Source organism: Frankia sp. CcI49 (assembly GCF_001983215.1).
In the GTDB taxonomy this organism is placed as follows: Bacteria; Actinomycetota; Actinomycetes; order Frankiales; family Frankiaceae; genus Parafrankia; species Parafrankia irregularis.
In genome coordinates, this window is record NZ_MOWP01000015.1 from 115,343 (window position 1) to 173,013 (window position 57,671).

Here is a 57,671-nt window from a genome sequence, read left to right on the forward strand (position 1 = left end):
CATCCATCGAGGATCCCGCACTGCCGTGCGGCGGGGTCATTTCACCCCTTTCGCGGCAAAAGGGGTGCCCGATTCACCTGGCGGCCCGCAAGAAAGAAGGGTTTTGGTCGTTGGAACGACCGAAATCGTTCACTCTTGCGACTTGCAAAACCGGGCTGCCGGGCTACCGAGCTGCCTGTCTACCGAGCACTCGGAGGTCCGGCTGTGTTCGTGGGGTACGAGCCTCCCGGACCACCGGCTGGGAGATCTTGACTGATGCCGATCTGTGGCAGGATCTCCGGCAGTCGAATCCTCGGCTCTTGCTTAATGGCAATGTACCCGGGGAACGCAGTCTCACTGATGGCTCCGCACTGAGGAGCAGAACGCCGACGGTCCTCGCAGCGTCCAGTCTTCTGGGGTTGCGAGGACCGTGGCGTTTCCGGGCGCGGTGCGTCAGCCGGCGAGGCCGAGGTCGCCCAGGCCGCCGGGGACGTCGACCGGGGGGCCGGTGACCTCGGCGCCGAGCACCGCGGTCAGCTCGGCGCGGGTCGCCACGTTCACCTTCGCGAAGATCGCCTTGGTGTGGTCGCGCACGGTGTGCTGGGAGATCCCGAGCCTGCGGGCGATCCGGTCGGTGCCGTGCCCGGCGACGAGCAGCTCGGCCAGCTGGCGTTCGCGCGCGGTGAGGCCGTAGAGGGCCAGCATCACCGGCAGCAGGTCGGCGCGGCTCGCGGGCTCCAGCACGACGGCGGTGCGTGACGTGCCGCCGCCCCCGTGCGCCGGTGCGGAGACCAGCACCTCGCCCTGCACCAGCAGCCAGCCGCCGCCGGGCAGCGACATCCGCAGCCGGGCCGGTCGGGGCGGGCCGCCCGCTACGGCGTTCGCCTGGGCCTGCACGGCCACCATCGTGACCGACACCGGCAGCTCGGGCGGTTCGGCCGGGCTGATCCGCCGCAGCCAGCGGTCCGCCTCCGCGGTGGAGGCCTCGAGGTGGCCCGCCGCGTCCAGTATCAGCGTGCCGGAGCCCGCCAGCGGGGTGCGTGGCGCCGCGGTGCGGGCCAGGCCGGACCGCAGGCCGTGGCCCAGATGGCGGGCGATCGAGGCGACGTAACGGACCTCGGCGGCGGTGAAGTCGGGCTCGTCGTCGGCGCGCCGCAGACAGCCGATGCCCCAGGTGGCGCTGCCGTCCCGGGCGAGCAGCCGCAGCTCGTCGCGCAGCCCCAGCGGCTCGTGGACGGACCGGTGCCGGGTGGCGCGGTCCAGGTCGCCGCCGGTGGAGGCGGCGAGGGACACCGCGCAACGCCCGGATCGGTCGAGGTCGAGGAACCCGTTGACGCCGGTGCCCGCCAGCTCGTCGTGCAGGTCGTCGGCGCGCAGGCAGACCTTGGGACCGACGGCGTGCAGCCGGGTCGGCAGCAGCGTCTCGGGGTCGGTCGTCATCCACGAGCCGGCGTCGTACGGAACCACTCGGCGGACCCGCTCGGCGACCTCGGCGACGAGGTCTTCCGGGGTGATGCGCTGCTCGCACAGGTCCGCGATCCCCTCGCGAACGGCGCTGGCGCGGATTCCGAGGGCAGGTTTCGCCACGCCCGCGAGCTTACCCGACCTTGCCGATCGAAAAAATCCCCAAACTTGGGGGGGTGCGCGAAGCCCCTAGTTGCGGGATGGGCGTGCCGGCTGATCCCCGCAAGTATGACGGGTACTGAATGAGCCTTTCCCGTCGGCGACGCGGACTCTCGGCGACCTGGACTCTCGGTGACCTGGACTCGCGGCGACGTGGATTCTCGGCGACGTGGACTCGCGGTGTCCCGGACCGTGCCCGTGAGATGGAGAAGGCTCCATAGAGGAGGGGATTCCGCATGGCGATCACCGTTTACGGCGCGAGTGGATACACCGGACGGCTGGTGGCCGCCGAGCTTCGGCGCCGCGGATTTTCCGTCGTTCTGGCCGGCCGGGACGGTGACCGGCTGCGGGCGTTGGCGACGGAGCTGGCCGACACCGAGCCGGGTGACTCCGTCGACGGCCGGAAGGTCGAGATAGCGACCCGCCAGGTCGGTGTGGAAGACCCGGCAGCCCTGGCGGACGCGTTCCGCGGCAGCGATGTCGTCGTCAACGTGGCGGGCCCGTTCGCGCTGGTGGGTGAACCGGTGGTCCGGGCCGCCATCGAGGCGGGTGTGCACTATCTCGACACGACCGCCGAGCAGCTGTTCGTGAAGAAGGTCTTCGACGAGTTCTCCGGTCCCGCGCAGAACGCCGGGGTGGCCGTCGTCCCGTCCGTCGGTTTCGACATCGTTCCCGGCGATCTGCTGGCGAACGTGGTCGGCTCCCGGGTCGAGCAGGCGACCGATCTCCTCGTGGCCTACGACGTACACGACTGGGACATGAGCAGGGGAACCGTCCGGTCGGCCTTCGGTGCGCTGACCAGCGGCACCTTCGTCTACAGCGACGGCGGATGGCGGCCCGGCGACGGCACGACGCCGTACGAGGCGGTGACGTTCCCGGGGAACGTGGAGCCGACGCCGGTCATCAGCTGGGCGGGCCCGGAAGTCATCACCGTTCCCCGGCACGTGCCGACCGACCGGCTGTCGGTCGTCATCAACGCCAGCATCGTCACGCCGGAGTTCGCGCAGCTGCTCCAGCTGCCCGCCGAGACCGTCGCGACCATCATCGACAACCTTGCCGAGGGCCCGGACGACACCCGCCGCGCTGCGGCCAGGTTCACCATCGTCGCGGAGGCCACCGGTGCCGACGGGCGCCGTGCCCGCGGTGTCCTGCATGCCAGCGACATCTACGGGTCGACCGCGGTGATCGTGGCGGAGGCTGTCCGTCGGCTGCTCGCCCAGCCGCCCCGCGCCGGTGTGCTCAGCCCCGCCCAGGCGTTCGACGCCGCGAGCTTCCTCGACTTCCTCGTTCCGCATGGCTACTCCTGGGACGTCCAGACGCCGGCGGACGCGCCCGCCGCGCAGTAGGCGGCATCGGCCGCGGATCCGGGTGGGGAAGAACGACCGCCGCCCGGATCCGCGGCCCCGAAGCCGAGCCTTTTCCGTCGTCGACTCGAACCTGCGGTGTCCCTGACCATGCGCCGTGAGATGGAAAAGGCTCATTGAGCCTTTTCCATCTCACGTCTGCCGGGTGCTGTCACGGCGGCTCGGACACGTCGACGGAAAAGGCTGGTCGGTCACAGTCGCTCGAAAGGAATTCGCAACCCATGACGGAAAAGCAGGAGTCCGGGGCGGCGGTGCGAGCCGTCGACGGGCCGGCGCGCGAGCCGGCCGCCGGGAGCTCCGCGCCCCCGAGGCCGGCGCCATCACATTCGGTGCACACGAATTCGACGTCCTCGAACTCGACGTCCTCGAACCCGGCGTCGTTCGTCTGGACGTCCGTGCACACGATCGCGTTGACGCTGTTGTGCGTCGCGGCAATGCTCGAAACCCTAGACATCACGATCGTGAACGTCGCGCTGCCCAGCATTCAGGACGACCTCGGTTTCTCCCAGGGCGACCTGCCGTGGGTGGTGAACGCCTACACGGTGGCGTTCGGTGGTTTCCTGCTGCTCGGCGGCCGGACCGGTGACGTGTTCGGTCAGCGGAGGATATTCGTCGGGGGAATCGCCCTGTTCCTGGTCGCCTCGCTCGCCGCGGGCCTGTCGCAGGACGCGGGCAGCCTCGTCGCCACCCGGGCGCTGCAGGGCCTGGCCGGAGCGTTCAGCATCCCGATGACGCTGGCGATGATCGCGTCGATCTTCCCGGCGGGCCCGGCCCGCAACAAGGCGCTGGCGGTCTGGGGTACCGCCGCCGGCGTGAGCAGCGCCCTGGGTGTGGTGCTGGGCGGCGTGCTCGTCAACGGGCCCGGCTGGCGGTGGATCTTCCTGTTGAACGTCCCGATCTGCGCGCTCATCCTGGCCGGTGCCAGCCGGTACCTGCCCGCGGACCGCACGACCCGGGCGCACCGCTTCGACGTCGTCGGCGCGCTGGTCTCCACCGGCGGCACCGCGCTGCTGATCTACGCGGTGCTGCAGGCCAGCGAGCACGAATGGGGGTCCGGGCGGACGCTCGGCCTGCTCGCCGGCGCCGTCGTGCTCCTCGCCTACTTCGTCGTCCACGAGCTGTTCGTCGCGGCCGAGCCGCTGATGACGTTCTCGCTGTTCCGTAACCGTTCGGTGTCCGGCGCGAACGCGGTCCAGGCGCTCGTCGCGGTCGCGCTGTGGGCGATGCTGTTCTTCGTCACTCTGTACGCGCAGGAGGTACTGCACTACTCCCCGCTGAAGACCGGCCTGGCCTACCTGCCGCTCGCCGTGACCCTGCTGGTCGCCGCGCCGGTCGGCCCACTGCTCGTGCCGAAGATCGGCATCCGCGCCGTCGTCGCCATCGGCTGCGCGATCGTCGCCGGCGGTCTGCTGTTGTTCACCGGGATCTCGCCGGACGGCGGTCTGGGCACGAACATCATCCTGCCGTCGGTGGTGGTCAGCCTCGGGTTCGCGATCCTTTTCGTCCCGATCAACATCGCGGCGGTGACGGGCGTGCCGGCGGAGAGCACGGGCATCGCCGCGGCGCTGCTCAACGTCAGCCGCTATGTCGGGGGATCGCTCGGCTTCGCGGTCATCGCGACGCTCGCCGAGAGCCGGACGGCCGACGCGGCCCGCGCCGGCGACGCGGCGGCGGCCGCGCTCACCGAGGGGTTCAAGCTCGGCTTCGTCATCACCGCGGTGACCATGGTCGTCGGGGTGCTGGCCGCGCTGCTGCTCTTCCGGGAGGACGGCCGAGGCGAGAAGGTGGACCTCGCCGCGGTGCAGTCCGCCGCGATCGAGGGCGGCTGACCGCCCCCCGGGGCTGACGCCCCGGGGCGGGCCGGGCCACGGACAGCCCCTCCAGATGGGGCAGGGCAGGTTCGTGGTCGGCCCGACCCGGGGGCGGGACCCGGGGGCGGGACCCGGGGGCGGGAGCGAGAGCGGTCAGCCGGCGAGCCGGACGAGGCCCATGCGCCGGTCGCCGACCAGAATCGCCCGCTGTGTGTCCTGCAGCGAGCGGCACGGCTCGAGGCCCAGCTCGTCGCGCAGCCGGGTGCGGGCCGTCCGGTAGACGTCGAGTGCGTCGGCGACCCGCTCGGCCCGGTACAGCGCGACCATCAGATGGCGGTAGAACGGTTCGTGCAGCGGGTGTTCGGTGATGAGCGAGTACAGCCTGGGCACGAGCCGGCGGTGGCGGCCGAGTTCGAGCTCCGCCTCCAGGTTCGCCTCCAGGCAGCCCAGCCGCTGTTCGGCGAGCCAGGTGTCATACCAGACGATCATCGGGCTGGCGGGCGGCCGGCCGAGCAGCTGGCCCCGCCACAGCCCGAGCGCACGGTCGAAGCAGGCCACGGCCTCCGCGTACTTCTTCAGCCGCACGTGCTCGTGTCCGCGCGCGGCCAGGTCCAGGAAGTCGTGGGCGTCGAGGGTGTCGTCGCCCAGGTCCAGCAGGTAGCCCGGGGCGCGGGTCACGATCGGGCTGTCCGTCCGGTCCGGCCGGGCCAGGAACTTGCGCAGGTTCGACACCATCACGTGGATTCCGGCATTCGCGCTCCGCGGTGCGGCCGCACCCCAGATCTCGCTGATGAGCTGGTCGGCCGACACCACTTCGTTCGGGCGGACCAGGAGGGTGGCGAGCAGGGTCTCCATCTTGGGGGCGCTGATGAAGCAGGTGCCATCCTCCTTCGTCACCCGAAGAGGCCCGAGGATTTCGTATCTCATCGTTGTCCCATCGTGTCTCGTGGGGCGGTGTCTGCGGGCACGACTCGGTGTCCGGGCTCGCATGACGGCTCGGCGGATGAAGTAGGACGCTGGTTTTCTGGGGAATTCTCCGGGTGTTCGGGTCCGGGGAGCCGGAGGAACCCGGGATCCGGGGCGCGTCGAACTGCGGCGCGTCGCTCCGTCAATAATCACCGGAGAATTGCTTCCGAGGTACCCCTGAAACCCCCCTAGGTGACCCCTGTGCGGCTATTTCTGCGATAGTGTTACGCGAAAATGTCCGAACTCTTTCCGGCTCGCGGTGATCTTTGATGTCGCAGGTTCGCGTCGACGACGGAAATGCTCTTGGGTGGTGACCGATGTCACGTGGTGTCGGCCGCGGTTGGATTGCGTATCGCGGAATATCGACGGTCACCGGCTAGTCGAGATCTTCGCGGGCGAACTGCATGAAAGTGGACCGCAGGTCGGCGCGGCCTTTCGCGCCGAGTTTGCGGTAAACCCGGGTCAGATGCTGCTCGACGGTACTCGCGGTGATGTGCAGGATTCTGGCGATCTCCCGGTTGGTACCGCCCAGCGCTGCCTGCACCGCGACCTGGTGCTCGGCCGCGGTGAGTGGGTCGACCTCCGCGCTGGGAGAGGAGATCCGCAGCCGCAGCAGTGCGACCGTCGCCCGCTGCATGTCGTCGGAACAGACCAGGCGGGCCAGCCGCAGGCACTCGGTGGCGAAGAGCCGATCGTGGTCGAGGGTCTCCTCGACCGCCCGACACAGCACGGCGAACGCCCATGGCCCGGGCGGGCGGTGCGCGGCGACCAGATGCGCGGCGACGGTGTGCGCAGCTGCGCCGTCGACCTGCAGCAGGCGGGCCGCCTGCTGGTACAGATGCGACCGTTCGCCCGGGGACATCTCGGCGAGCACCGCGGCCCGGGCGGCCGGGTGGCGGAACCGGCCGGTGCCCAGCGGACCGGCGCGCTCGAGCAGGCCGGCGCGTTCCAGCAGGTCCAGGGCCCGCTCGACCGTCGGCTCGTCCGCGTCGACGAGCTGGCGTAGCGAGGCGGACGAGCCGGACTCGGCGAGGATCGCCAGCCCGCGCGCGACCTGGAGCAGGTCGGGCCCGCCGCGGTGAAGGCAGGTCAGGTATGCCTGGCCGAAGGCCGTGCCGGCGACGGGTTCGGCTGGCTCCGCGGGTTCGGCGGGTTCTCCCGGTGCGGCGGGTCCGGCCGGACCGGTGGGTTCGGCGAGTCCGGCGAGTCCGGCGGGTTGCCTGGCCACGGCGGCGGCGTCCTCGGTCAGGGCCCGCAGCAGCAGCGGGTTCCCACCGCTCACGTGGTGCCAGCGGGTGGTCGTGACCGTGCCGACGGGCAGTCGGAGCCGGGTGTCGAGCAGCTCGGCCACCCCCCGCGGCGACAGCGGGGAGACCTGGATCCGGTGACAGTGGGGCTGGCGCAAAAGATCGGTGTGCCAGGAGGCTCGCGAAGCATCCGTCCCGACATGTCCGATGTTCTCGCTCACGACGATCAGAACCCGTGACGCCCGCACCCGGCCGCCGAAGTACGCCAGGCAGCGCAACGACTCCACGTCGGCGAAATGCAGGTCGTCGACACCGATGACGACCGGGACCCGGCGCGCGAGTGTGTCGATCGCCGACCACAGGTCGTGCACGGCGCTGGTCGACAGCTGGTCGGTGGGAGTCGTACCGGTGTCGGTGGGGGCTGCGGAGGCAGCCTCGGCGTCGGTGACCCGAGGCCAGGCGAGATCGTCCTCGGGGCCGAACTGTGGCGGTGTGCGGAACAACTGGCGCACGAGGGCCAGCGGTTCGTCGCGTTCCGCGGGGGTGGCGAGCGCGGTCAGAACCACCGCACCCGTCGCCGCCGCATCGTCGACCAGGGCGTTCAACAGCTCGGTCTTGCCGGTCGAAACCGCCCCGCTGAGCACCACGACGCTGCCGTCCCCGAGCCTGCCGCGGGCCAGCAGCCGGGTGAACACCGAGATCTCCGCGGCCCGTTCGACCAGGCCGTGGGGACGCCGCGCCGCCTTCCCACCTGTGGGTCCCGCTCCGGCCGCCAACGCGCTAGCGGGCCATCGCCCGTATGGCGGACTCGGCGGGCCGGGGGACCGCGGCGAGCAGCTCCCGGGTGTACGGGTGCGCCGGCTGTGCGAAGACCTGCCGGAGCTCACCGGACTCGACGATCCCGCCGTCGCGCATCACCAGGAGCCGGTCGCCGACCTGGTGGATCACCGCCAGGTCATGGGAGATGAACAGCATCGCCACCCCGAGGTCACGTTGCAGGTCGGCGAGCAGGTCGAGGATCTGGGCCTGGATCGACACGTCCAGGGCGGACACCGGCTCGTCACAGACGAGCAGCGCCGGCTCCGGCGCCAGCGCCCGCGCGATCGCCACCCRCTGGCGCTGTCCGCCGGAGAGCTCCCGCGGCCGCCGTCCCAGCAGGTTCGCGCCGAGCCCCACCTGGTCGAGCAGGACGGCGACCCGGTCACGCCGTGCCCGCCGCCCGCCCCGGCGGGGGCTGCCCGCCACCGCCTCCCCGATGATCCGCTCGACGGTGTACCGGGGATCGAAGGAGCTCAGTGGATCCTGCTGGACGGCCTGTACACGGCGGCGATGCGGCCGGCGGTCGCGCTCGAGCACCCCGTCCCCGTTCCACGGGGCACCGGCGAAGCGGACCGTGCCGGCGTCCGGTGTGAGCAGGCCCAGCACGATGCGGGCCACCGTCGTCTTCCCCGACCCGGACTCGCYGACGACGCCGAGCGTCTCGCCGGCGCGCAGCTGGAACGACACGTCGTCGACGGCGTGCTGCCAGGCCCCGCCGGGCCCGCGGAACCGCTTGGAGAGCCCGTCGACGTCGAGGAGAACCTCGCCGCGGGCGACTTCTGTGGGCATGCCCGCGGCGGGCACGCTCCCGGTTGGCATGTGTGCGAGCGGTGGTGGTTCGGCGACGGCCAGGACGGCCGGGCCGACGGGTTCGGCAGATCCGGCCGACCCGAACGGGCCCGACGGGTCGGCCGGGTGGGACGGACGGAACGGGTCAGATCGGGCCGATGGGCCGGGGGTCGGCGCGGGGTGCCAGCACAGGACGCTGTGCCCGGGGTCGGCCTCGGCCGGGGGCGGGAGCTCCGTCCGGCAGCGTTCGTCCGCCAGCCGGCAGCGGGCCGCGTACGGGCAGCCGTCCGGGCCGGCCCCGGGCTGGCGGGGCACCGGGACCGCCAGCCGGCTCCGCCTGGTGTGCAGGTCCCTGGTGTGGAACGTGGGGACGGCCGCGAGCAGCGCCCGGGTGTAGGGATGCCGCGGGTCGCGCAGCACCTGTTCCGCTGGTCCGCCCTCGACGATCAGCCCCCCGTACATGACGGCGATCCGGTCGGCGATGCCGGCCACGACGGCGAGGTCGTGACTGATCAGCAGGAGTGCCAGGCCTTCCTGCCGGAGCCGTCGCAGCAGATCGAGCACCTGGGCCTGCACGGTCACGTCCAGGGCGGTGGTCGGTTCGTCGGCGAGCAGCAGCCGCGGTCCGGCCGCGACCGCGGACGCGATCAGCGCCCGCTGCCGCAGCCCGCCGGAGAGCTGGTGGGGGTACTGGCGGGCGCGCCGGGCCGGATCCGGCACGCCGACGTCGGCCAGCGTGTCCCTGACCCGGCCGGCGACCTCGCCCCGAGCGGCGAGCCGGTGGACGCGCAACGGCTCGGCGACCTCCGCGCCCACCGTCCGCAGCGGGTCCAGGGACACCAGCGCGTCCTGCAGCACCAGCCCGATGTGCCGTCCGCGCACCGCCCGCCAGCGTGCCTCGGTGAGCGCGGTCAGGTCGGTGCCGTCGAAGGACAGCCGGCGGGCGCGCACCGTCGAACGCCCACCGGTCAGACCGATCAGTGTGCGGGCGGTGACGCTCTTCCCGGACCCGGACTCGCCCACGATCGCCAGGCACTCGCCGCGGTCGAGGGTGAACGACACGTCGCGCACCGCGTGCACCCGCTCGCCACCCACCTGGAACGTCACGTCGAGCCCGTCGACGACGAGCAGCGGCCCGTCCACCGGCCCGCCCGCAACCACGCTCACCGGCCCGGTCATCGGCCCGCCCGCCAGTCGACCCGTCCGGCGAAACGGGCCTGCGCGTACCGGCCGACGACCGTCACGGCGATCACGGTTCCGGTGATCGCCGCACCCGGGAACACCCCCGTCCACCAGGCGGTCTGGAGGAAGTCGCGACCCTCGGACAGCATCAGGCCCCACTCCGGGCTCGGCGGGCTCGACCCGAGGCCGAGGAAGCTCAACGCGGAGGCGTACATGAGCGCGGTACCGAACCCGACCGTGGCCAGGACCAGCACCGGGCCGAGCGCGTTGGGCAGGACATGGCGGGCGACCACCACACCACGGCGCAGGCCGAGCCCGACCGCGGCCTCGACGTAGCCGGAGCGCAGCACCAGCATCGCCTCGGTGCGCACCAGCCGCCCGTACACCGGAATGAGGGCGATCGCGATCGCGATCACGGTGTTCGCCGTTCCGGCGCCGAGCACGGCGACCACCAGCAGCGCGAGCAGCACCGGGGGCAGCGCGAGCGTGACGTCCGTCAGCCAGGTGAGGATCCGCTCCATCCCGCGCCCGCCGAGCGCTGTGGCCAGGCCCAGCACCACACCACCGGCGACGGCGAGGCCGATCGCGGCGAGGCCGAGCAGCAGCGACGTGCGGGCACCGTAGACGACGCGGGTGAACACGTCGCGGCCGAGCTGGTCGGTGCCGAACCAGTGGCCTGCGCCCGGCCCGGCCAGCGCGTGCACGGGGTCGATGTCGGTTGGCGCGGCGTCGGTCAGCAGCCCCGGCGCGGCCGCGACGAAGGCAGCCAGCGCCAGTACCGCCGCCGCGACGACGACACCCGGCCGGGGGACCGACCAGTCGCGTGGACCCGGACGCCGGGCGCCGCCCGTGAGCACGGTGTCGATGCCCGCCCCGGTGCCCGCCCCGGTGTCTATGCCCGCCGCGGGGCTGCCGCCGGCCTCGGGGCCGCTGCCGGTCTCGGGGCTGTCGCCGGTCCCGGTGTCGATGTCCGTCCGGGTGTCGGTGTTCGTCACAGAGCTGCCGCCGTCCGTAGCCGTGGGTCGAGCGCCAGCTGCACCAGGTCCACCAGGATGAACACGACGGCCACCACCGTGGCGGTCAGCAGGACCACGCCCAGCACGACCGGCATGTCCCGGCTGGCGACCGCCTGCAGCACCAGCGAACCGAGGCCGGGGCGACCGAAGACGGTCTCCACCAGCACCGCGCCGCCCAGCAGCGAACCCGTCACCCAGCCGGTCAGCGTGAGCAGCGGGGCCGCCGCGTGCCGGACCGCGTGCCGCAGCCGCACCCCGATCCGGCTGCGGCCCCGGGCCCGGGCAGCGACGACGAACGGCTGTTCCAGCGCCGTCTCGATGCCCTCCCGCAGCACCTGTGCCAGCACCCCGGCGACGGGCAGCGCGAGGGTGACCGCCGGCAGCACCAGCGCCCTGAGGTCCTGCGCACCCGCCACCGGGAAGAGGTTCAGGCGGAACGAGAACACTGTCAGCAGCACGATCCCCAGCCAGAACTGCGGGGTGGACAGCGCCACCAGCTCCAGCAGCGTGACCACGGCGCGCAGTGCCGAGCGGCGGCCTGCCGTGACCACCGCGGAGACCACCGCGATGACCACGGCGAGGGTGACGCTCGCCGCGACGAGCTGCACCGTCGGCCACAGCTGCTCCCCGATGAGCGTGGTGACCGGCTGCTGGAGCTGGTAGGACCGGCCCAGGTCGCCCGTCACCAGATCACCGAGGTAGTGCAGGTAGCGCACCGGTACCGGCTCGTCGAACCCGAAGTCGGCCCTGATCTGCTCGCGGACCTGTGGGGACGCCGTCGTGGCCGGCCCCAGCATGACCGCCACCGGGTCCCCGGGCAGCAGCTGCAACGCGGCGAACGCGAGGGTCGCCGCGCCGAGGACGACCGCGCCCGCGCGGGCGAGCCGCCGCCCGACCGCGCGCAGCACGATCCACCCCCGTGGCCGTGTCCGAACGGGTTCGACGGCCTTCACTTTCGGTCGCGCCAGGCGTCGTAGAACTGCGGCCAGGCGTTCGTGTCGAAGGCGATCCCGTGGACGTGCCTGCCGGCCGCGAGGATGGACGACGGTGTGTAGACGGGTACGACCGCGCCGATCTTGACCACCCGCTGCTGGGTGCGCGCGTAGACGTCGTCACGGACCTTCTCGTCGAAGGTGCCCGCACCGGTCGTCGTCCAGGTGTCCACCTCGGGGTCCTTCACGAACGCGGCGTTCTGGCCGCCGCCGGCCAGAGTGCTGGCCGAGTGGAAGAACAGCCGCAGCACGTCCGGCTCGAACCGGGCCCAGCTGAAGTCCAGGACGGCGTACTTGCCGGCGTACGCCTCCTTCAGGTACGTGCCGGCGTCGAGGGACGGGCGGGTGAGCTCGATGCCGATCTTCTTGAGGTCCTCCTGGAACGCCTGGCCGAGGACGTCACGCTGTTCGCGGACGGTGGCCGGGATGATCGGCCAGGCGACGGTGAGCCGGTGGCCGTCACGGGTGCGGTAGCCGTCGGCGTCACGGCCCGTCCAGCCGGCCTCGTCGAGCAACTGGTTGGCCTTGGCCGGGTCGTAGGGCCAGCTGTTCTCCAGGCCCTTGTCGTAGGAGGGCGTGACCGCGGTGAGCGGGCTCCAGGAACGCTTGTACTGGCCGAAGTAGACGGTCTTCACGTCCTGGTCGATGTTCAGGCCACGCTGGAAGGCGACGCGCACCCGCTCGTCGGTGAACGGTGCCAGCGTGGTGTTCAGGTAGAGGCTGTACGGCGAGCCGGCCGCGTCGCGGCGCAGCACCTGCAGGCGCCCGTTCGCCTCGACCGCGGCCACGTTCGCCGGCGGCACCGCACCGGCGACGTCGATCTGGCCGCTGGTCAGCGAGCCGATCCGGGTGGAGTTCTCCTTGAGAACGCGGATCGTCAACGTGTCCAGGTAGGCGGCGCCGGTGTGCTTCGCGGTCGCCGGCGCCCAGTTGTACGCCGGGTTCTTCGTCAGGACGATGCTCTGGCCCTTGGTGTAGCCGGTGAAGGTGAACGGCCCCGTGCCGACCGCCACCGGGCCACCGCCGCACAGCTTGTCGGCGTCGGCGGCGAGCGTCTTCGGCGAGTAGAAACCGAGATAGGCGGTGCTGGCCGCCTGCAGGAACGGCGCGAAGGGCTGGGCGAAGTTCACCCGGGCGGTGAACTGGTCGACGACGTCGGTGCCGGTGTAGCTGCCGAGCAGGCTCGCGGCGTACCGCGACTTCGTCGTGGGCGCCTTGATGTGGTCGAAGTTCGCCTTCACGGCGGCGGCGTCGAAGCGGGTGCCGTCGGTGAACGTGACGTCCTGGCGGAGCTTGAAGGTGTAGCTCTTCAGGTCTGGCGAGGTCTCCCAGGAGCTCGCCAGCCACGGGTGGAACGTGCCGGACTCGTCCTCCGCGACGAGCGAGTCGAACACGTTGCGCTGGATGGCCGCGGTGATGTCCTGCGGGCTGACGTGGATGTCGAAGCAGGTCGGCTCGGTGTCGATCGCGTAGGTGACCGACCCGCCCGCGACCGGTTTCTCGGTGCCGCCGGTGCCTGCGCCGGCGGCGCCCGGAGCGGGGTCGTCGTCGGAGCCGCAGGCGGTGAGCAGGAGTCCCGCGGCGAGCGTCGCCGCCACCGCGAGTCGTAGGGGCCGTGCCACTGGACGTCCGGGTCTGGGGAAGCGCATCGATGAACTCCGGGGGTGTTGGGACGGCTTTCGTCAGGAAGGGGAGGAGGCCCCGACGCCGAGCCGGGCGAGGAGCTCGGCGCGCAGCTCGACGAACGCCGGGTCGGTCACGGCGCGCGGCCGTGGCAGCGTGACGTCCACGCTGTGCGAGATCACGCCGTCCTCCATGACCAGCGCCCGGTCGGCGAGCAGCAACGCCTCCTCGACGTCGTGCGTGACCAGCAGGATCGCCGGGCGGTGCCGCTGCCACAGCTGCTCGACCAGGCCCTGCACGCGGATCCGGGTCAGGGCGTCGAGCGCGCCGAACGGCTCGTCGAGCAGCATCAGCTCGGGGTCACGCACGAGCGCCCGGGCCAGCGACGCACGCTGCGCCTCGCCGCCGGAGAGCGTCTTGGGCCAGGCGTCGGCACGGTCGGCCAGCCCCACCTCCGTCAGTGCCGCGAGCGCGCGGGCCCGGTCCGGCCGGCCGGGCAGGCCGAGAACGACGTTGCGCCACACCCGTTTCCACGGCAGCAGCCGCGGCGACTGGAAGGCCACCGCGCGCCGGGACGCGATCTGGACCTCGCCGCTGATCTCGTTGTCCAGGTCGGCGAGGATCCGCAGCAGGGTGCTCTTGCCACAGCCGCTGCGGCCGAGCAGGCAGACGAACTGCCCGGCCGGGACGGACAGGCTGAGGTCGTCGATGACCGTGGTGTCGCCGAAGGAGCGGCGCAGGTTGCGGACGATGACCGCGGGTGGGGCTTCGGTGCCCCCGCCGGCGGTGGTCAAGCTCCGCTGAAGGCCGGTCGCCATGACAGCAGCAGCCTTTCGAGTAGTCGGACGACGGCGTCGACGGCGAGCCCGAGCAGGGCGTAGACCACGAGGCAGACGACGATGATGTCGGTGCGCTGGAACTCCTGGGCCCGGTTCATCAGGTGCCCCAGGCCCCGGTTGGCGTTGATCTGCTCGGCGAAGATGAGCGCAAGCCACGCGATCCCGAGCGAGAACCGCAGGCCCACCAGGACGTTCGGCAGCGCCCCCGGCAGGATGACGTGCCGGATCAGCCCCGCCCGGCCGAGCCCCACCGTGCGCGCGGCCTCGACGAGGGTCGCGTCGACGTTCCGGATGCCGGCATAGGTGTTGAGGTACAGCGGGAACGCGACGCCGAAGGCGACGAGGGCGGTTTTCGGCCGTTCCCCGATGCCGAACCAGATGATGAAAAGCGGGATGAGGCCCACGAAGGGAACAGTGCGGATCATTTGGACCGCGGCGTCTATGAGGTCTTCACCGAGCCGGAACAGCCCGGCCAGGAGTGCCAGCGTGATGCCGATGAATCCGCCCAGCAGCAGGCCGCTTCCGGCGCGCCGCAGTGACACCAGGATGGCCCGGGGGAGCTCACCGCTGCCCATCAGGTCGGCGAACGTCGTGACCACCGTCCACGGCGAGGCGAGAAGCTCGGTGGAAGCGCTTCCGGTCCACACCGCGATCTGCCACGCCGCCAGCAGGAACAACGGTCCCACCGGGCGCCGTGCCCAGCGGGGAAATCCCCGCCGCCGCGCACCGGCGGGCACGACGGTGGTCAGAACCGGCGCCACCTCTACCGGTGTTCCGGATGTTCCCGGTGTTCCTGGTGAGTGTGTTTTCTCCCTGTTCTCGCCGGAGGTGCTGCTCTCGCCGCCCATGCCGGCGGGAAAGGTCTGAAGGGTCACGAGTTCTCCCGTCGAGGGCGCGCGAGTCATCGCCGTGAAGAGCAGTCACGGTCGCCGGCGAGAACGGGGGAGACGGCGGCGGTGGTCGCCTCGGTGAGCCTTTTCCATCTCACGGTCCGCAGGCAGGGATGCCGCCGGTCCGAGTCGGCGATGGAAAGGCTCAGCCGTCAGCCCGGTGCCGGGGACACGCGGCGGACTTGATCCGCTGCAGGTCGATGTGACTCCGGGTGACCAGCCGAACTGATCTGTACACGGGAGCAACCGAAACATGCCCGGCAGGCTGGGTCAATGGGTCTGAATGTGTGATGGAAGTCACTTCTTCACTTTTTAGGTCGTCAAAGATGAATTACTGACAGTGCTGTACCGTGCTCGGTGGGACGCGGCCGAGATGAGGTCGATCCTGTCTGTCAGCAAAATGTCACCGGGCTGCCCGGTCCGCCCTGGTGGGCTGCCCGTCCCGGCCTGATCCCTGACCCCGGAGCGTTGTGCGATGGTGCGCGTGTTCAGACTGCTCGGATCCCGGCTGCGGGTCGGCGTCGCGGCCCTGGTGGCCGTCGTGGCCGTGGTGGCGGTCACCGCCTGCGGGTCGGACTCCGACGACGCCCCGGCGGCCACCACGGCCACCGGGCGGCCCGACCTCTCAGGTGTGACGCTGCGGGTCGCCGACCAGGTCGGCCAGCTGAAGGCACTGCTCGAGGCCTCGGGCGTCCTCGCGGACGTCCCGTACAAGATCGAGTGGTCGGACTTCTCCGCCGCCGCCCCGCTGCTGCAGGCGCTGCGCGCCGGCGCGGCCGACATCGGGCAGGCCGGTGACGCGCCCATCCTCAACGCGCTCGGTGCCGGCGCGCCGCTGAAGGTCGTCGGGGCGGCCCGAACCTCCCCGAAGGGCGTCGCGATCCTCGTTCCCAAGGACTCGCCGATCCGTACCGTCGCCGACCTGCGTGGAAAGACGGTGTCCCCGTCGACCGAGGGCAGCATCGGGCACTACCTGCTGCTCGGCGCGCTCAAGGAGGCCGGGCTGACCCCCGACGACCTGACGATCTCGTTCCTGGCCCCGCCGGCCGCGTCGGCGGCCTTCGACGCCCACCAGATCGACGCCTGGGTGACCTGGGATCCCTACGTCGCGCTCGCCGAACGCAAGGGTGCCCGCATCGTTCGCGATGGCGAGGGGATCAACAGCGGCCTGGGCTTCGTCGTCGCCACCGAGGACGCGGTCGAGGACGCGGGCACCAAGGCGGCGATCGCCGACTTCCTGACCCGGCAGCGCAACGCGTTCATCTGGTCGAACCAGCACCAGGGCGAGTTCTCGAAGATCTTCGCGTCGCTGACGAAACTGCCCGAGCCGGTGGCCCTCGACGTGCTCAGGCGCCGCCAGTGGAGCGCGCCCCCGATCGACGACCAGATCGTCAGCCAGTTCCAGAAGTCCGCCGACGTCTACGCCGAGGCCGGTGTGCTCGAGAAGAAGCTCGACGTGAAGCCCTTCTTCGTCCGCTCCCTGACCTCCTGACGAGGGTCGCGAACGGGGCCGCCCGCCGGGCCCGCATGCGAGGTTGGTCATCGCGGCGAAGCGGTGCGGCCTCTCGTGGCCTCACGGAGACTGCGTTCCTGACTGGGCGGAGGGCGTGGCACCCTCGTCCGTGGCCTCAGCCGTCGTATCGCCGAGAAGCGGGCGCAACCACTGGGCAGCGGGATCGGAGTCGATGAGCAGAGCCTTGGTCAGCAACGTCATCGGAACCGCGAGCAGCGCCCCGAGCGGGCCGAGAACGAGCGTCCAGAAGACCACCGAGAAGAAGGTCAGCGTCGCGGACAGACTCACCACGTTCCCGACGACCTTCGGCTGGATGAACGACTGCACGACCATGTTGATCGATGAATAGACCGCCACGACCCAGAGCATGCGGGCGACCCCGCCCTCGAGCAGGCCGAGCAGCGCAGGTGGGAGCAGGCCCACCAGGAACCCGATGTTGGGGATGTAGTTGGTGATGAACGACAGCAGCCCCCACAGCAGCGGCAGCGGAATCGCCAGCCAGTGCAGCGCAAGCACATCGAGCGCCGCGACGACCAGCCCGAAGAGCGAGGAAACGGCAAGATAGCGGCGTGTGTTGCGGGCGAACGCCCGCAACGCGTTCACCAGGAGCGGCCGCGACTCGGCGGCCATGTCGAGCCGGCGCGCAAGCTGATCGCCGTCGATCGCCAGGAAGAAGACCAGAGCGACGAGGAACATCAGATTCGACCCCGCCGAGGTCAGCCCGGAAAGAATGTTCTGCAGCAGGCCGGACAGTTTGGACAGGTCGAGCCGGCCGACCGTCGTGCTGGCCTGCTCCGGCGTGACGCCGAGATCCTCCAGCCGTCGGGCCGCCTGGTTGAGCAGCTTGTCGAACTGTGTGGCGTAGTCCGGCAGCAGCGTGACAAGTCGGGCGGCCGCCGCGAYCAGGGCGACCACCAGACCGGCCATGATCGTATAGATAGTCGTCATCGTCACGGCGATGCCGACCCACCCGGGTGCGCCGCGGCGGCGTAGGCGCGCCTGCAGCGGATGGCACGTGACGACGAGGACCAACGCCAGGAATGCCGCGGCCAGAGTGTCCCGGAAGGCCCGCATCCCGGCTATGGTGACGACCGCCGACGCCAGTCCCAACAGAATGACCGTCGAACGCGCCAGCGATCCTTTTGAGGCATTGACTGACGACATCGGCACCGTATTCCGACCCTTCTACGGCCGCGCGCGCCGAGAGGCGTCGACGCGATGCCGATGAGCTTCACCAGCCGGGGGCGACGGATGTCGCGACGCCGCTGACCAGGAAATGTACCCCACTCATCGAGGGAGGAAGAACGGCATATCCCGTCCATGTCGACGCATTGATCGCGGTACGGCGGTGGGGCCGAGGCGCGACGCCGACCCTCGTCGTGCGGCCGTCGGCCGAGTACGACGTCGACGTGCTCGCACTGTCTGCCGAGGCGCCGGACCAATCGAACCATCACGACGGTTGAGGTGCCTCCACCTGGGGTCCGCCGGCAGCTGACGTTCCGGGATCCGCCACGGGGCGGACCCGCTCGAACGGACGTTTCAATCCTGAGTCCACGACAGGCTGCTGGCCCCGTAGGCCTGCTCGCCCCTACGCCCTGAGCGCCGTGCTGGTGCGGGCCCGGGCCCGGTGCCATTCGTCGCTGGTCGCGGCCACGACGCCCGCGACCGTGGTGACCGCGTCGACGCCGGAGACGGTGTGCCCGGCGCTGCCCGCGGGCTGACCTGCGCCACCTGGGGGTACGACCATGCTGGCGGTGACCCCGTTGGGCGCGGTGCTCAGGGTGATGTCGTCGAGGCTGGCGCTGACGACGGCGGCACGCCATTTCGGGTCCGCGCCGCTTTCCCGGGTGGCGATGAACTTCGTGCCCATGTAGCCGAGGTCGTAGCCGAGCGTGACAGCTGCCCAGAGTGCCGTGCCGTCGCTGATACCGCCGGCGAGAACCAGCGGTCCGTCATAGAACCGGCGAACGGCGCGGGCGAAGGCGAACGGGTTGGCCCAGCCGGTGTGACCGCCCGCCCCGGCGCTGAGCAACACGAGACCGTCGGCGCCCGCGTCCACCGCCTTGTGTGCGTGCGCGAGCGAGGCGACGTCCGCGAGGACGCGACAGCCCGCGCGGTGAAGCGGGTCGATCACCGGAACCGGGTTTCCGACACTGGTGATGACCAGCTCGACGGAACGGCGCGCAATCGTCTGGAGGTCGTCGTCGAGGCGTTTGTTCGCCCGGTGCACGATCAGGTTGGCGGCGACCGGGCCAGGCGTGGGAACGCTGGCGGCATCGTCCGCGGTTGTTCCCGTGGTACGAACAGCAGCCGCGATCTCGTCGAGCCACTCGTCGAGCTCGGCGTTCGAACCGCAGTTGCTGGTCGGGAACGCCCCGACGATTCCGGCGGAACAGGCGGCGGCCACGAGGGCCGGGGTCGACACCCTGGTCATCGGCGCGGCGATCAGCGGCAGCACCAGCCGGTCGGCCGGGAGCGGCCAGCCGATCGGCACCTCGTCGTTCTGTCTCATGACGTCTCGCTCTCCCCTTTTGTGTGCCGCATCGGACTGATCACGTTCGCTGCCTGCCTGCCTGCCTGCCTGCCTGCCTGCGGCGGCTTGACCGTGTGATGCAGACCGCACTATAACGGCCATAGACCTATAACGAGCATAGACGTCCCGAGGTTGGACGGCACGTGACCAACGGGGCCCGTGACGACAGATCGGGGAGTTGTGGGAGACACACGGAGTCGCCTGGGCACTGTCCGCCTGCCGGCTGTGCATCCGTTCCTGGGTGCCGACGTGCGGACGATGCTCGACGAACGGGCGCGGCGCCGGCGGGACCATCCGTTTCTGCTGTGGGAGCCGGCTCCCGGGGACGGGCCACGGCGTTCCTGGAGCTACGGCGAGTTCCACCGTGATGTGGAGGCCACCGCCGCCGGGCTCGCCGCCCGTGGCGTGACCGCAGGCGACACGTTGATCATCCATCTGGACAACAGCCCGGCCTTCCTGCACCTGTGGTTCGCGTGCGCGTGGCTCGGCGCGGTCGCGGTCGACGTCAACACCCGGTATGCCGAGGACGAGCTCGCCCATGCGATCGCGCTCACCGGGGCCGTCGCGATCGTGACCGATCCGCGGCTGGGTGCCGAGGGCACCGCCGCCGCGGCAGGACTGAGGTGGGTGGCTCGGCTGGACCCGGAGACGGGGACCGTGCCCGAGCTCTTCGCCGACCCGGCCACCGTGGCGCCGCGCCGGGCGCCCGACCCGAGCGCGCCGCTGTGCGTCCAGCTGACCTCGGGGACGACCTCGCGACCGAAGGCCGTGCTCTATACCCACGCCAACGCGCTGTGGGCGGCGAAGGTCGGCGCGGCGCACTGGCGGCTGTCACCGGACGACGCTGCGGCAGTGGGCACTCGAACGCCTTGACCCGCCGGCAGCGGGATGAGGCGTCCCCGAAGCGGGCAGGCAGCACCGTCACGGCGGCCCGCCCGGCGGGGGGAGGGATCCGCGGATCTGATCAGCCAGCGCGATCCGGGCTCGGACTCCCTGGTCTCCCTGGTCTCGCTCGCTCGATCGCGGCTTCGACGCCGGCGACCAGGAGTTCGATCATGATCCGCAGCTGGACGTCGAGGTCGTAGGTGCCCATGAGCACGGCGTCGGGGCCGAGTTCGGGCCGGAGGAGCTCGGGCCGGACCCGGTAGGTCAGGCCCGATCCGCCGGCCACCGGTTCCATGGTCCGCGCGGTGCGAACCGCGGCCTCGGCACGGGCATAGCCGAGGACCTGCAGGAGGAGGACCTTCGCGTAGCTTCCGGCATCCTCGTCGGTCAGCCCGGCCTGACGCATGATCGCGAGCGCCTCGCCCGACCACTGGGTGACAGCATGCGAGGTTGCGGTCGGCAGCAGATCCAGTACATGCGGATGCGCGAGCAGTTGTTCGCGCACGGCTGTGATGAACAGCCGTAGCCGTCGGTCCCAGGTCTGATCCGGGTCGGTGTTCAGCATCGTGTTCGAAAGGACGCGTTCGACGACCTGGTCGAGCAGTGCGGCTTTCGATCCGACATGCCAGTAGATGGTTGGCGCGCTCACGCCCAGCTGCTCGCCGAGCCGGCGGATCGTGAAACCGGCGACCCCGTCGGCGTCGATCAGGGCGAGTGCCGCCGTCACCACCGCGTCCGCGTCCAGCCCGACCGGCAGGTGCGACGTCGCCAGGCGCCGTGCGGCAGCGGCTCGGCGGTCAGGCACAACGTGACTGTAACGGTCCATGTCCTGACCACGGTGGCGACCTTGGTGGAAGATCCAGCGTCGTTCCGGCCCGGTTGGCCGTCGGTGCGCCGTGTGGGTCAGCCCGTGGCGCGGGAGGTGCCGAACATCGTGTCGAGGGTGACGGGCTCCAGCTGGCGCTGTTCGATCAGTTCCTGGACCTGGTCGAACAGGCCGGTGATGGTGGGATGGTTCGCGTGGCCGAGCATGATCGTTCCAGGCTGGAGATAGCGCCGGGCCTCGTTCATCAGCTGCTCCGGGGTCAGCACGGCGGAGTCACCGAAGGAGCCGTTCCAGATCATGATGTTCGTGTAGCCGATCTCGGCGACGACRCCGTCCACGTGACTGTTGTGGGATCCATAGGGCGGCCGGAACCAGGGCCGGCTGGTGATGCCGAAGGTCCGCTGGATCCATTCCTCGTTCCGCTCGACGTCCGCCCGGATGTCCGCGTCCGCCCGGCCACGGGCGAGCAGGTTGCGGTGCGTCCAGGTGTGGTTGCCGATCTGTACCTGGCCGGCCTCGATGAGGGGCCGCAGGGCGGCGGCATGCCGGCCCCAGATCGCCTCGTAGCAGCCGTTCGGCTGAAAGGTGATCGGGATCCCGCTGCGTTGCGCGAAGGCTACGTAGGCGGCGACCACCTCGGGTGCGTAACCGTCGTCGATGGTCAGGGCGATCCGTCGGGTCTGGCCCGGCGCCTGGAAGACGACCTTCGGGGGGCCGGGGTGTGGCGGTGGGATCGGTGGCAGCGCCGGGCCGGACGACATGCTCACCGAGCCCACGGTGGCGCCCTGGTCAGCGGGCCCGCTGGCGCCGGCGGCCAGCGGCGCCGGATGCTGCGCCGGCTGACCGGTCGGCCTGGTCGGACCGCCGGTCGGCGGTGTCCGTTGCTGCGTCGGCTGCCCGGGCGGAATGGATCCGGACGAACATCCGACGAGGAACTGGGCGGCACCGATGCTCAGCAGCGACAGCAGCGTTCTGCGCTCCACGCCGCGACATTAGCAACGATCACGGCCACTCCACTCGTTAGCCGACCAGGTCGGCATCAAGGGGACGGATTTCGGGCCCGGCCGGGCCGATTTGTCGGCGACGGACCGGGGTGGACGGATCCGGGTGGCCTGGCTGGCCCGCGTGGCTGGGGGGCGGATGGGGCCCGGCGCGGTGCGGCGGCGGCGGTTGGCGTCGTGACCCGGCCGCGACCCCGCTGCGAGGCGGCACTCCGCGGCGCAGGCCGGCCACGTCCTTGGCATCTCGCGGCCTTCTGAAACGTGACGCCGGTCACGGGCCGTTTGGTGATCTGCCTGTAGGTGACGGGGAAATGCGGAAAGTCAGCGATCGGGACCGTATCCGGTGACGCTGGGTGCTTGCCTTCGGTTCAAGATCCGGTCTAATGTTGTGCTCGTTCCGGTCGGAAGCACGAGTCCACCGGAGCGCTAACACCGGGCCGACGCCGAGTTCTGCCCACGGTTCCGGTGCATATCCTCTCTCATTTTCGCGGGGCAGAAACGGAGAACCCTGCCGGGGTTCTTCCGGGCGGGTGCGAAGAAGCATCGCCGCTGCGAGCCAGGCTTTTCGGCCAGTGTGCTCGCGTGCCCATTTCGGGCTTCCGTAGGTGTCGTGGGAAAGTATTTTTCTTGTCGATCCGACGCACAGTCAAGAGCAGCCTGCGTAACCGTCTCGCCGCCGTCACCATGGTGGGAGCCGTCACCACCGGTGTCGGGTTGATGGCTGCCTCTCCGGCGAGCGCCGCCTCCGACTCGTCCATCGCCCTGGCCGCCAAGAGCGCGGGCCTGTCCGGCTGCCGTGGCGTGCCGACGTCCACCTGGGTCGCCATCGCGCTGGCCGAGTCCGGCGGCAACCCGAGTGCCCGGCTCGCCACCAGCATCGAGGACTCCCGGGGCCTCTGGCAGATCAACACCTGGGCGCACCCCTGGACCAAGGGCATCAACCTGTACGACACCCACGCCAACGCGGCCGCGGCGAAGAAGGTCTGTTCCATGCAGGGCCCGACCGCCTGGTCGACCTACAGCAACGGCGCCTACCTGAAGTACCTCGGCCGCGGCCACGCCGCCGGCTGACCCGGCTGAGCTGAAGCAGGACCGCGCCCGTACGCCGACGCACGGCTGACACGGCGCGGAAGCCCGGACGCACGGAGGGCCTCCCCCAGTCGGGAGGCCTTCCGTCGTTTTCAGGGTTCACGGTGGGCCTGCCGGGCTCAACGTGGTCGGTGCTCGGCGGCCGGCGGCCATGAGCAACACGGTGCCCGCTCCGGCGGTGACCAGGCCGGCCACGGCGGTGGTCCGGATCTCGTCGCGCAGCGGCACGGTCAGCTGGTCGAGGACGGCCGTCGCGGCCTTCCTGAGCCTGTGGTCCCCGATGCCGTCGGTGACCGTGCCCGGGAGCCATACCGCCAGCGCCGCCCCGAGGGCGGCCATCGCGGCGGCAACGCCGAGGCCGACGATGACGAGCATGCGTCGGCGGTCGACGGCGGTCAGGACGGCGCCGGTGATCGTGGCGAGTGCGAGCGGTGGGAGCCAGAACGCGGCGCGGGTCAGCCAGCGGGCCGCCTGCCTGGCCCGGCCGATGTCGCCGACGGTCGCGACGGGCATGGTGACGGTCAGGGAGTCCAGCTGTTCCGGCGCGACGCCCAGGTCGGCGAGCTGGTGTGCCAGGGCGACGACGACCGGATTCAGCTCGATCGTCAGCAGGCCGTGGCTGTCCACGGCGACGACGCTGCCTGGCCGGCCGCGCAGGACCGCGACGAGCTGTTGGTGCGCGGTCCGGTTGGCGGCGGTCCAGATCGCGCTGAACGCGTCGCTGCGGACGAAGTCGAGCGTGATCCGGTAGGTCGCCTTTTCGACGCCGGCGGAAATCGGCCCGGAGAGGATGTCGGCGAGCGGGCCCGGCATGTCGTTCTGGGCGTCTGGGGAAAGACGTTTGCTGACGGCCTGCGCCACCTGTGTCGCCACCGCATCCTGGAGCGTGGGATTGCCGGCCAGTGGCGCGACGGTGCCGAGGTAGCGGTCGGTGTCGAGGATCTCGCCACGCAGCCAGCGGGCACTGACGGATGCCACGCAGAGGAGGCAGCCGAGGGTGCAGAGCGCGATCGTGGCGATCTGTCGGCGACGCCCCGGGCGGTTCGGTGGCTCGTCAGTCGGCGGCTTGTCAGTCCGCGGCTCGTCAGTCCGCAACGGTCGCGGGGCGTTCGATCGCGACCGCCGGCAGCTTTCGGGCGAGCGGAGCCGGCAGCCACCAGGCCCACCTGCCGAGAACCTGCATGACCGCCGGGACGATGAGGCAACGGATGACCAGTGCGTCCAGCAGGATCGCGACGGCGAGGCCGAGCCCGAACTGCTGGAGCATCCGCTCGGGGCTCAGCACGAAGGCGGCGAAGACCACGATCATGATTGCCGCCGCCGCGGTGATCACTTTGCCGGTCGAGGCCAGCCCTTCGCGTACCGAATGAGGGTGGTCCGACGTCTGGATCCATTCCTCGTGTATGCGGGAGATCAGGAAGACCTCGTAGTCCATGGACAGCCCGAACACGATCGCGAAGATCAGTGCCGGGATGAACGCCTCGACCGGCCCTGGCTGTGCACCGAACCACCCGTGCTGGAAGACCAGCGTGATCACGCCGAGCGCGGCGGAGATCGACAGCAGGTTCAGGATGGCCGCCTTGACGGGGATCCAGATGGATCGGAAGACGAGCAGGAGCAGGAGCGAGGAGAGGCCGACGACGACGGCGACGAACAGTGGCAGCCGGGCCGCGAGCGTCGCGGAGACGTCCTGGGAGGCGGCGGTGGCGCCGCCCACGAGGACCTCGGCGCCGGTCTGGTGTTCCAGCGGCGGCGCGACGTCGTCGCGCAGGTGGTGCACGAGATCGACGGTGCCTTCGGCCTGCGGTGATGTGGTCGGGTAGACGAAGATCGTGGACAGGGTGCCGTCCTCGGAGGGCAGGGCCGGGCTCGCCGCGGCGACCCCCGGGGTCCTCGCGAGCTCCGCCTGGACGGTCTTCCCGGCCTCGGCGCCGCCCTTGACCAGGATGATCAGCGGGCCGTTGAAGCCGGGGCCGAAACCGTCGGTGAGCAGGTCGTAGGCCCGGCGCGAGGTGGTTTCCACCGGGTCGTTGCCCGAGTCGGCGAAGCCCAGCCGCATGCCCAGCGCCGGCGCGGACAGCGCCAGCAGAACGATCAGGCMGACCAGAAGCGTCGGGACGGGACGGCGCTGCACAGCCCCGGCGACGGCCCGCCAGCGGTTGCCTTCGGTCCTGCCCTTCGCGGTGGCCCTGGCCTGCTGCCTCATGACATGACGCTGGAGGCGACCTCCGAACAGCGCCAGCAGCGCGGGCAACAGGACGAGGGATGCGGCCATGGTGATCGCGACGGTGATGGCCACGGCGAGGGCGATGCCCTGCAGGGAACCCAGCCCCAGGGCCACCAGGCCGAGCAGGGCGACGATGACGGTGCATCCGGCGAAGAAGACCGTGCGCCCGGCGGAGTCCAGAGCCCTGCGGCCGGCCTCGGCGGGATCGGCGCCGCCGAGTAGCTCGTGCCGGTACCGGTAGAAGATCAACAGGGCGTAGTCGACGCCGACACCGAGCCCGACGAGCATCAGGATCGGCGGGGTGAAGTCGGCGATGGTGAAGATGTGCGAGGCCAGGGCGATCAGGCCGATGGCACCGCCGACCGCGAACAGCGCGGTGACCAACGGCACGGTGGCGGCCAGCGCGGAGTGGCGGAGACGGCGTTGGCCGCCATCAAGGAAGGCAGCAAGGAGGGCCTGCGGGAGCTGCGCGCCACCCTCGGCATGCTGCGCCAGGTCGACGAGGAGGCCCCCACCGCGCCCACGCCGGGCCTGGCCGGGCTCGACGACCTGATCGTCTCGGCCACCCGGGCGGGCCTGGACGTGCGCGTCGACGAGCGTGGAGCCGGGCCGTCGCCGCCCGCCGCGGTGGACCTCGCCGCCTACCGCATCGTCCAGGAGTCACTGACGAACGCCGCCCGGCACAGCGGCGCCCGGCACGTGACCATCCGGATCCACCGCGATGACCGGCAGCTGACGATCGGCATCGAGGACGACGGCCGGGGCTCGGCTCCCGCCGGCAACGCGGGCGGTACGGGCATCGCCGGCATGACGGAACGGGCCCGCGCGCTGGGCGGCATGCTGAGCGCGCGGCCTGGGCCTGCGGGCGGCTTCGTCGTGCGTGCCCGGCTACCGTTCACAGTCCCCGACAAGCCGATGGACGATTGGGGTGCCGATGATCAGGATCCTGCTGGCGGATGACCAGCGACTCGTCCGGGCCGGCATCCGCTCGATCCTCGACGACGAGGACGACCTCGAGGTGGTTGCCGAGGCAGCCGACGGGCAGGCCGCCGTCCGCGGCTGCCGTGAGCTGCGGCCCGACGTGGTCCTGATGGACATCCGCATGCCGGGCATGGACGGGCTGGAGGCTGCCCGGCTCATCGCCGAGGACAGCGAGCTGTCGACCGTGAAGGTGGTCATGCTGACGACCTTCGACCTCGACGACCACGTCTACGGGGCGTTGCGTGCCGGCGCGACGGGCTTCCTGGTCAAGGACACCGAACCGGCCGAGCTCCTGCACGCCGTGCGGGTGGCCAGGCGGGGTGATGCGCTGATCAGCCCGTCCGTCACCCGTCGGCTCATCGCCGAGTTCGCGGGCCGGGAGAAGGCCCGGGAGCCCGATGCCCGGCTCGACGTTCTCACCGGCCGTGAACGTGAGGTCATGCGTCTGGTCGCCGCGGGACGCACCAACGACGAGATCGCCGCGCGACTGGTGATCTCCCCCCTGACCGCGAAGACCCATGTCAGCCGCATCATGGCGAAACTGGGTGCCCGGGACAGATCCCAGGTCGTGGTCATGGCGTACGAGTACGGAATGGTCAGCCCCGGCCGGCCTGCGGACCAGACGTCCTGAATCGGAAACAGGTCAGGTGCCGGAGTAGGGCAGCCGCATGCCGATGGTGTGCGCGTCGCGCGCGGCGGCCAGGTCGAACCGTCGGGCTTCGTCGGCATGCCCGGCGCGGCGTAGCGCCTGGGCGAGCCGCCGCCGGGTACGGATCACGAACGGCACCCCACCGGTCTTCTCGGCAAGCAGCAGCGACGACCGCAGGTCGGCGACGCCTTCGTCCACCCGGCCCAGCGCCAGCGCGAGGCCGCCCCGGTACAGGGCGGCCGGGCCCATGCAGGTCAGGCCGAGCACAAAGGTCACCAGCGACTCGCCGTACCCCGCGATGCGGTCCGCGAGGCCGGTCGCCCACTCGGCCATGTCCGGGACGGCGTCGACCAGCTGCGCCACGATCTCGGCGAGAAGCACGACGTAGACCGGTTCCATGGCACCAGGCGCGACGTCGGCCAGGTCCGGCCGGACGAGGCGGCGGACCTCACGTGCCGCCGCCTCGGGGCGCCCGGTGTCCGCGAGCGCGAGGGCGCGGATCAGCGCCCACTCGGCGATCACCTGTTCCTCCATGTCCTCCACCTGCGGGAGGAAGTCGCCCAAGGTGGCGCGGTCCCAGGCGGTGATGCCGTGGATGGTGGCGGCGGACTGGGTGAGCGCGTTGATCGCCCCGGGCGTCACACCCGGCAGCGGCCCGCCCAGAACCGCCGCGACCTCGGCGGCCTGGTCGTACCGCCCCGCGTAGAGGTGGTGCATCGCCTGCCAGCAGCGGTCCAGCAGGTCGAAGTCAGGATCGCGCACCTGGCGCAGCCGCCGGCTGAAGGCGGCGGACTCGCCCTCGGCGGCTTCGACCTCGCCCAGCTCCCACAGGACGGCCCGACGCAGGTGCCGGGCCACCAGCTCGCCGCTCGGCGGGCCCTCGACCGTCGCCAGCAGCGTGTCGGCGATCGCCAGCCGAAGGCCGGTGTGCGCCGGTGTCCAGGCCGCGAGCGCCCGGGCGATCAGCAGGCCGGCGGGTTCCTCGGCCGCCCCGGGCCGGGTCGTGCGCTGCTCGGCGAGCACCTCGGCGGCCCGCCCGATGAGCCGGCTCGCCGCCGCCGGCTCGCCATAGCACGCCCGGACGGCCGCCGAGGTGAGCAGCCGGAGGCGGAGGTCCCCTTCGGCCGCGGGCAGTGCCGCCGCCGCGGCGTCCAGATCGGCGATCAGGCCCGGCACCGGGACGTAGAACAGCGAGCTGTAGCCGCCGACCGCGTCGCCGGCGCGGGTCAGCGTCGCGAGTCCCGCGCGGACGGTGTCGCCGTGCGCGGTGGCGATTCTGGCGGCCTCGGTGAGCACCTGCTGTGCCTGCGCGAAGGCGGTGGACCGCCGTAGCGCCTCACCGCGGATCACCATCAGGTCGACCCGCAGGTCAGGACGGTCCCCGGGAACGAGGTCCAAACCGTGGCCGGCGAGGCTCGCCGCGTCCTCGAACGCGAACTGCGCGAGCGCGGCCCTTGCCGCGACCGCCTGCGCCTGGGCGGCGCGCAGGTCGGGATGTCCGGCCGCGGCCACGCGAAGATGGTGCGCGAGCACCGCGGCAGGTACCGACGCGCCCTGGTGGGCGACCAGGGCGTCGGCGACGAGGCCGGCCAGCCGGGCCCGCTCGGCGGTGCCCATCCCGACCAGCACGGCCTCCCGGACGATGTCGTGGGTGAACCTCAGCCGTCCCGGAGCGGGCACGTCGGCCAGCCCGGCGGCGACGGCGATGTCCACCGCGTCGAGCGCGCCGGCCTGGGACAGCCCGGCGGCGGCTGTCACCACCGGCAGCGCCGCCTCGCGGCCGGCCACCGCGGCGGCGGCGAGCAGGCTCGTCAGGCCGGTGGGCATCGCGGCCAGCCGCGCGAGCACGGTGTCGCGCACCCCGGTCGGCAGCGTGCCGGCCGCTGCGGCCTGGTCAACAACCGTGGCCTGGTCAACAACCGTGGCCTGGCCGTCCACCGTGGCCTGGCCGTCCGCCGTGGCCTGGCCGGCAGAGGTGGTCGCCGCCAGCCGGGCGAGCTCGACGACGAAGAAGGGATTGCCGGCGGTGCGGCGGCGGACGGCTGCGGCCTGCTCGGGGGTGGGCGCCATGCCGCTCACGGCGCCGAACAGGCGGCCGACGTCCGTCGGTGGGAGCCCGGCCAGCTCCACCCTGGTCAGGGCGGGGTGACGGGCGAGCACGCCGAGCAGCCGGCGCAGCGGCTCGCCGTCCTGGCCGCCCCCGGCGGGGTCGCCGGGTGCGGCCGTCCCGCCGCGCCCCGGACGGAAGCTGCAGACCAGCAGCACCGGGACGTCCGTCAGCTCGCCGGCGAGGATCTCCAGCATCGCGGTCGAAGCCGGGTCGGCCCAGTGCAGATCCTCGAGCAGCGCCAGCACCGGACCGGCGGAGGCGAGCTCGGCCAGATGGCGGCCGATCGCCAGCGCCACCTCGAACCGGACCGGACCGTCACCGTCCCGGACCGCCCCGAAGGCGCCCACCACCTCCGCGGGCAGGCCTCGCAGCAGCTGCCGCCATGGCCAGTAGGCCGGGGCGCCGGAGACCTGCGTGCAGCGGCCCCAACGGGTCTGCGCCGGTACCCGCCGGGCGAGTTCCTCCAGCAGCCTGGTCTTCCCGATGCCTGCCTCGCCGGACAGCAGGGCCACGCCGGTCGCCTGCTCGGTGGCGGTCCGCTCCCACGCCTGTTCGAGGGCGGCGAGCTCCCGGTCCCGGCCAAGCAACGGCAGCCGCCCGCCGGCGGCCCCGGCGGTGGCAGGCGCGGTGGCAGGCGCGGCGAGCGTGGGGGCGGTCAGGGCCGCGGCGGCGAGGACGCCGGTGTGGGGGGCGCCGGTGTGGGGGACGCCGGGCCGCGCCAGCCCGGCGTCGTGGCGCAGGATCGCGGTCTCCAGCTCCCGGAGCTCCGGCCCCGGTTCGAGGCCCAGATCATCCGCCAGGGTCTGCCGTGCCTGACGAAGAACGGTGAGCGCGTCGGCCTGCCGGCCACCGCGGTAAAGCGCGGTGGCGAGCTGGGCGTGAAGCCTCTCCTGCAGCGGGTGCTGGCTGGTCAGGACGCGCAGCTCACCGATCACCGCATCGTGTTCGCCCAGGTCGAGCCGGACGGCGAGGAGGTCCGCGCGGACGGCCATCTGGTCCTCCGCCAGCTTCACCCGTGCCGCTTCGGCCGCCGGGTGGTCCGCCAGGTCGGCGAACGGCTCACCCCGCCAGAGGGCGAGCGCACGCTTCAGATGAGCGCGGGCACCGACCGGGTCCCCGTCGTCGAGCGCCCGCCTGGCGAGTGCCCGTAACTCGTCGAGGCGCCCGGTGTCGAGATCTGCGGGGGAGACCGCGAGGGCGTAGCCGGAGCCTCGGGTGACGAGCAGCCGGTACGGCGGGCTGGCCTCCGGCTCCAGGATCCGGCGCAGCACGGACAGATGGCCCTGCAGTGTGGACCGCGCGGCGGGTGGCGGTTCGCCCTGCCACAGCTCGTCGGCCAGTGCGTCCGCGGTGACGGTGACGCCGGGCCGCAGCAACAGGAGGGTGATCAGCTCCCGGCGCCGCCGCGGGCCGAGCTCCAGCGGGGAGCCGTCGCCGTCGCCAGCGGTGGCCGTGGCTGTGGTGGCGGTGGTGGCTGTGGTGGCTGTGGTGGCTGTGGCCGTGGTCGGCCCGAGTACGCCGAACCGCACCGGAGAGGAGCTGCTCACCGCTGCGATCGACCCCCGAATCGTCGCCGGCCGCCGAGCCCAGCCGGACGCAAGGCGCACGCAAGGCTTTCACCGCCGAACGGCCAGCGTAGTCGGCAACAGTCGTCCGTGGCGATGGGCGCGGCACGCGGCCGCCCCGATCCCAGGTCCCGGTCATGAAGGAGGAGCAATGTCCACTGTGGAGTCACAGCCGCTCGGCGGCGCGCCGCGGGTACCGCGCTCGGCGCGGCCACCGCAGGCCCCCGCGCCGGCGACGTCGGATGACACGACGCTGCGCCGGGTCCTGCTCGGTGCCGGCGGTGTCCTGTTCGCGCTGGGAAACCTGCTGCACCCGCTCGAGCACAACGAGGCGGCCGAACAGGCGGCCACCTGGTCCGCCGCCCACCTGCTCTTCGGAATCGGCGGTGTGCTGATCGCCGCCGGGCTGCCGCTGCTGGCGGGCCGCCTCGGGCCTGGCCGACTGGCCCGGGCCGCCTACGCGCTGGTCTGGATCGGGTTCGTGACGATGCCCGCGAACGCCTACATCGAAATGTTCGTCGCACCGAACATCGACCACCACACCCTGCACGAGATCGAGTCCGACATGACGCTGGTCGCCCTGCCGGTCGCGTTCGCGTTCATCATCGGAGTTCCGCTGCTCGGCATCGTCGGCTGGCGGGCCGGCGGGCTGTCCAGGCCGGTGGCCGCGGGTCTCGTCCTCGCCGGTGTGACGCTCCTGTTCGGGCAGGGCCTGCCGGTGAAGGAAGGCTACTGGATCATCCCAGCCACCGTCGTCGCCGGCCTGGCGCTGGCGGCGACCACCCTGCCGTGGAGCGACAGCAGGCAGCCGCGACGAGGCGGGAGCTGAACGAGTGCGCCCGTTCCACACCACCTCCGGCACCGCCGGGGGTGGCCCGCGGACGGCCCCGGCGGGCAGGCCGGCGCCCGTCCCGCTCGCCACCGCGGCGACGACCGGCGGCTCCTACGGCCTGCTCCGGGTACGGCTGCTGCCCGCCGACGAAGCGCCGTACCTGATCCACCACGGCGAGGACCGGTCGTTCGTCGTCCTGGACGGACGGATGCGGGTGGAGGCCGCCTCACGCCACTTCACCGCCGCCACCGGAGACCTCGTCTTCGTCCCCCGCGACCGGCCGCACCGGTGCCTGGCCCTGGACGGGCCGGCCGACGTGCTCATGCTGTTCACGCCGGGTGGGGCCGAAGGGCTCTACCTCGCGCTCTGGCCGCCGGGGCACGACGCCGACCTCATCGCGCCGCTGTCGGCCGAGTACAACGTCGACGTGCTCGTCCAGTCCGGCGAGGCACCGGACGAACCAGGCTCGGGTTGAGCCCGGCCGCGGTCACCGCGCGGCGGTGGCGTCACGGTGGGGGCGTCACGGTGCGCCGGGGCAGATCGGGCTCTGGGGGGCGACCTCGAAGCCCCTTCCCGCCTGGTTGACGACGACGAACGTGTAGCAGGCCGGTGGCCGGCCGAAACCGGCGGTCAGGTCCACCGGCGCGGAGAGCAGGCCGCCGCCGTCGTAGGCGTCGAACGACCGCAACGCCGTCAGCAGGCCCTCCCTGGTGGGGCATGCGCCAGCCGCTTCGAGGCCCTGCACCAGGAGATCCGTGGTGATGTAGGCGTCGAGGGCGTTCTTCGTGTCGGGCGACTGGCCGGGCGCGTACCGCGCCATCGCGTCGAGGTACGGCTGGTGGACGGGAGACGACACCTCCAGCGGCACCACGGACGTGTAGTAGGCGGCCCCGCTGATCTGCGTGCCGTAGGCGTCCACCAGTCCCTGGTCGAGCCCCGCGGCGGAGACGGCGGCCCGCAGAGGGATGCCGGCCTGCCGGGCCGCGGCGTAGATCTCGGCGAAGGCTCCGCCGGGCAGCGCACTGACGAGGACGTCCGCTCCGGTGGCGGCGATCTGCTGCGCGAGCCGGGCCGGGGAGCTGGCGCCCTGGGTGTAGTCCAGCGTCGCGACGACCGGCACGCCTCCGGCCGCCAGCGATTCGGTGATCCGTGCGCCGCCCTGGACCGACGCCTCGAACAGGCCCGCGATGACCACGACGGCCGAATCGCCGCCGACGGCGCGGGCATACCGGGCCAGGGTGTCGCGCGTCCGGGTGTCCGGGGGAGCGATGTTCGCGTAGCTGATCATGTTGGGATGCTGCGACCAGGCGGCCTCCTGGGCCACGCCGGCCACCGGCACGCCCTGGTCGTCGAGGTACTGGGCCGACTCACCGACCACGCTGGAGCCTTCCAGCAGGGCGAGGACACCGGCGCCCCCGACGAGGTCGCGGGCGCCGGAGATGTTCAGGGCGCCGTTCGACTCGTCGTCCCGCCAGCTGTAGACGATCTTCCGGCCGTGAACGCCGCCCCCTTCGTTCACCTCGCCGAGGCGGGCCTCGATGCCGCTGCGCATCCCCTGCCAGATCTCCGCGGCCGGGCCGGTGTCGGACAGCAACAGCCCGAGCCTGATCTCGGTCGCACTGACGCCCGGCGACGTGCACGCCGACCGGCCGAGGCCGGACCCGCCGGTGTCGGAGGCCGCGCACGCCCCCGCCAAGGCCAGTGCGGCCAGCGCCGCCAGCGCAGGCGGCCGGGGTAAACGATCGCGCCGAATGATGCCCAACATCGATCTCCCACGCCGGATCCGGGTCCGGTGTGATCCCGCCAGACCGGATATCAATTGAGCAAGCATGGAGGCGACGGGACCGCAGTGCCCCTGGGAGCTTGTCCAGATAACGCGGAGGAACTCTGTGACCGATACCAAAAGCGCCAGGATCTACTTCGGCGGAGTGCCGGTGGACCGGCATCTGTCGGTGCGGATCCGCGAGCTGGCCGCGTCCGTCGTCACGGAGCTGTCCGCGCAGCTTTCCGCCTACGCGTCGCTGCCGGAGGAGGAACTGCGCGGTGACATCACCCAGACGACCCGGACCTGCATCCGGCTGTTCACGCACATGCTCCGTACCGGCGAACCACCCGCCCACGGACAGCTGAGGGAGTTACGGGAATCCGCCGGCCAGCGTGCCGACGAGGGCGTTCCGCTGGAAGCACTGATCGACGCCTACCACCTTGGTGCCGAGGTGTGCGTGGACCGGGTCATCGCCACGGTCGAGCCCGGCGATCTCCCCGCGATCCTGACCGTCCAGCGGCTGCTCCTGCGATACCTCCGGACAATCATTTCCGAGGTCTCCGCGGGCTACCTCGAAGCCAGGCTGACGGCCATCCACGAGGAACAGGACGCGCGGCGGGCGATGCTCTCCGCGTTGCTCGCCGCCTCGCCGGCGGAGATAGCCGCCCGGCGGGCGGCGGTCAGGCTGCCGGCGTGTTACGCGGTGATCAGCCTGGAGATCGCCCCGCACCCCGACGAGCTCAACCCCGCGGTCGACGCGCTTGTCGCCGCGCGCCGCAAGCTCCGCCGGATCCGGACGGAACTGGAAGGCGGCGCACCGGCCGTCGTGCTCCACGGGCTGTCGCCCGACGGGGGGCTCGTCCTGGTGCCCCTCGACGACGCGGTCGGCGCGGCGCCCACGGAAAACCTGGCCGGGCGCAGCTGGGGCGCGCTGTCGTCGCTCGTCGGCCAGCTCGGCCGCGCCGCCCGGGCGGAGATCACCGGCGGTGTCGTGCCGGCCCGGCCGGACGCCGTCGCGCCCGCCGCCCGGCTGGCCACCGAGATCTGCCAGATCGCCCGGGTGTCCGGCCGTCCCGCCGGGATCTACCAGCTGGGCGACGTCGCCTTCGACTACCAGCTCACCAGGCCGGGGCCCGCGCGTGACTATCTGGCGTCACGGCTGCAGCCGCTGGCGAACCGGCCGGACCTGCTGGAAACCCTGCGGGTCTTCCTCGCCTGCGGGCTTGACCGCCGCCGGGCCGCGGGACGTCTGCACGTCCATCCGAACACCGTCGACTACCGGGTGCGGAAGGCGTCCGCACTGACCGGTCTCGATCCCACCAGCAGCGGTGACCTGCCGATGATCCACGCGGCCTTCACCGCCCACGCGGCGGACGCTGGTGGTCTCAACTGAGTGCCCTCCTGCGAGCCGCTGCCGCCGCTGCCGCTGCCGCTGCCGCCGCTGCCGCTGCCGCTGCCGCCGCCGCTGCCGCCGCTGCCAAGCAAGAATGATGGTCTTCTGGGTTTCTGACAGCTCTGGTCAGCTTTCGGTGGGGGAGCTTCTGTTCCGTTCGCGCTCCTAAAGGGCTCCGCGTTTCTCTTTCCTCGGATCTCTTGAAATCCATTTCTTTGCCGGTTTTCAAGCCTCCGTGGGGTGGTTTTAGGAGGAGACACGAAGAGGTCTTTAGTCGTCGTGACGGCGCACCTCGCCGGGTGCCGGTGGGGGTGGGATCTCGTCCGTCCAAGGCGCTGTGGGCGCCGTGGCAGGCCCTGAAACCGCTGGTCGCGGGGGTGTTCAGGTCTCGCTGGCCGCGGTGACGCGGTGCCGGGCCGGCGGTGGTCGGGTGCGCGGGCCGCCCACGGCGGCGATTCGCCCGTGATGACCGATCACGCGTGCCCATCATTCATATGGCAAAGGGAAACGATTCGGGTTTCAGACACCTCTGTCACTTTGCCGAGACGGGCCGGGGGCGCGTCCGACCATGGGTCTGGACGGCCCGGCCGCCCTGGACGTCCGTGACCACGGCCGGAACCGATCGGAACCCGCGACCGCGCCGGCTCCCCGGCCGCTGCCGCGCGCGAGGGAGGATCATGGTCGTCGGCAGGCCCGTCGCGGAATCCCGGGCATCGGGCCTCTACCGACGCCACTGCTCCTCGGCAAGAAGTGTGGATTTCGGCTGCGAAAACGACCGGAATCCTCACTTCTTGCGGATCGTCAAGCCGCCTTCTGTGCTCTTTGTTCGTCTGGTTCGCACCCCTGGCGCCGCGCCGCGCCGCGTGGCGCGGGCCGGCGCGGACCGCCGAGTCAATATCGGTGAACTTCCGTTTGTATTCGCCTGCTGGATGCTCTCCACGGCCAGCGGATAGCGCGAGCCGGATGGGCGCCGTGCGAACGAGGGTACCTTTGTTATGGATGACAAATCGCCGTCCGTAGGTCTGGGGCGGCGCACGGCCGTTTTCGGCCCCGCGCATCCATAGGATTACGGCCAGTCCAAAAGTGCTGGGCAGCGGACTCGTCGACAGCCGAACGGAGAACAGAGCTCCGCCTATTTCTGCCGACTCGTCGCGCTTCCCCGAAGCTCGAGGAGCACATGGTCGTGGCTGGAAACGAAAGCGTCGACCCGTGGTGGCCGGAATTCCGCGGCCCCGCGGATCTCGCGGTGATCGAAGAGGTACCGCTGGCGGAGCGGGGCCTGCCGGCCAGTACCCATGCCCTGCTGCGRCACGCCGCACAGACCTGGCCGAGCCGCCCGGCCGTCTCGCTGCTGCCGTCGGGAGAAAAATGGGATCGGCCCGTCGTCTGGACGTTCGCTGATCTGCGCGACCGCGTCAACCAGGTCGCCAACGTCCTGACCCGGCTGGGGGTGGGTCGCCGAGATGCCGTGGCGATCCTCGCGCCCAACAACGGCCTCGTCCTGGCCGCCCTGCTCGCCGCCCAGACCGTCGGAATCGCCGCGCCGCTCAACCCCGGCCTGGCCCACGACCAGATCGTGGGTCTTCTCCGCCTGTCCGGGGCTCGGGTGCTGGTCACCGCGGGGCCGGAACTCGACCCGCAGGTGTGGGCGACCGCGGTGCGGCTCGCGGCCGGCGCCGGGCTGCGAGTGGTGCTGGCGGTGCGCCCGGACGGCGCCACCGGAATCCCACCGGCGCTCGACGGACCCGTCCCGGCGCTCGACAGAGAGGTCCCGGCCCTCGACGGAGAGGTTCCAGCCCTCGACGGACCCGTCGCGGCGCTCGACGGGCCCGTCGCGGCGCTCGACGGGCCCGTCGCGGGAACCGGCGCGGCGGCCCGGGTGGCCTACCTCGACGAGCTCATGGCCGCCGAGCCGGCGGACGCGCTCACCGCGCCGGACCGGCCGCGGCCGGGCGACATCGCCAGCTACTTCCACACCGGTGGGACGACCGGGTCGCCCAAGCTCGCCGCGCACACCCACGCCAACGAGGTCGTCAACGCCTGGCAGATCGCGGTGGGCGTCCGGCTCGCCGACGACGTCGCGGCGCTCGCCGGGCTACCGCTGTTCCACGTCAATGCCGTCGTCCTCACCTGCCTGGCGCCGCTGTACCGCGGCCAGCACGTCGTCTGGGCCGGCCCGCTCGGCTACCGCGACCCGTCCCTCTACGGGGTGTTCTGGAAGATCGTCGAGCGGTACCGGGTCGCGGCGATGTCCGCTGTGCCGACGGTCTACTCGGTCCTCGCCGCCTGCCCGGTCGACGCCGATATCTCCACCCTGGTCCTGCCCGTCGTGGGCGCGGCACCCCTGCCCGAGGAGATCCGCCGCGGGTTCGCCGACCGCACCGGGGGCCTGCAGCTGTGCGAGGGCTACGGGCTGACCGAGGCCACCTGCGCCTCCGCCCGGAACCTGCCCGGCCATCTCCGTCCCGGCACGGTCGGCCAGCGCCTGCCCTACCAGCGCATCAGGGCGGTGCGCATCGAGGCGGACGGCACCTGGACCGACCTGCCGGCAGGTGAGACCGGCGCCCTCGTCATCGCCGGGCCCAACGTGTTCCCGGGCTATCTCCGCCCGGGCTATCTCCGCCCGGGCTCCGACGAACCCGGTTCCGAACCCAGTTCCGATCCCGATCCCGAGCCGGAACCGGAACCGGCCGGCAGGATCGCCGACGGCTGGCTCGACACCGGCGACGTGGGCAGTGTCGGCCCCGACGGCTTCGTCCGCCTCGTCGGCCGGGCCAAGGACCTGATCATCCGAGGTGGGCACAACATCGACCCGACGTCGATCGAGGACGTCCTGCTGCGCCACCCGGACGTCACCGCCGCGGCGGCGGTCGGCCGGCCCGACGCGCACTCCGGCGAGGTGCCCGTCGCCTATGTCGCCGTGCGGGCGGGCGCGACTGTGGCTGCCCAGGACCTGCTGGACTGGGCAGCGGCGAGAATCCCCGAGCGGGCCGCCGTGCAGAAGGCCGTCCACCTCGTCGACAGGATCCCGATGACGCTCGTCGGCAAGATGTTCAAGGTGCCGCTGCGCGAGGACGCGGCTCGCCGCGCCGCCGGTGCCGCCCTGGAGGAGGCCGGCCTCGCCGAGGCGGCGGCGACCCTCACCGTCCACACCGAAGGCGGTGGGCCCGTCCTCACAGTCACCGAACCCGCCGACGAGAGGTCAGCAGCCCGCGTTTCCGCCGAGCTCGGCCGCTTCGCCACCGCATGGCGCTTCCGCCCAGCCACCCGCGTGGTCGGCCCCACCACCGTCACCGGTCGGTGATTTCTGCTGCGACCGTTACCTTCTTGGCCTGCTGGGTCAGGTACTGAAAGAGCGCGCACCATGATCGAGAGAATCGAGTCCTCCGCCCGCCGGTGAGTGGGGCGACCGAGCCCTGAGGGCTCGAACCTCAGCCCACCTTGTTCGAACATGGCCGGTGGCTGGTATGCCACAGCGGCGATCGCTGCTCCGCCACCGTCGGCCTGGCACCGCGCGCCACGGACTGGGCACCGCTTGCCGTGAGCCGCAATCGTAAGGTAGTTCGCTGTACGAATTCAGGTTGCCGGCATTTTCGCCGTGCCTGCGCCAGGAGCGGCGATATCAATCCGAAGGGCAAGAAATGTCCATACCAGAGGTTGTGTTCGGCTTCGGCGCGCACAGTGGCGTCGACGATGCGCCAGCACTGCTACAGGCCGCCCAACAGGCCGATCGCGACGGCCTCGACCTCTTCTCCCTGTCGGACCATCCGTATCTCGGCGCCCGCCTGGACGCCTACGCCGCCATCGGCTTCATCCTCGGGAACACACAGCGCATCGCCGGGTTCGCCAACGTCAGCAACCTGCCGAGCCGGCCCGCCCCGCTGCTTGCGCGAGCGGTGACCTCCCTGTCGACGCTCTCCGGTGGCCGGGTCGTGTTGGGCCTCGGTGCGGGTGGCCGGTGGGATCGGATCGCCGACCTCGGCGTGCCGCGGCTGGCCGCCAGCCAGGCGGTCGACGCCTTCGAGGAGGCGATCGTCCTGGTCAGGAAGCTTTCCGGTGGCGGGCCACCGGTCACGCACCGGGGCCGCTACTACCAGGTGAACGACATCGAGCCGGCCCCGGTGGCGGCGCCGCCGGTGTGGACGGGATCGGTCGGCCCGAAATCCCTGGCCGCCACCGGCCGGGTCGCCGACGGCTGGATCCCCGGCCACGCGGCCGACTGGCGTAGCGAACGATACCGCCAGTCACGTCCGGTCATCGACGAGGCCGCCGCCGCCGTGGGCCGCGACCCGCGTGACATCCGCACCGTCTACAACCTCCCAGGACGCATCACCGACCAGCCGCTGCCCGCCACCCGTGACGGTGACGGCCGGTGGATCGGCGGCTCGGTGGGCCAGTGGGTCGAGGAACTGACCGCGGCCGTGCAGGAGCACGACGCCGCCGGTTTCATCATCTTCTCCCCGGACGGCGGAGCCCAGGACGCCACCGGCATCGGCCGCTGGGCCAATGAGATCGTTCCGGCCGTGCGGGCTGCGATCGTCCAGGGCGAACGCAGCCGACCGAACCGGTAGGCCGGCCCTCGGCGTGCTGCTCAGCCCCGCGACCTGACCTGGGCACCATCGGGCTCCCCGCCGCCGTCCCCGGAAATCAGGCAACGGGTGGACCGGATGGCGAACAGGTGAATATAGATCGAAGTCGGTGTCGGGGAATCGGCGACAAAATGCGTCGGGAAGTACTGTGGCGTGGACAGCAGCTCGGGCAAGAAATGAAAGGACAGCAATGAGGCGCGTCTTCACGTCATTTCGGCTGGTTGCCCTGTTCGTGGCCGCTTTTGTCGGCATGGTGCTCGCTCCCGGAGCGGCATTGGCAGCCGGTCCGACGTCGTTCTCCGTCGTCGCGGACGACTGCCTGTTCGGCTATACAAAGGGCGAACTCACCTGGCGCACCCTCGGTACGCCCGGCGTGCCGGTCGTGGACGTCGCGGGATCGGTTTACGACATGCGCAACAACGTGTGCCTGCCCATCCGCGACGACGGTCTGCGTACCACCGCGTTCTTCACCGCCTACAGCGGCACCGTGGCGGTGGACCGGGCGGCACGGCAGGTGGACAACGGGGAGCGTGCGTTCGCGTTCACGCTCCAGCCCGGTCTCGTCGTGGGCACCATCGACCATGTGACCATCCGGGTCTGCCGGACCGTTGTCCCCGGCGCGGTGGCTCCGTCCACCAGCTACTGCGGCGCGCCGCAGACCTTCTACGCCCCGACCCGATAGTCGACGCGGTGCCGGCGGGCGGGTTCGTGACCCGCCCTCCGGTGGCCTGATGCGTCCCGTGGAGCGGGCGTTCACGACCAGCGCTGTGACCAGGTCAGGAGGGGCACTCCAGGCCGAACTCGGTCAGGACGGCGGCGGGCACGCCTTCGTCGCAGCCAACCTCGGCGGAGCCGTAGCTGACGAGCCGCCAGGCATCGCCGGTTCGGTGCAGCACTGCTCGGGCACCACCGGCGGAAGGGGAGTAGGCACTCGCGTAGGCCCAGGTGGAGTCGATCGAAGAGATCTTGATGTTCTGAACGACCACATCCCTGGCAACCGTCGGCTCACTCTTCACGGCGGCGGTGATCGCGTCGACCGGCGACGGGGACGGCGTGCGGTGCGACGGCGATGCGGTGACGACGGGTGTCGGGGACGCCGTGGCAGGCTGAGCCGGGGATGCGGAGATGGCGGGTGCCGGAGACCCGGCGACACCGGTGCTGACCGGCGCGGACACGGTTTCATCCTGGTCACTGCCATTGCATCCGCCCAGGCCGACGGTCAGGCTGACGACCGCCGCGACCACCACCGCGGGCCTGGCCATCGCCGCCATGCGTTTACGTGTCACCTAAAACCCCCTCGAAAAGCACGGTCGGCGGAGGTTAACAACCGATGATCGGCCATGGGGGAAAGAGTCGGATGTCGGTCACCGCCACGCCGGCGAACGCGAGCCCATATTGATGGGACCTGTCAGAAAGCGGATCGGCGCGCTGCGGGAGGAAGCCGGACTGGTAAACGATGACGACGAACTGGGCACGGTCGCGTGCCTGGAGCATTTTCCTGGCACGGCTGACGTTTCATGACAAAGCTGACGTGTGTCCCGGCCGTGGCCGGGCTGATGGAGACCGCCTGAGGCCCTGGATGGGGGCGACCACGGACTGTCCGTGGCCGCCCCGGGTACTACGAGATCTTCGCGATGGCGCCGCAGGAGAGAGCCGGCGCGCTCCACTTGCCGTCCTTGAGGTGGGCGAGCGTGCCGCAGGGTGACGCGGCGACATGGTTCAGCGGCCAGCGGGTCTCCGGCACCGCCCCGGCGACGTAGTTGGTGTAGTCGCCGTTGAGGGTCTTCAGCAGCGCGTCGACGGTGAGGTCACGCCCGACCTTCTGCAGGGCCGTGACGAGCATGTCGGCTGCCCAGTAGCCGGCCATCGCGGGCAGGCTGTCCGGCAGGTCCGGGGCGTAGGCCTTGAAGTCCGCCATCATCTGCTTGATGCCGGGGACGTCCGTGGACAGTCCGGGCTGCCACTGCATGACCGCGTAGGTGTCCGCGAGCTCCTTCGCCCCGGCCAGGCGCGGGTCGTAGAAGGGGGTGAGCAGGATTCCGTCGTACCCTGCCGCGCGGAGGGCACCGAGCAGCTTCACGGCGTCACCGACCGGCGTGACCATGAACACCGCCGCCGGCGGCGCGCCCTGGTCGGCGGTCATGACCGCCTGGACGATCGGAGTCGGGTCGGAAAGGCCGGAGACGGGGATCGGTGTCTTCTCGTAGACGACGTTGAATCCGGCGGCCTGGAATCCCTGGGACACGGTGATGTTGCCCTGGCGGGCGGCGTCGTTGTCGATGCCGATCATCGCGATGCTCTTCGGGGATCCCGCCGGGATGAGGGCGTTCACCATCGCGGGCGGCCCGGTGTTCACCGAGACCCGCTGCTCGGCGGTGGGCGTCTGGCACCCGACGATGCTGAAGCCGATGGCGTTTCCGCAGAAGCCGCTTTCGGTTCCCCAGCCGAAGAAGGGCGTGACGTCCTTGCAGAACGTGTCGATGTAGCTGGAGGTCGTGGTGAGCACCGGGGCCGCGGCGAAGACCTCATCCCGCGACACGAGGGCGGTGGCCTGGGCGGAGTTGCGCGCCGGATCCGAGCCGTCGTCGCGCACGCCGACGTAGTCGATCGTGCGGCCGGCGATCCCGCCCTCGGCGTTGGCGCGGGCGAACCGCGCCTTCGCGCCCGCGTCGGCGTCACCGAACGCGATGCCGCTGGGGCTTGTCACCGTCGCCAGTCCACCGATCTTGATGGACGTGTCGGTGACACCGCGAGTGGGGTTCGAGGCCTTGCCCTGGCAGTCCAGCGAGGCTGCGTCGACGGTGACGTCGGTCTGGTTCCAGCCGTGGTCCGCACCGAGCTTGAGTAGGGCCGGATCCACCGCGGCGGTGTCGTTGGCGCTGTCCCCGCCGCCGCATCCGGCGATTCCGACAACGCCTGCCACAGTCAGGATCAGAACCGATTTCCTGAATAACCTTCGCACCTGGTTTCCTCTCTTCTGTGAAACCGGACATCGTGTGTCAGGGCCCTGCCCGTCGAGAGCGAAGGTGCCCGCGGCGCCGGTTTTCCCGGCGCGAGCCGTAATCGTCACGGGATAGCGGTCATGGGATGACCACCGAACGCAGGACGTCTCCGGTGTGCATCCTGGAGAACGCCGATTCGACGCCGTCCAGCGAGATCTCCTCGGTGACGAAGGCGTCCAGGTCGAGCCGGCCCTGAAGGTAGAGATCGATGAGCATCGGAAAATCCCGGGACGGCAGGCAGTCGCCGTACCAGGACGACTTCAGCGCACCGCCGCGACCGAACACGTCGAGCAGCGGCAGTTCGAGCGTCATCTCCGGCGTGGGCACGCCGACCAGGACGACGGTGCCCGCCAGGTCGCGGGCGTAGAAGGCCTGCCGGTAGGTTTCCGGGCGGCCGACGGCGTCGATCACGACATCGGCACCGAAGCCGTCGGTGATCTCCCGGATGGCGGCGACCGGGTCGACTTCCTTCGCGTTGACGGTGTGGGTCGCGCCGAAGCCCTTCGCCCACTCGAGCTTGCGGGGATCGGTGTCCACCGCGATGATCTTCGCCGCGCCGGCGAGGTGGGCGCCGGCAACCGCGCCGTCTCCGACGCCGCCACAGCCGATCACCGCGACGCTGTCACCCCGGGTGACCCCGCCGGTGTTGACCGCCGCCCCGATACCGGCCATCACCCCACAGCCGAGGAGCCCGGCCACGGCCGGGCGTGCGGCGGGGGAGACCTTCGTGCACTGGCCGGCGTGTACCAGGGTCTTCTCGGCGAAGGCGCCGATGCCCAGGGCGGGTGACAGCGCCGTCCCGTCGGGCAGCGTCATGGGAACGGAGGCGTTGTGGGTGGCGAAGCAGTACCAGGGCCGGCCTCGCAGGCAGGCTCGGCAGGTGCCGCAGACCGCCCGCCAGTTGAGCACCACGAAATCACCGGGGGCCACGTCCGTCACGCCGGCGCCGACCGACTCGACCACTCCGGCGGCCTCGTGCCCCAGGAGAAAGGGAAAGTCGTCGTTGATGCCACCGTCGCGGTAGTGCAGATCGGTGTGACAGACCCCGCAGGCCTGTATCCTGACGACCGCCTCGCCCGGGCCGGGATCGGGCACCAGAATGGTGGTCAGTTCTACCGGCCCGCCTTTTCCGCGGGCGATCACACCACGGACTTCCTGCATCATCGGTCTCCTCGGAACCCTCAGGGTCTTTTCCTTCTCACGGCGCGGGAGCGTCAGCGGCGCCGCCGGCGCGAGTCGACGATGGAAACGGCACCCGACAGATCCGCCCCGTGCCGCCCTGCCGCCCTGTGAGACCCGCTGACGGCCGGTCCAGGAACATCTGTGCATCGCGTTGAATCACCACCTCGGGCCGGCGGATAACGGGAATGTGGAACGGGAGAAATCGGGAGGCACAGTCGTGGAAGCGTGGGAACGAGAGCGCTCGGGATGGGTGGCTGTGGCGGGGCGAGGCCCGCGCCACGGCGAGCCTCGCGGCGTGCCACGCGCTGCCCGCGCGTCGCCGTCGCTGCACCGGTCGCCGTCGCTGCACCGGTCGCCGCCCCGGCCTCCGTTGCGCGCATCGCCGTCGCTGCCTCCGTCGCGGTCGAGATCGCCCCTGACGTGCTGTGCCGGCAGGGCAGTCACTCATCACCAGCTTCCAGAGGGGACAATGACACATATGATGGATCGATGTTTCTTCTGGGGCAACGTCCAATCCGGAGATCGATCGATCGCTGTGCGTAGTGGTTTTCGGATCCGGTCGTCTGGAGGATGGTGGGATGACCGGTGCCGCCCGGACGGCTCGGTGGCGCTCCGCGTCCCGGGGGGCAGGAGGGGCGCGTGGCAACGGGCGGGCGCGGCCGGGGTACAGAGTGCAAGAACACTTCTTGACCCGCGGGGCCGCCCAGGGCGGGTAGGACAGTCCGGACGGTCAGGGCACAGCGCCGTGGTCAGGCAGCAGGGAGTGGCAGGCATGGGTCGCAGAGGGTGGGCCGGAGTACCGCCGGCCGACGACGCCCAGGCGCGCGAACGCATCATCGACGCCGCGATCCAGAGCGTGGCGCTACGCGGGGCGGCGGGAACCACCCTGTCCAACGTCGCCACCGACCTCGGTGTCATCCGCAAGACCGTGTACCGCTACTTCACGAGCACCGAGGAACTCTTCGCCGCTGTCTCAGACGCCGCGGCGGAACGCTTCGTGGCACAGTTCGAGGCGACTTTTCCCACGGACGTCGACGACATCGCCGATTTCGTCGTCGAGGCGATGGCGTTCATCATCGAGCGCTTTCCGGACGAGCCGCTGCTCATGCTGCTGCTCGCCGGCGGCTATCCCACCACGTTCAGTCGGCGGATGATGGCGCCCGCCCAGATCGCCCGCGTGCGCACGATCCTGGTCAACCGGCGCGTGAACTGGGCGGAGCTCGGCTACGACGATGAGATGCTCGATCAGCTCGTCGAGCACATGCTTCGGATCATGCAGTCACTGATCCTGGTCCCGCCCGACCCGCCTCGGATGGGGCGGGAGCTGCGCGACTACCTCCGTCGCTGGGTGGGTCCCGTCCTGTTCCCGGCTTCGCAGCGGGTCCCGCGTCCCGTCGGATAGCCGCCCGGGGCGCGCGGTCATTGCTGCCGAGCAAGAAGCGAGGATTTCGGCTGCGACAACAACCAAGATCCTCGCTTCCTGCGGATCGCCAGGTGACTCTGTGTCTCGGTTTCCCTGGTTGGTGTGAATTGCTCGCGCGGCGCGGTGCGGCGGCGCGGGATCCGGTCGGCCGCCATATGCGCGGATGCGCGCGGCCGGGTGGCTCAGAATGCCACCCGGAATCCGATGTTGCCGGCTGAGCTGTCGGGGGTGTTCGAGCTACGCGCGGCGACGCGATACCGGTTGCAGTAGGACGAGTGACACATGTGCGAGCCGCCGCGCATGACCTTGGCGAGGCCACTGGGCGGCCCGGTCGGATTCGAACGCGGGCCGGTGGCGTGAAAGTCGGCGCTGAACCAGTCCGCGCACCATTCCCAGACATTGCCGACGACGTTGTAGAGGCCGTGGCCGTTGGGGCGGTATGCCCTGGCCGGGGCGGTGCCCAGATAACCGTCCGCCCCCGTGTTCACCGTCGGAAAGACGCCCTGCCAGATGTTGCACTGGTGCCGGCCCTTCGGCGTCAGTTCATCACCCCACGGGTAACGGCGCTGCTCCAGGCCGCCGCGTGCGGCGTACTCCCACTCGGCCTCGGAGGGCAGGCGGGTGCCCGCCCAGGCGCAGTAGGCCTGCGCGTCGTTCCACGAGACGTGCACGACGGGATGGTTCTGGCGGGATGCGATGGACGAGCCAGGCCCTTCGGGGTGTTTCCAGAACGCCCCGGCCACCGCATGCCACCAGGGCACCTCGTGGACGACCGGTGAGCTCGTGGCGACCTCCTCGGAAAGGAAGCCCTCGAAGACGAAGGAGAAATCGTGACGTTCCGCGTCGGTGGCGTACCCGGTCGCCTTGACGAACGTGGCGAACTGGGCGTTGGTCACCGTCGTCGCCTCGATCGCGAAGGGGCTCAGGTCGATCTCCCGGATCGGCCCTTCGCCGTCCGCGGGGTAGCCCTCCTCGTCCTCGGTACCCATGAGGAAACGCCCACCGGGAAGTTTGATCATCCGCGTCGTGCGGGCGCCGGCTGCTCGGATGGGCGCCGCAACGCCTCCGGCGGTGCCGGGATCGCGGCCGGGGGTGCAGCAGGAAGCAGACATCGGTTTCTCTTCGTTTTCTCGTCGTCGGACCGGTAGCGGTGGCCCGTCCCGTGAGGTCGGGCCGGACCACCGCCATCAGTAAGCCCTGTGCGGGCCGTCGGGCCGTCAGGCCGTCAGGCCGCGCGGTCGGCGGTGAGCTGGGCGGCGAGGGCGGGGATACCGAGCGCCTGCTCCTGCGCCGGCGTCGCGTTGTAGAGGAGATTCACCAGCTGGCCCGGGTCGTTCGCCAGGTCGTAGTACTCACGGAACAGCACCTGCCCCGTTCCGACCTGCGCGCCGCTGGCATTGGCGTGCAGGTCGTAGTACTCGACGTACTGCCTGGTGGTGCTGACATAGGAGGCCCAGGTGGGCACACCGCCGGCAGCGGTGCCCTTCTTCCAGAACTCGGTCAGGATGTGGTCGCGGCTGGAGGAGGAGAGCAGCGAGAAGCCGTTCTGCGGGGTGTTCGGCGTGATCCCCGCGGCGTCGAGGATCGTCGGGGCGATGTCGATGTGCCCGACGATGCGGTTGTCGACCGTTCCGGAACCCAGGCCGCCGCCCGGCCAGGACACGTAGAACGGCAGCTCGTGGGCCGGCGTGTAGGGAACCGACTTGGCGACCCGGCCGTGGTCGCCCCACAGGTACCCGTTGTCGGGGACGTAGAAGACCAGCGTGTTCTCCAGCTGCCCGAGGGCCACCAGCTTGTCCCGGAAGGCCTGCACCGCGTCGTCCACGGACAGCAGCGTGCGCAGCTGCCGCTCCCGCACCGCCTGGCCGTCCGCGAGGGTGCTGGTCGAGTTCTGCACGTAGGGCGGCTTGTCGCTCTTGTCGGTCTCGTGCACCGCCGGCCGGCCGTTCCACTCCGGTACGACCGTGTCGGCGTACTGGGCGGCCGGCGTGTTGGGTCCGTGCGGGGCATACGGAGCGACGTAGGCGAACCACGGCCGCGTGTCGGTCGCGGACCTGTCGAGGAAGCTCAGCGTCCGGTTCCTGAGGACGTTGGTGGTGTAGCCGTTGATCGTCTGGACCGTGCCGTTGACGTTGTAGGTGCCGTCGACATAGCTCGGCTTCAGCAGCGCCCATTCCTCGAAATGCGGCGGGCTGGCGTTGATGTCCCAGCCGTTGAGGTACTTGCCGAACAGCCCGGTGCGGTAGCCGGCCTGCGTCAGATAACGCTGGACGGTGGTGTTCTGGCCCAGGTTCCCGGGGTTCGCGTTGACCCGCACCCCGTGGTTGTGGGCGTAGCGACCAGAGAAGATCGACGAGCGTGAGGGCGCGCACAGCGGGGTCGTGCAGTGGGCGTTGGTGAACCGGACACCCTGCTCGGCGATCCAGTCGTAGGTCTTCTGCGTCGCCCACTGCGTCGCCTTGGGCTGGTCATCCGTGACGATGACCAGGATGTTCGGCCGGGTGGCCGCCGACGCCGCCGAGACCAGCCCCGGGATCGTCGACAGGCCGGTCGTCGCCGCCGCGGTCGCCGCCGCCAACGACCCGGCGAGAAAACCTCGACGGCTGGTCGATCCCGGCCCGCGTTCGGTGCTCTGCGGATTTCCCTCGTTCATTGTTCGCGTCCCTTCCTGGGATGCTCGGGCCCGTCGGCCGCTCCAACGGGCGGTTTCGCGCCCGCTCCAACGGGCGGTTTCGCGCCCGCGCCGACTAGCGGAGGTTGATCCGGCGCAGGTCGTAGGCGGCGACGGTCCGGCCGAGCTGGGCGCCGGTCTCGTCGGTGTGGCGGAAGTGGACGCCTTCCCAGACCCGGGCGTCGATGTTGTCCTGGGTCGCCTGCCGCCACGAGCTGTAGGTCCGGGTGACTCCGGGTGCGGTGGCGCTGGTGACGGCGATCGGCCGCGCCGGGCCCGAGCCGGTGAACGCCTCCAGCACCCGCTGCGCGGCACCGGCATAGGTGGCGTGGCCACTCGGGTACTCGGGATGTGCCGGGGTGGCGATGAGCGGCGTCCAGTTCGGATCCGCGTCGGTTGTCGGGTCGCCGTCGGTGTCGGCGAAGCGGATGGCCGTGACGGGACGCCAGCGGGTGTAGACGTACTTCGCCTCGTAACCGGCGATCTGGGCGTCGATGGTCACCTGGTCGATGGTCACCTGATGGAAGGTGGCGACCAGATGCGTCTGCCAGGCGAGCGGCCGCGCGCGCTCCTGCTCGACGAGCCCGCGCAGGATCGTGGTGTAGCCGGTGAGGGACGACTGCGCCCAGAACATCGCGACGTCGGTCTGCTCGGCGGTGCGGACCGTGCTGTCGACGGACCCGACGGCCCGGACCTCGGCGAGGTCACGCTGGTAGGCCGGCGAGCCGAGTGGGTCCGGTGGCCCGGGGCGGAACCGGTTCGCCGGGCCGAGCAGGAACGTCCGCCCCTTGCCCTGCCCGGATCCGACGGCGGGAGCGTAGGCCGGCGGCGTCGGCCGCCAGACGCCCGGCGCCTCCGCCGGCGGGGTGTAGGGAGCGTTCACCGAGGCGACGTCCAGCCCGTCACCGGCCCGCTCGGCGAGCAGGGCCCGGGCGGCGCGGTGGCCCGCCTCGACCCCGGCGGTCTCGTCGTTCCCGTCGGGGACGTCCGCCAGCGTGGCGGCCAGCGCCGCATCCAGCTCGGCGGTGCGGGCGGGAACCTGCGCGGCGAGCCCGTCGTGGATGGCGGTCGCGAACGCCGCCGTCGCGAAGTCCGCGTCCTTCCGGCCGGGGCCGCCGTGCCCGCCGGAGCCTCCGTGTCCGCCGGGGCGGCTGGTGATGGCGCGGTCGGCGGCCAGCCAGCTGACCGCCCATATCCGGCTGTTGGTGACCTGGGCCGGCAGGGCTGCGGCCGCGACCGTCTGCGCGGTGACGTCGTACCAGTCGAGCACGACATCCGCGCCGGGCCCGGCGCTCGTGCTCGGCGCGGCGGCGGCGCCGGTCAGGGTGGTGCTGGCGAGCGTGGCGGCGGCCAGCGTGGTGGTGAGGAGGAGGGCCCGCGAAAGCGGGCGGGTTCGGGCGCGCGACAAAGGCACGGTCGTCTCCGTGAAGGCAGGAACGAATGCGTCTTCGGGCAGCCGGCATCGAGGGCCGGAGCTGACGGGGGAGCGGCGAGGTGCGTCAGAGGCCGTGACAGGCCGCGCTCGTCACCCGTCCGAAGTCGACGTGCGGCCGACCCACGAGGAGACACGAGCGCATGCCCGGACTCTCCCATGATCCGTGCCCGCCCGACAGTAATTTCCCACTTTTTCGGTCGACATTTTGATGAATTGCTCGTGTGTGACCGGGCTGATCGGCCTCGGCTCCGGTAGCTGCGATCACACGTAGGGTGGTACGTGGAGGGCGTATCGCTCGCCGGTGGCTCGGAGGGGCAGGATCGATGGGGCGTCGGTTCAACACCGCCGGACCCTGCCTGCCTGCAGAGCACTACATGATCCCTGCGCTCTCCCGGCTGCCAGAGGCTCCCGGGCTTGTGGACCTCAAGGCGTACTTTGTCGTGCATGCGCCACGTCAGACCGGCAAGACAACCGCGCTACGCGCGCTCGCGCAGGAGCTGACGACCCAGGGCCGATACGCCGCGCTGCACTTCTCCTGTGAGGCGGCCCGCGCGGCGGGTGACGACTTCGGCGCTGCCACGCTGGGCATCCTCCAATGGATCAAAGAGGCCGCACGATGGCAGCTGCCATCGGAGCTTCGTCCGCCGCCCTGGCCCGAGGCGCCGGCCGCGGCACTTCTCGGAACTGCGCTGGGTGCGTGGGCGGAGGTCTGCCCGCGGCCGCTTGTGCTGTTTGTCGACGAGATCGACGCGCTGCGGGGCGAGTCGCTCGTCAGCGTGCTCGCCCAGCTCCGGGACGGCTACAACAAGCGGCCAGCGCCGTTTCCGTGGTCCGTCGTGCTGTGCGGCCTACGCGACGTCCGCGACTATAAAGCCGCAGCAGGTGGCGGTGTGTCGCGGCTGGGAACCTCCAGCCCGTTCAACATCAAGCTGAAGTCACTACGGCTAGGCGACTTCACCGCGGGCGAGGTGACCGACCTCTACGGCCAGCACACCACCGACACCGGTCAGCGGTTCGCCCCAGGTGCGGTCGACCACGCCTACGAGCTCACCGGCGGCCAGCCGTGGCTGGTCAACGCGCTGGCTCAGGAGATTGTCGAGGAGATTGGCGTGCCGGCCTCGGAGCCGATCACCGTCGAACACCTCGACCAGGCCCGGGAACGACTGATCCTCGCCCGTGCCACCCACCTCGACTCACTCGCGGCCAGACTCGCCGAGCCCCGGGTCCGACGGATCATCGGGCCGCTGATCGCTGGCGACCCGCTTGCCCTCGACCCCTACGACGACGACCTCAGCTACGTCCGTGACCTCGGCCTCATCGCCCCCGACCCCCCGGTCAGAGCGGCGAACCCGATCTACCGCGAGGTCATCGTTCGCGTCCTTTCCGCCAGCGTCCAGGAGAGCATCACCGCGGACCCGCGTTCCTTTGTTCGTCCGGAAGGCGGCTTCGACCTCCCCAAGGTGCTCTCCGAGTTCGCCGAATGGTGGATCGAGAACGGCGAGTTTCTCACCAGCCGTGGCTACTACGACGAGGCCGCCGCCCAGCTCATCCTCATGGGCTACCTCCAGCGTGCGGTCAACGGCACCGGCGTGGTGGAGCGCGAGTACGCCGTAGGCTCTGGCCGGGTCGACCTCCACCTGCGCTGGCCTTACACCGCCCGCGACGGAACAACGCAGGTGCAGCGCGAGGGTATCGAGATCAAGGCCTGGCGCACCGGTAGATCCAACCCCCTGCAGGCCGGGCTCCGGCAACTCGATCACTATCTCGACCGCCTCCGCCTTCCCGCCGGCACCCTGGCGATCTTCGATCAGCGCCGCGGCGCTCCGGCCATTGACGAGCGCACGGCCCTCAGCACGACCACCAGCCCCGCCGGCCGCACCATCACCATCCTCAACGGCTGACACCCCGAGCGAGCACAGGGGCTGGGGCCCGTTCGGGCTGGTGGTCATCGCGGAGGACAGGCGACTGGGCCGCGACGTACATGGACCCTGAACAGATCGACGCGGTCCGGCTCCCTGGTGGTGCGCCTCACCGGTCAAGGCTGTCCCGGCCCCCGTGGTTGTCAGCCTTCTCGGTTGACTGCAGGCCAGGCAGTCGCTGGCGGGCGGGGGCTCGTGCCAGGCCCGCCCGCCGTACCGCGTGCGGGTCAGTGCGAGGGCGCGAGGCTTTTCGCGCTGTCGGCTGGCGTGGGTTGCGTGGGAGGCGCCGGGGTGGTGTGGCTTTCCGGGGCGAGCCGGATGTTGACCGCGGCGCCGACTTCGAGGCCCAGCGCACGGAACTCGTTGCGGGTCAGCGTCACGACGACGTCCTGGCTCGGCTGGCCGGTGGTGGCGACGTCGACACGGATCTCGAAGCCGATCCGGTTGACGCGGGCGATCTGCCCGCCGATGTCGCCCGCGGCCGGATCCCCGGTGTGCAGCTGCAGGTCATGCGGCCGGACGAGCCTGTCCCCGAGCTGGGTGACCGGGCCGAGGAAGCTCATCACGAAGTCGTTCGCCGGCCGGTCGTACAGGTCGTCCGGGGACCCGATCTGCTCGATCCGGCCCTCGTTGATGACCACGATCTCGTCGGCGACCTCGAGGGCCTCCTCCTGGTCGTGGGTGACGAACACGGTGCTGACGTGCACCTCGTCGTGCAGGCGGCGCAGCCAGTCACGCAGCTCCCGGCGGACCTTGGCGTCGAGCGCGCCGAACGGCTCGTCGAGCAGCAGCACCGTTGGCTCGATGGCCAGCGCGCGGGCCAGGGCCATCCGCTGGCGCTGACCGCCGGACAGCTGCGAGGGCAGCCGCTCGGCGAACTGCTCCAGGTGCACGAGGGCGAGCAGCTCGTCCACCCGTGAGCGGATCTCGGCCTTCGGCCGTTTGCGGATCTCCAGGCCGAAGGCCACATTGCGCCGCACCGACAGGTGCTTGAACGCGGCGTAGTGCTGGAAGACGAAACCGACGTTGCGTTTCTGCGGCGGCAGGTTCGTCGCGTCGACGCCTTCGATCACGACCCGTCCGGTGTCGGCCTGTTCCAGGCCGCCGATGATGCGCAGCAGCGTGGACTTGCCGCCGCCGGACGGGCCGAGCAGTGCCGTGAGCTGGCCGGTCGGAATGCTCACGGAAACGTCGTCGAGCGCCACGAAGTCGCCGAAGCGCTTGTTGACATTGGTGATCTCGATGCTCACCGCTTTTCCTTCGGATCCTTCGGACGAATGAGGGACACGACGACGATGCAGGCCACCGCGACGAGTGCGAGCAGGAAGGCGGTGGCGTAGGCACCGCCCCGGTCGAAGTTCAGGTACTTCTCCTCGACGACGAGGGTGGCGGTGCGGGTGTCGCCGGAGACGTTGCCGGAGACGACCTTGACCGCACCGAACTCGCCGAGGGCACGGGCCAGGCTCAGCACGACGCCGTAGACCACGCCCCATTTGATGGCCGGCAGGGTGATGCGGCGGAACGTCTGGACGGCGTTCGCGCCGAGGCTGCGGGCGGCCTGTTCCTGGTCGTCCCCGATCTCCTCGAGGACGGGGACCACCTCCCGGATCATCAGCGGCAGGGCGATGAAGGTGGTGGCCAGGATCATGCCCGGGGTGGCGAAGATGACCTGGAGACCGGCGTCCTCGAGGGTCGGCCCGAACCAGCCGTCCCGGCCGCCGTAGACCAGGATCAGCGCGAGCCCGACCACGATCGGCGACACCGACAGCGGGACGTCCAGCAGGGCGTTGAGCAGACGCTTGCCCGGGAACCGGTAGCGGACCAGGAGGAAGGAGATGCCCACCCCGAACACCGTGTTGATGATCACCGAGGTGATCGCGATGGTGAGGGTGAGCCGCAGCGCGTGGACGGTGTCGGGGTCGTCCAGAATGGCGCTCAGGTCGTCGAACCCGTCCTTGAACGTGTTCTGCGCGACGAGGTAGAGCGGCCACGCCACCAGCAGGAACAGATAGGCGATCACGACCAGCCGCAGCGCGTACCGGCCCACCGGTGGCCGGTCGCGCCGCCGGGCCCGGTCGGGCCGCGGCGTCTGCTCGGCGGGGTGGTCGGCGGTCGCCTCGATCGTGGGTGTGTCAGCCACGGCGCACCATCCTCCGTTGCAGGACGTCCACCGCGACGATCACGACGAACGAGATCGCCAGCAGGACGACCGCGACCGCCGCCGCGTTCTCGGGATTGTCGTTCTCGATGCTGCTGAGAATGCGCACCGACGCCACCTCGGTATGCATCGGCAGGTTGCCGGACAACAGCACCAGTGAGCCGTATTCGCTGACGCCGCGGGCGAACGACAGCGCGGCTCCGGCCGCGATGGCCGGGGTCAGGCCCGGCAGGATGATCCGCCGGAAGATGGTGAACCGCCGCGCGCCCAGCGAGGCCGCCGCCTCCTCGGCCTCCCGGTCGAGCTCGGCCAGCACCGGCTGCACGGTGCGGACGACGAACGGCAGCGTGACGAACAGGAAGGCCAGGAAAACCGCGGTGCGGGTGTTGGCGATGTTCACACCCAGCGGGCTCTTCGGGCCGTAGAGGGAAAGCAGCACCAGCCCGGCGACGATTGTCGGCAGGGCGAACGGGATGTCGATGAGGATTTCCAGGACACGCTTGCCGGTGAACCTGTCCCGCACCAGCACCCAGGCGATCGCGGTGCCCATCACGATGTTGACCAGCGTGACGAGGAGTGCGGTCCCGACGGTGAGCTCGATGGCGGCGGCGGTCTGCTCCTGGGTGACCGTGCGCCAGAACTGGCTCCAGCCACCTTCCGACGCCGTCACCGCGACCGCCGCCAGCGGGATGAGAACGAGCAGGCTGAACCACAGCATCGCCACACCGAGGCCCACACCGGACACCCGGGTCAGCGGCAGCCCGCCGGGCGCCGACCCGCGGTCTCCCGCGGATCGGCGCCCGGTGACGGTTGTCGTTGTCACAGTGCTACTTGGCCTTGCCCGAGGCGGCGATCACCTTGACCACGATGCCGGTGTCCTCGGCGAAGAACTTCTTCGACAGGGCCGACCAGCTCTCGAAGTCGTCCTTGACGGTGAGCAGCTTCTTCGGCGTCGGGAACGGGTTCTTCGGATCGAGCGCGCCTTCGACCTCGTCGACCTTGACTCCGTCGATGACCGGGCGGAAGCCCTTGAGCGCGAACTGGCGCTGGCCCTCCGGGCTCAGTACGAAGTCGTACCACTCCTTGGCCTTCGGGTCGGCCTTGGTGAGGACGGCGCCGGGGTTCTCGATGAGGATGGTGGTGTCCGGGACGACCCAGTCGAGCTCCTCGCCGCTCTGGCGGGCCAGGATGGCCTCGTTCTCGTAGGCGAGCAGCACGTCGCCGGTGCCGCCCAGGAAGGCGGTGGTGGCGTCACGGCCGCTGCTCGGCAGCGAGACCACGTTCGCGAAGAGCTTGGTCAGGTACTCCTCGGCCTGGGCGTCGGTTCCGCCGTTCGCGGAGATGTGCCCCCAGGCGGCCAGCGCGTTCCACCGGGCGGATCCGGAGGAGGCCGGGTTGGGGGTGACGATGCCGATGCCCGGCTTGATCAGGTCATCCCAGCCCTTGATGTTCTTCGGGTTGCCCTTGCGCACCGCGAGCACGACGACCGACGACGACACGATGCCCTTGGTGGGGCCGTCGTCCCAGGTGTCGGCGACGAGCCCGGCGTCCACCAGCCGGGTGACGTCACTGGCGACGGAGAAGTGGACGTAGTCGGCCTTCAGGCCCGACACCACCGCGCGGCTCTGGTCGCCGGAGGCGCCGTAGGACGTCTCGAACTTCACGCCCTTGCCGGCCTCGGTCTTGTTCCACTCGGTGGCGATGGCCTTGTTCGCCGCCTCCGGCACCGCGAAGCCGACGATGTGCAGCGTCGTGGACGAGCCCGAGCCGCCGCCGCTGCCTGCTTCGTCGTCATCGCCTCCTCCGCAGGCGGAGATCGCCAGGCTGGCGACTAGGGCCAGAGCCGCCACCGCTCTGAACCGGTTCTTCATGGGAAACCTGGCCTCCTCTGGCGCCTGCTGTGGCACCTGTCTGCGCGCGTGCGAATCTCCGAGCCCGCGGCTCGGCAGAAACTGGATCTTGATGGTGTGGGTGGACACGTGGAGCTGTCCGTAGGGCCGTGTTGCCGTGGCCCGTGATGGAGGAGCGACAGGCGAGATGACGGTGCCGCGCAGGTGCACCTCGGGGTGTTCCTGCGTGACAGATCGGCTCGCCTGTGCTGACCAGGACTACATATCCCACTTAATCGACCGACTTGCAAGAGTTGGTTGGTGGGGATGTGAAGCTAGGTCTCCAGTGGTGGCGAGTCGAACGCGATGAGTGACACAACTCCGCCATTTGGTCGGACGATGTTGTGTTTGGTGGTCATTAGACCACTGTGGTGGCGATCTGACCCGTTCGGGTGGCCCTGGCGTCGGGTGCCTGGTGTTCGGCGCTCCGGTTGAGCTAGAGGGAGACTTTGTCGGCCAGCACGTCGGCGAGGGTGGCTCGATCGAGAACGTCGTGGATGGCGGCGTCCACAGCAAGCCAGACCCGGCTGAGCCCGCGGGCGGCCCCGCCGTAGGTGGCCCGCTCGGCCGGCTCGCCGCGGACGCTCGTCAGGGCTCCGCCGGTGGCCCGCAGGATGTCACCCACGGTGATGCTGTCGGTCGGGCGGGCCAGGCTGTATCCACCGTCGACTCCCCGTCGGTTGAACAGCAGCCCGGCTCGACGCAGATCCAGCAGGATCGCCTGTAGGTAGGCGAGTGAGATCTCCTCGCGTGCGGCGAGTGCGGGGGCGGCGACCCGGTCCGGGTGCGCGACGGCGAGGGCCAGCATCGCCCTGATGGCGTACTCGGCGCGAGCGGAGATGTACACGGCTGTACTCCTCGCGTGGGTTGTTCATGATCACCGATGATCAGGCTGGCATGGCTGCCAGCCTTGTCTACTTATTCGATGCATATACTAAATATTGCTGACCTGTCGGTGTCCTGCCTGTCAACCCGCAGGTTGCTGCAGTCCTGTGGCGGCCAGGGGCCCGTGACCTCCCGGACCTTGTCGTCGACGGTGTCGGCCCGGTGTGCACGGGTATGGCCCATCGGTGCCGGTGTGGACGGCTCGCGGCCCGTCGATGGCGGCGGCGGCCTGCAATCTTGACAAATCCGATCGAGATAGCGGAATATTTTCCGACCCGGTCCCCGGCCGACCGACCAAGGAGATCAGGCCATGACTCTCACAGCTGACACAGGCACCGGCGCAGGCACGGACACCGCGGGCCAGGAGCAGGCCGCGGCCGTGACCGCGGTGGCCGAGCCGCTGTTCGAGATCGCCCCGCTCTCGGGCAACATCGGCGCCGAGATCCGGGGCCTCGACGTCCGCACGCTCGACGAGCGGGAGGTCGCCGCGGTGCGGGCGGCCTGGCTGCACTACAAGGTCGTGTTCTTCCCGGGCCAGCACCTGACACCGGCGGAGCACCTCGCGTTCGCGCGGCGCTTCGGCGAGCCGACCGAGGGCCACCCGGTCATCCCCGGTCTGGACGGGCAGCCCGAGGTGTTCGAGATCGACTACAGCAAGGCCAGGGAGCTGGCCGCGGCCTACGGCAGGGTCGGCACCGTCTCGCGCGGGCTGGACTGGCACACCGACGTCACGTTCGTGAAGCGCCCGCCGCTCGGCTCGATCCTGCGAGCGGTGGTGGTGCCCCCGGCCGGCGGCGACACGCTGTTCAGCAACCAGGAAGCCGCCTTCGCCGCCCTCAGCCCCGCGCTGCAGGAGTTCCTGGGCACGCTGACCGCCGTGCACAACGGCGAGGCCCAGTTCAAGGGCATCCTCGACCTTGTCGGTGAAGGGCGCTGGGAAGGCGAGACCTTCGTCAGGCTCGAGCCGGCCACGCACCCCGTCGTGYGCACGCATCCGGAGACCGGGAAGAAGTCGCTGTTCGTGAACCCCGGCTTCACCTCGCACATCGCCGAGCTCGACCGCGCCGAGAGCGATGCCCTGCTCGCGTTCCTCTACCAGCACTCGGTGCGTCCGGAGTTCACGGTGCGCTACCACTGGCAGGAGGGGACCATCGGCTTCTGGGACAACCGCGCGACCCAGCACGCCGTCGCCGGCGACTTCGGCGACGCRCACCGCGTGATCCAGCGCGTCACGCTGCGCGGCGACGAACCTCGTTGATCCCCGCGCAACGATGCTGGCCGGGCGAGATGCCGGGCGAGATGCCGGGCGGCAGCGGGCGGACCCGGCGGGTCAACAGCAACCGGCGGGTCAACAGCGACTAGTCGTTCCGCGCGACGTCCTCGTCGCCGGCCCTGCGGTCGGGGAACGTGGTCTCGATGTCCAGCCCGCCGGTCGGCCGGGCCGTCGCGACCAGGGTCGCTCCGTGCGCGTCGGCGACGGCCCGCACGATCGCGAGGCCCAGGCCGTGCCCGTCGCCGTGCCGGATCCGCCGGCCGTCCAGCTGCTGGAACGGCTCGAAGAGCCGGCCCACCTCCGTCGGCGGCACGACCGGCCCCGAGTTGCGGACGATCAGGCGGGCCCCGCCCGCGGTGGTGGACGTCCTCACCTCGACGAGGCCGCCCGGCCGGTTGTGGCGGATCGCGTTGTCGACGAGGTTCGCCAGCAGGCTCTCCACGAGCCTCGGGTCGCCCGAGAGCAGGGCCGAGCCCAGGGACGCGGTGACCGTCAGCTCGGCGGGCCGGATCGCCGGCCGGCGGGAGAGCACCTGCCGGGCGAGGTCGGCCAGGTCGAACGACTCCGGCCGCTCCACGCCCTGCTGACCGCTGGCCAGGGTGAGCAGCGAGCCGATCAGCTGCTCCTGGACGGTGCCCAGTCCCAGCACCTCCTCGCAGGTGGCGCGCAGCGAGTCGACGGTCGTGCCGGGGTCGGCGAGGGCGACCTGGAGCACGGTGCGTTGCGCTGCCAGCGG

Annotated in this window: 44 protein-coding genes and 1 pseudogene (1 of these 45 cut by a window edge); 16 read left to right on the forward strand and 29 right to left on the reverse strand. The window is 70.9% G+C overall.

Going from position 1 to position 57,671, the window contains the following annotated elements; translation table 11 throughout:
• Positions 1-432: 432 nt before the first annotated feature.
• Complete coding sequence (locus CcI49_RS13890; protein ID WP_054569475.1) at positions 433-1,566, reverse strand: helix-turn-helix transcriptional regulator; 1,134 nt, start codon at positions 1,564-1,566, stop codon at positions 433-435.
• A 272-nt stretch (positions 1,567-1,838) separates the two neighbouring features.
• Between CcI49_RS13890 and CcI49_RS13895 the strand changes: the two genes are divergently transcribed.
• Complete coding sequence (locus CcI49_RS13895) at positions 1,839-2,948, forward strand: saccharopine dehydrogenase NADP-binding domain-containing protein (protein WP_054569474.1); 1,110 nt, start codon at positions 1,839-1,841, stop codon at positions 2,946-2,948.
• A 239-nt stretch (positions 2,949-3,187) separates the two neighbouring features.
• Positions 3,188-4,795, forward strand: coding sequence for an MFS transporter (locus CcI49_RS13900; protein ID WP_076827008.1), 1,608 nt, complete (start codon positions 3,188-3,190; stop codon positions 4,793-4,795).
• A gap of 135 nt (positions 4,796-4,930) precedes the next feature.
• On the opposite strand, the gene CcI49_RS13905 is transcribed toward CcI49_RS13900, so the two are convergent.
• The 8 genes from CcI49_RS13905 to CcI49_RS13940 all read right to left on the reverse strand — a co-directional run bounded on the left by CcI49_RS13905 (position 4,931) and on the right by CcI49_RS13940 (position 15,125).
• A complete protein-coding gene (locus CcI49_RS13905; RefSeq protein ID WP_076827010.1) occupies positions 4,931-5,704 on the reverse strand; it encodes an AfsR/SARP family transcriptional regulator in 774 nt (257 codons plus the stop codon).
• A 415-nt stretch (positions 5,705-6,119) separates the two neighbouring features.
• Positions 6,120-7,877, reverse strand: a complete 1,758-nt coding sequence (locus CcI49_RS13910) for an AAA family ATPase (RefSeq protein ID WP_083473655.1) — start codon at positions 7,875-7,877, stop codon at positions 6,120-6,122.
• A complete protein-coding gene (locus CcI49_RS13915) occupies positions 7,771-9,777 on the reverse strand; it encodes an ABC transporter ATP-binding protein (RefSeq protein ID WP_076827012.1) in 2,007 nt (668 codons plus the stop codon). The genes CcI49_RS13910 and CcI49_RS13915 overlap by 107 nt, the downstream gene beginning before the upstream one ends.
• Positions 9,774-10,775 carry an ABC transporter permease gene (locus tag CcI49_RS13920; protein ID WP_083473654.1) on the reverse strand — a complete coding sequence of 334 codons (1,002 nt, stop codon included), beginning with the start codon at positions 10,773-10,775 and terminating at the stop codon, positions 9,774-9,776. The genes CcI49_RS13915 and CcI49_RS13920 overlap by 4 nt, the downstream gene beginning before the upstream one ends.
• Complete coding sequence (locus CcI49_RS13925) at positions 10,772-11,704, reverse strand: ABC transporter permease (protein WP_083473693.1); 933 nt, start codon at positions 11,702-11,704, stop codon at positions 10,772-10,774. The genes CcI49_RS13920 and CcI49_RS13925 overlap by 4 nt, the downstream gene beginning before the upstream one ends.
• A 41-nt stretch (positions 11,705-11,745) precedes the next feature.
• Positions 11,746-13,437 (reverse strand): ABC transporter substrate-binding protein, encoded by a 1,692-nt coding sequence (locus CcI49_RS13930; protein ID WP_054569467.1) that lies wholly within the window; start codon positions 13,435-13,437, stop codon positions 11,746-11,748.
• Positions 13,438-13,470: 33 nt separating this feature from the next.
• Entirely contained in the window at positions 13,471-14,229 is a 759-nt protein-coding gene (locus tag CcI49_RS13935; protein WP_054569466.1) for an ABC transporter ATP-binding protein, read from the reverse strand.
• A complete protein-coding gene (locus CcI49_RS13940; protein ID WP_198955524.1) occupies positions 14,202-15,125 on the reverse strand; it encodes an ABC transporter permease subunit in 924 nt (307 codons plus the stop codon). The genes CcI49_RS13935 and CcI49_RS13940 overlap by 28 nt, the downstream gene beginning before the upstream one ends.
• 490 nt (positions 15,126-15,615) lie before the next feature.
• Here CcI49_RS13940 and CcI49_RS13945 point away from each other — a divergent pair, with 490 nt between their 5' ends.
• Entirely contained in the window at positions 15,616-16,632 is a 1,017-nt protein-coding gene (locus tag CcI49_RS13945; protein WP_076827016.1) for an ABC transporter substrate-binding protein, read from the forward strand.
• An 81-nt stretch (positions 16,633-16,713) separates the two neighbouring features.
• On the opposite strand, the gene CcI49_RS13950 is transcribed toward CcI49_RS13945, so the two are convergent.
• Entirely contained in the window at positions 16,714-17,763 is a 1,050-nt protein-coding gene (locus tag CcI49_RS13950) for an AI-2E family transporter (protein ID WP_241840054.1), read from the reverse strand.
• Between the two features lie 478 nt (positions 17,764-18,241).
• Positions 18,242-19,165 (reverse strand): nitronate monooxygenase, encoded by a 924-nt coding sequence (locus CcI49_RS13960; protein ID WP_076827020.1) that lies wholly within the window; start codon positions 19,163-19,165, stop codon positions 18,242-18,244.
• Between the two features lie 279 nt (positions 19,166-19,444).
• Here CcI49_RS13960 and CcI49_RS13965 point away from each other — a divergent pair, with 279 nt between their 5' ends.
• Positions 19,445-20,059 (forward strand): class I adenylate-forming enzyme family protein, encoded by a 615-nt coding sequence (locus CcI49_RS13965; protein ID WP_116437407.1) that lies wholly within the window; start codon positions 19,445-19,447, stop codon positions 20,057-20,059.
• Positions 20,060-20,150: 91 nt separating this feature from the next.
• Here the strand turns inward: CcI49_RS13965 and CcI49_RS13970 are convergent, their stop codons facing one another.
• Both CcI49_RS13970 and CcI49_RS13975 read right to left on the reverse strand, forming a co-directional pair.
• A complete protein-coding gene (locus tag CcI49_RS13970; protein WP_076827024.1) occupies positions 20,151-20,897 on the reverse strand; it encodes a TetR family transcriptional regulator in 747 nt (248 codons plus the stop codon).
• Between the two features lie 77 nt (positions 20,898-20,974).
• Positions 20,975-21,880, reverse strand: coding sequence for a polysaccharide deacetylase family protein (locus CcI49_RS13975; protein WP_054569461.1), 906 nt, complete (start codon positions 21,878-21,880; stop codon positions 20,975-20,977).
• A gap of 645 nt (positions 21,881-22,525) precedes the next feature.
• Here CcI49_RS13975 and CcI49_RS13980 point away from each other — a divergent pair.
• Complete coding sequence (locus tag CcI49_RS13980; protein ID WP_076827026.1) at positions 22,526-22,969, forward strand: transglycosylase SLT domain-containing protein; 444 nt, start codon at positions 22,526-22,528, stop codon at positions 22,967-22,969.
• A gap of 117 nt (positions 22,970-23,086) precedes the next feature.
• On the opposite strand, the gene CcI49_RS13985 is transcribed toward CcI49_RS13980, so the two are convergent.
• Both CcI49_RS13985 and CcI49_RS13990 read right to left on the reverse strand, forming a co-directional pair.
• The gene (locus CcI49_RS13985; RefSeq protein WP_131831090.1) at positions 23,087-23,965 is read right to left on the reverse strand and encodes a hypothetical protein; all 879 of its coding nucleotides are present in this window, start codon (positions 23,963-23,965) and stop codon (positions 23,087-23,089) included.
• A 106-nt stretch (positions 23,966-24,071) separates the two neighbouring features.
• A pseudogene (locus tag CcI49_RS13990) lies at positions 24,072-25,616 on the reverse strand (MMPL family transporter); the annotation flags it as partial.
• Between the two features lie 21 nt (positions 25,617-25,637).
• Between CcI49_RS13990 and CcI49_RS13995 the strand changes: the two are divergent.
• Both CcI49_RS13995 and CcI49_RS14000 read left to right on the forward strand, forming a co-directional pair.
• A complete protein-coding gene (locus CcI49_RS13995; protein ID WP_198955526.1) occupies positions 25,638-26,174 on the forward strand; it encodes an ATP-binding protein in 537 nt (178 codons plus the stop codon).
• Positions 26,149-26,826: a response regulator transcription factor gene (locus CcI49_RS14000; RefSeq protein ID WP_076827346.1), complete on the forward strand. Its 678-nt coding sequence runs from the start codon at positions 26,149-26,151 to the stop codon at positions 26,824-26,826. Before CcI49_RS13995 ends, CcI49_RS14000 begins: the two co-directional genes overlap by 26 nt.
• 12 nt (positions 26,827-26,838) lie before the next feature.
• Here the strand turns inward: CcI49_RS14000 and CcI49_RS14005 are convergent, their stop codons facing one another.
• Positions 26,839-30,501 carry an AfsR/SARP family transcriptional regulator gene (locus CcI49_RS14005; protein WP_158230767.1) on the reverse strand — a complete coding sequence of 1,221 codons (3,663 nt, stop codon included), beginning with the start codon at positions 30,499-30,501 and terminating at the stop codon, positions 26,839-26,841.
• Between the two features lie 169 nt (positions 30,502-30,670).
• On the opposite strand from CcI49_RS14005, the gene CcI49_RS14010 reads away from it, so the two are divergent.
• Both CcI49_RS14010 and CcI49_RS14015 read left to right on the forward strand, forming a co-directional pair.
• Positions 30,671-31,348 carry a hypothetical protein gene (locus CcI49_RS14010; RefSeq protein ID WP_076827034.1) on the forward strand — a complete coding sequence of 226 codons (678 nt, stop codon included), beginning with the start codon at positions 30,671-30,673 and terminating at the stop codon, positions 31,346-31,348.
• A gap of 4 nt (positions 31,349-31,352) precedes the next feature.
• Positions 31,353-31,826, forward strand: a complete 474-nt coding sequence (locus tag CcI49_RS14015; protein WP_054569457.1) for a cupin domain-containing protein — start codon at positions 31,353-31,355, stop codon at positions 31,824-31,826.
• A 45-nt stretch (positions 31,827-31,871) separates the two neighbouring features.
• Here the strand turns inward: CcI49_RS14015 and CcI49_RS14020 are convergent, their stop codons facing one another.
• Entirely contained in the window at positions 31,872-33,116 is a 1,245-nt protein-coding gene (locus CcI49_RS14020) for an ABC transporter substrate-binding protein (protein WP_054569456.1), read from the reverse strand.
• A gap of 124 nt (positions 33,117-33,240) precedes the next feature.
• On the opposite strand from CcI49_RS14020, the gene CcI49_RS14025 reads away from it, so the two are divergent.
• The 4 genes from CcI49_RS14025 to CcI49_RS14040 all read left to right on the forward strand — a co-directional run bounded on the left by CcI49_RS14025 (position 33,241) and on the right by CcI49_RS14040 (position 39,780).
• Complete coding sequence (locus tag CcI49_RS14025; RefSeq protein WP_076827036.1) at positions 33,241-34,509, forward strand: helix-turn-helix domain-containing protein; 1,269 nt, start codon at positions 33,241-33,243, stop codon at positions 34,507-34,509.
• 1,183 nt (positions 34,510-35,692) lie between these two features.
• A complete protein-coding gene (locus tag CcI49_RS14030; protein WP_198955527.1) occupies positions 35,693-37,813 on the forward strand; it encodes an acyl-CoA synthetase in 2,121 nt (706 codons plus the stop codon).
• A gap of 337 nt (positions 37,814-38,150) precedes the next feature.
• Complete coding sequence (locus tag CcI49_RS14035; RefSeq protein ID WP_076827040.1) at positions 38,151-39,080, forward strand: LLM class flavin-dependent oxidoreductase; 930 nt, start codon at positions 38,151-38,153, stop codon at positions 39,078-39,080.
• 208 nt (positions 39,081-39,288) lie between these two features.
• Positions 39,289-39,780: a hypothetical protein gene (locus CcI49_RS14040; RefSeq protein WP_054569452.1), complete on the forward strand. Its 492-nt coding sequence runs from the start codon at positions 39,289-39,291 to the stop codon at positions 39,778-39,780.
• A 94-nt stretch (positions 39,781-39,874) separates the two neighbouring features.
• Here the strand turns inward: CcI49_RS14040 and CcI49_RS14045 are convergent, their stop codons facing one another.
• From CcI49_RS14045 to CcI49_RS14055, 3 genes are all read right to left on the reverse strand, one after another.
• On the reverse strand, positions 39,875-40,384 hold the full coding sequence (locus CcI49_RS14045) for a hypothetical protein (protein ID WP_131831092.1): 510 nt from the start codon (positions 40,382-40,384) through the stop codon (positions 39,875-39,877).
• 332 nt (positions 40,385-40,716) lie between these two features.
• Positions 40,717-42,021 (reverse strand): ABC transporter substrate-binding protein, encoded by a 1,305-nt coding sequence (locus CcI49_RS14050; RefSeq protein ID WP_235498260.1) that lies wholly within the window; start codon positions 42,019-42,021, stop codon positions 40,717-40,719.
• A 157-nt stretch (positions 42,022-42,178) separates the two neighbouring features.
• Positions 42,179-43,264 (reverse strand): S-(hydroxymethyl)mycothiol dehydrogenase, encoded by a 1,086-nt coding sequence (locus tag CcI49_RS14055; protein WP_054569449.1) that lies wholly within the window; start codon positions 43,262-43,264, stop codon positions 42,179-42,181.
• A 790-nt stretch (positions 43,265-44,054) separates the two neighbouring features.
• Here CcI49_RS14055 and CcI49_RS14060 point away from each other — a divergent pair.
• Complete coding sequence (locus CcI49_RS14060; RefSeq protein WP_054569448.1) at positions 44,055-44,684, forward strand: TetR/AcrR family transcriptional regulator; 630 nt, start codon at positions 44,055-44,057, stop codon at positions 44,682-44,684.
• Positions 44,685-44,887: 203 nt separating this feature from the next.
• Here CcI49_RS14060 and CcI49_RS14065 read toward each other — a convergent pair whose 3' ends face one another.
• The 3 genes from CcI49_RS14065 to CcI49_RS14075 form a co-directional block, all read right to left on the reverse strand.
• Positions 44,888-45,817, reverse strand: coding sequence for a formylglycine-generating enzyme family protein (locus CcI49_RS14065; RefSeq protein WP_054569447.1), 930 nt, complete (start codon positions 45,815-45,817; stop codon positions 44,888-44,890).
• Positions 45,818-45,930: 113 nt separating this feature from the next.
• Positions 45,931-47,358, reverse strand: a complete 1,428-nt coding sequence (locus CcI49_RS14070) for a sulfatase (RefSeq protein WP_054569446.1) — start codon at positions 47,356-47,358, stop codon at positions 45,931-45,933.
• Between the two features lie 94 nt (positions 47,359-47,452).
• Positions 47,453-48,790, reverse strand: coding sequence for a vanadium-dependent haloperoxidase (locus CcI49_RS14075; protein ID WP_076827044.1), 1,338 nt, complete (start codon positions 48,788-48,790; stop codon positions 47,453-47,455).
• Positions 48,791-49,134: 344 nt separating this feature from the next.
• Between CcI49_RS14075 and CcI49_RS14080 the strand changes: the two genes are divergently transcribed.
• Positions 49,135-50,712, forward strand: a complete 1,578-nt coding sequence (locus tag CcI49_RS14080; RefSeq protein WP_198955528.1) for an AAA family ATPase — start codon at positions 49,135-49,137, stop codon at positions 50,710-50,712.
• A 245-nt stretch (positions 50,713-50,957) separates the two neighbouring features.
• Here the strand turns inward: CcI49_RS14080 and cysA are convergent, their stop codons facing one another.
• The 5 genes from cysA to CcI49_RS14105 all read right to left on the reverse strand — a co-directional run bounded on the left by cysA (position 50,958) and on the right by CcI49_RS14105 (position 55,624).
• The gene (gene cysA / locus CcI49_RS14085) at positions 50,958-51,980 is read right to left on the reverse strand and encodes a sulfate ABC transporter ATP-binding protein (protein WP_054569444.1); all 1,023 of its coding nucleotides are present in this window, start codon (positions 51,978-51,980) and stop codon (positions 50,958-50,960) included.
• Positions 51,977-52,777, reverse strand: a complete 801-nt coding sequence (locus tag CcI49_RS14090; RefSeq protein ID WP_054569636.1) for a sulfate ABC transporter permease subunit — start codon at positions 52,775-52,777, stop codon at positions 51,977-51,979. Before CcI49_RS14090 ends, cysA begins: the two co-directional genes overlap by 4 nt.
• Before the next feature lie 85 nt (positions 52,778-52,862).
• A complete protein-coding gene (gene cysT, locus CcI49_RS14095; RefSeq protein WP_054569443.1) occupies positions 52,863-53,711 on the reverse strand; it encodes a sulfate ABC transporter permease subunit CysT in 849 nt (282 codons plus the stop codon).
• Between the two features lie 4 nt (positions 53,712-53,715).
• The gene (locus tag CcI49_RS14100; protein ID WP_054569442.1) at positions 53,716-54,759 is read right to left on the reverse strand and encodes a sulfate ABC transporter substrate-binding protein; all 1,044 of its coding nucleotides are present in this window, start codon (positions 54,757-54,759) and stop codon (positions 53,716-53,718) included.
• A 454-nt stretch (positions 54,760-55,213) separates the two neighbouring features.
• On the reverse strand, positions 55,214-55,624 hold the full coding sequence (locus CcI49_RS14105; protein WP_054569441.1) for an Rrf2 family transcriptional regulator: 411 nt from the start codon (positions 55,622-55,624) through the stop codon (positions 55,214-55,216).
• Positions 55,625-55,972: 348 nt separating this feature from the next.
• On the opposite strand from CcI49_RS14105, the gene CcI49_RS14110 reads away from it, so the two are divergent.
• On the forward strand, positions 55,973-56,920 hold the full coding sequence (locus tag CcI49_RS14110) for a TauD/TfdA family dioxygenase (protein ID WP_083749502.1): 948 nt from the start codon (positions 55,973-55,975) through the stop codon (positions 56,918-56,920).
• Positions 56,921-57,020: 100 nt separating this feature from the next.
• Here the strand turns inward: CcI49_RS14110 and CcI49_RS14115 are convergent, their stop codons facing one another.
• A protein-coding gene (locus CcI49_RS14115; protein ID WP_241840055.1) for a HAMP domain-containing sensor histidine kinase crosses the window boundary here: on the reverse strand, positions 57,021-57,671 show its 3' portion. It continues 429 nt past the right edge of the window; 651 of the gene's 1,080 nt are visible here — the last part of the coding sequence; the start codon falls outside the window, past its right edge — the gene reads right to left on this strand; the stop codon is at positions 57,021-57,023.

What these genes read in the sequence shown, in the direction of transcription:
- CcI49_RS13895 (WP_054569474.1), top strand. Translation starts at nt 1,839, where the DNA reads ATGGCGATCACCGTTTACGGCGCGAGTGGATACACCGGACGGCTGGTG.
- CcI49_RS13900 (WP_076827008.1), top strand. Translation starts at nt 3,188, where the DNA reads ATGACGGAAAAGCAGGAGTCCGGGGCGGCGGTGCGAGCCGTCGACGGG.
- CcI49_RS13905 (WP_076827010.1), bottom strand. Translation starts at nt 5,704, where the DNA reads ATGAGATACGAAATCCTCGGGCCTCTTCGGGTGACGAAGGAGGATGGC.
- CcI49_RS13930 (WP_054569467.1), bottom strand. Translation starts at nt 13,437, where the DNA reads ATGCGCTTCCCCAGACCCGGACGTCCAGTGGCACGGCCCCTACGACTC.
- CcI49_RS13935 (WP_054569466.1), bottom strand. Translation starts at nt 14,229, where the DNA reads ATGGCGACCGGCCTTCAGCGGAGCTTGACCACCGCCGGCGGGGGCACC.
- CcI49_RS13945 (WP_076827016.1), top strand. Translation starts at nt 15,616, where the DNA reads ATGGTGCGCGTGTTCAGACTGCTCGGATCCCGGCTGCGGGTCGGCGTC.
- CcI49_RS13960 (WP_076827020.1), bottom strand. Translation starts at nt 19,165, where the DNA reads ATGAGACAGAACGACGAGGTGCCGATCGGCTGGCCGCTCCCGGCCGAC.
- CcI49_RS13965 (WP_116437407.1), top strand. Translation starts at nt 19,445, where the DNA reads ATGCTCGACGAACGGGCGCGGCGCCGGCGGGACCATCCGTTTCTGCTG.
- CcI49_RS13970 (WP_076827024.1), bottom strand. Translation starts at nt 20,897, where the DNA reads ATGGACCGTTACAGTCACGTTGTGCCTGACCGCCGAGCCGCTGCCGCA.
- CcI49_RS14000 (WP_076827346.1), top strand. Translation starts at nt 26,149, where the DNA reads ATGATCAGGATCCTGCTGGCGGATGACCAGCGACTCGTCCGGGCCGGC.
- CcI49_RS14010 (WP_076827034.1), top strand. Translation starts at nt 30,671, where the DNA reads ATGTCCACTGTGGAGTCACAGCCGCTCGGCGGCGCGCCGCGGGTACCG.
- CcI49_RS14020 (WP_054569456.1), bottom strand. Translation starts at nt 33,116, where the DNA reads ATGTTGGGCATCATTCGGCGCGATCGTTTACCCCGGCCGCCTGCGCTG.
- CcI49_RS14035 (WP_076827040.1), top strand. Translation starts at nt 38,151, where the DNA reads ATGTCCATACCAGAGGTTGTGTTCGGCTTCGGCGCGCACAGTGGCGTC.
- CcI49_RS14040 (WP_054569452.1), top strand. Translation starts at nt 39,289, where the DNA reads ATGAGGCGCGTCTTCACGTCATTTCGGCTGGTTGCCCTGTTCGTGGCC.
- CcI49_RS14055 (WP_054569449.1), bottom strand. Translation starts at nt 43,264, where the DNA reads ATGATGCAGGAAGTCCGTGGTGTGATCGCCCGCGGAAAAGGCGGGCCG.
- CcI49_RS14060 (WP_054569448.1), top strand. Translation starts at nt 44,055, where the DNA reads ATGGGTCGCAGAGGGTGGGCCGGAGTACCGCCGGCCGACGACGCCCAG.
- CcI49_RS14065 (WP_054569447.1), bottom strand. Translation starts at nt 45,817, where the DNA reads ATGTCTGCTTCCTGCTGCACCCCCGGCCGCGATCCCGGCACCGCCGGA.
- CcI49_RS14070 (WP_054569446.1), bottom strand. Translation starts at nt 47,358, where the DNA reads ATGAACGAGGGAAATCCGCAGAGCACCGAACGCGGGCCGGGATCGACC.
- CcI49_RS14080 (WP_198955528.1), top strand. Translation starts at nt 49,135, where the DNA reads ATGGGGCGTCGGTTCAACACCGCCGGACCCTGCCTGCCTGCAGAGCAC.
- CcI49_RS14100 (WP_054569442.1), bottom strand. Translation starts at nt 54,759, where the DNA reads ATGAAGAACCGGTTCAGAGCGGTGGCGGCTCTGGCCCTAGTCGCCAGC.